50 protein-coding genes (2 of these 50 cut by a window edge) are annotated in these 55,960 nt (G+C 67.3%); 25 read left to right on the plus strand and 25 right to left on the minus strand.

Features of this window, described 5'->3' with window-relative positions; translation table 11 throughout:
* On the plus strand, positions 1 to 1,145 hold the 3' portion of the coding sequence (locus ACVJ6E_RS08010; RefSeq protein WP_120267795.1) for an ABC transporter ATP-binding protein. Its footprint begins 640 nt before the window's first position; only the last 1,145 of its 1,785 coding nucleotides appear in the window; its start codon lies off the left edge, out of view; the stop codon is at positions 1,143 to 1,145.
* 111 nt (positions 1,146 to 1,256) lie between these two features.
* Here ACVJ6E_RS08010 and ACVJ6E_RS08015 read toward each other — a convergent pair whose 3' ends face one another.
* The 3 genes from ACVJ6E_RS08015 to ACVJ6E_RS08025 form a co-directional block, all read right to left on the minus strand.
* Positions 1,257 to 3,302 (minus strand): aq_1923 C-terminal domain, encoded by a 2,046-nt coding sequence (locus tag ACVJ6E_RS08015; RefSeq protein WP_147421823.1) that lies wholly within the window; start codon positions 3,300 to 3,302, stop codon positions 1,257 to 1,259.
* A gap of 144 nt (positions 3,303 to 3,446) precedes the next feature.
* The gene (locus ACVJ6E_RS08020; protein ID WP_120267797.1) at positions 3,447 to 4,637 is read right to left on the minus strand and encodes an aq_1923 C-terminal domain; all 1,191 of its coding nucleotides are present in this window, start codon (positions 4,635 to 4,637) and stop codon (positions 3,447 to 3,449) included.
* A gap of 124 nt (positions 4,638 to 4,761) precedes the next feature.
* The gene (locus ACVJ6E_RS08025) at positions 4,762 to 5,667 is read right to left on the minus strand and encodes a sugar kinase (RefSeq protein WP_120267798.1); all 906 of its coding nucleotides are present in this window, start codon (positions 5,665 to 5,667) and stop codon (positions 4,762 to 4,764) included.
* Between the two features lie 147 nt (positions 5,668 to 5,814).
* Between ACVJ6E_RS08025 and ACVJ6E_RS08030 the strand changes: the two genes are divergently transcribed.
* Together ACVJ6E_RS08030 and ACVJ6E_RS08035 are read left to right on the plus strand one after the other, a co-directional pair.
* Entirely contained in the window at positions 5,815 to 7,422 is a 1,608-nt protein-coding gene (locus ACVJ6E_RS08030; protein WP_208996633.1) for an EAL domain-containing protein, read from the plus strand.
* A gap of 100 nt (positions 7,423 to 7,522) precedes the next feature.
* The gene (locus tag ACVJ6E_RS08035) at positions 7,523 to 8,476 is read left to right on the plus strand and encodes a D-alanyl-D-alanine carboxypeptidase family protein (RefSeq protein WP_491676420.1); all 954 of its coding nucleotides are present in this window, start codon (positions 7,523 to 7,525) and stop codon (positions 8,474 to 8,476) included.
* Between the two features lie 25 nt (positions 8,477 to 8,501).
* Here ACVJ6E_RS08035 and ACVJ6E_RS08040 read toward each other — a convergent pair whose 3' ends face one another.
* The 8 genes from ACVJ6E_RS08040 to ACVJ6E_RS08075 all read right to left on the minus strand — a co-directional run bounded on the left by ACVJ6E_RS08040 (position 8,502) and on the right by ACVJ6E_RS08075 (position 15,143).
* Positions 8,502 to 8,945, minus strand: a complete 444-nt coding sequence (locus ACVJ6E_RS08040) for a hypothetical protein (RefSeq protein ID WP_120267800.1) — start codon at positions 8,943 to 8,945, stop codon at positions 8,502 to 8,504.
* Between the two features lie 113 nt (positions 8,946 to 9,058).
* Positions 9,059 to 9,754, minus strand: a complete 696-nt coding sequence (locus ACVJ6E_RS08045; RefSeq protein ID WP_120267801.1) for a cytochrome c3 family protein — start codon at positions 9,752 to 9,754, stop codon at positions 9,059 to 9,061.
* A gap of 3 nt (positions 9,755 to 9,757) precedes the next feature.
* Positions 9,758 to 10,243 (minus strand): nitrate reductase cytochrome c-type subunit, encoded by a 486-nt coding sequence (locus ACVJ6E_RS08050; protein WP_120267802.1) that lies wholly within the window; start codon positions 10,241 to 10,243, stop codon positions 9,758 to 9,760.
* The gene (gene napA, locus ACVJ6E_RS08055) at positions 10,216 to 12,717 is read right to left on the minus strand and encodes a periplasmic nitrate reductase subunit alpha (RefSeq protein ID WP_120267803.1); all 2,502 of its coding nucleotides are present in this window, start codon (positions 12,715 to 12,717) and stop codon (positions 10,216 to 10,218) included. Before napA ends, ACVJ6E_RS08050 begins: the two co-directional genes overlap by 28 nt.
* Positions 12,718 to 12,719: 2 nt before the next feature.
* Complete coding sequence (locus tag ACVJ6E_RS08060; protein WP_120267804.1) at positions 12,720 to 12,971, minus strand: chaperone NapD; 252 nt, start codon at positions 12,969 to 12,971, stop codon at positions 12,720 to 12,722.
* Complete coding sequence (gene napF / locus ACVJ6E_RS08065; protein WP_120267805.1) at positions 12,964 to 13,467, minus strand: ferredoxin-type protein NapF; 504 nt, start codon at positions 13,465 to 13,467, stop codon at positions 12,964 to 12,966. The genes ACVJ6E_RS08060 and napF overlap by 8 nt, the downstream gene beginning before the upstream one ends.
* Before the next feature lie 10 nt (positions 13,468 to 13,477).
* On the minus strand, positions 13,478 to 13,672 hold the full coding sequence (locus ACVJ6E_RS08070; RefSeq protein ID WP_120267806.1) for a nitrate reductase: 195 nt from the start codon (positions 13,670 to 13,672) through the stop codon (positions 13,478 to 13,480).
* Positions 13,673 to 13,916: 244 nt separating this feature from the next.
* Positions 13,917 to 15,143, minus strand: coding sequence for an NnrS family protein (locus ACVJ6E_RS08075; protein ID WP_120267807.1), 1,227 nt, complete (start codon positions 15,141 to 15,143; stop codon positions 13,917 to 13,919).
* A 134-nt stretch (positions 15,144 to 15,277) separates the two neighbouring features.
* Between ACVJ6E_RS08075 and ACVJ6E_RS08080 the strand changes: the two genes are divergently transcribed.
* Both ACVJ6E_RS08080 and ACVJ6E_RS08085 read left to right on the plus strand, forming a co-directional pair.
* Positions 15,278 to 15,517 carry a DUF1858 domain-containing protein gene (locus ACVJ6E_RS08080; protein ID WP_120267808.1) on the plus strand — a complete coding sequence of 80 codons (240 nt, stop codon included), beginning with the start codon at positions 15,278 to 15,280 and terminating at the stop codon, positions 15,515 to 15,517.
* A gap of 4 nt (positions 15,518 to 15,521) precedes the next feature.
* Positions 15,522 to 15,851 (plus strand): DUF6522 family protein, encoded by a 330-nt coding sequence (locus tag ACVJ6E_RS08085; protein ID WP_120267809.1) that lies wholly within the window; start codon positions 15,522 to 15,524, stop codon positions 15,849 to 15,851.
* Here the strand turns inward: ACVJ6E_RS08085 and ACVJ6E_RS08090 are convergent.
* Positions 15,823 to 16,527, minus strand: coding sequence for a Crp/Fnr family transcriptional regulator (locus ACVJ6E_RS08090; protein WP_120267810.1), 705 nt, complete (start codon positions 16,525 to 16,527; stop codon positions 15,823 to 15,825). The genes ACVJ6E_RS08085 and ACVJ6E_RS08090 overlap by 29 nt on opposite strands.
* Positions 16,528 to 16,674: 147 nt before the next feature.
* On the opposite strand from ACVJ6E_RS08090, the gene nirK reads away from it, so the two are divergent.
* The 7 genes from nirK (at position 16,675) to ACVJ6E_RS08125 (ending at position 22,989) form a co-directional block, all read left to right on the plus strand.
* Positions 16,675 to 17,802, plus strand: coding sequence for a copper-containing nitrite reductase (nirK, locus tag ACVJ6E_RS08095; RefSeq protein WP_120267811.1), 1,128 nt, complete (start codon positions 16,675 to 16,677; stop codon positions 17,800 to 17,802).
* A 66-nt stretch (positions 17,803 to 17,868) separates the two neighbouring features.
* Entirely contained in the window at positions 17,869 to 18,723 is an 855-nt protein-coding gene (locus ACVJ6E_RS08100) for an SUMF1/EgtB/PvdO family nonheme iron enzyme (RefSeq protein WP_491676421.1), read from the plus strand.
* The gene (locus ACVJ6E_RS08105) at positions 18,708 to 19,109 is read left to right on the plus strand and encodes a hypothetical protein (protein ID WP_120267813.1); all 402 of its coding nucleotides are present in this window, start codon (positions 18,708 to 18,710) and stop codon (positions 19,107 to 19,109) included. Before ACVJ6E_RS08100 ends, ACVJ6E_RS08105 begins: the two co-directional genes overlap by 16 nt.
* Before the next feature lie 157 nt (positions 19,110 to 19,266).
* Positions 19,267 to 20,724 carry a cytochrome c oxidase accessory protein CcoG gene (gene ccoG / locus ACVJ6E_RS08110; RefSeq protein WP_120267814.1) on the plus strand — a complete coding sequence of 486 codons (1,458 nt, stop codon included), beginning with the start codon at positions 19,267 to 19,269 and terminating at the stop codon, positions 20,722 to 20,724.
* Positions 20,725 to 20,820: 96 nt separating this feature from the next.
* Entirely contained in the window at positions 20,821 to 21,258 is a 438-nt protein-coding gene (locus ACVJ6E_RS08115) for a pseudoazurin (RefSeq protein ID WP_067218050.1), read from the plus strand.
* A gap of 91 nt (positions 21,259 to 21,349) precedes the next feature.
* Positions 21,350 to 22,546 (plus strand): NnrS family protein, encoded by a 1,197-nt coding sequence (locus ACVJ6E_RS08120; protein ID WP_120267815.1) that lies wholly within the window; start codon positions 21,350 to 21,352, stop codon positions 22,544 to 22,546.
* Positions 22,543 to 22,989 (plus strand): hypothetical protein, encoded by a 447-nt coding sequence (locus ACVJ6E_RS08125; protein ID WP_147421824.1) that lies wholly within the window; start codon positions 22,543 to 22,545, stop codon positions 22,987 to 22,989. Before ACVJ6E_RS08120 ends, ACVJ6E_RS08125 begins: the two co-directional genes overlap by 4 nt.
* A gap of 97 nt (positions 22,990 to 23,086) precedes the next feature.
* Here the strand turns inward: ACVJ6E_RS08125 and ACVJ6E_RS08130 are convergent, their stop codons facing one another.
* Entirely contained in the window at positions 23,087 to 26,779 is a 3,693-nt protein-coding gene (locus tag ACVJ6E_RS08130; protein ID WP_120267817.1) for a vitamin B12-dependent ribonucleotide reductase, read from the minus strand.
* 924 nt (positions 26,780 to 27,703) lie between these two features.
* On the opposite strand from ACVJ6E_RS08130, the gene ACVJ6E_RS08135 reads away from it, so the two are divergent.
* Together ACVJ6E_RS08135 and ACVJ6E_RS08140 are read left to right on the plus strand one after the other, a co-directional pair.
* Positions 27,704 to 28,324 carry a response regulator gene (locus ACVJ6E_RS08135; protein WP_158592632.1) on the plus strand — a complete coding sequence of 207 codons (621 nt, stop codon included), beginning with the start codon at positions 27,704 to 27,706 and terminating at the stop codon, positions 28,322 to 28,324.
* 119 nt (positions 28,325 to 28,443) lie between these two features.
* Positions 28,444 to 28,827, plus strand: coding sequence for an NADH:ubiquinone oxidoreductase subunit NDUFA12 (locus ACVJ6E_RS08140; protein WP_120267819.1), 384 nt, complete (start codon positions 28,444 to 28,446; stop codon positions 28,825 to 28,827).
* 807 nt (positions 28,828 to 29,634) lie between these two features.
* Here the strand turns inward: ACVJ6E_RS08140 and ACVJ6E_RS08145 are convergent.
* The 3 genes from ACVJ6E_RS08145 to ACVJ6E_RS08155 form a co-directional block, all read right to left on the minus strand.
* Entirely contained in the window at positions 29,635 to 30,450 is an 816-nt protein-coding gene (locus ACVJ6E_RS08145; RefSeq protein WP_120267820.1) for an ATP-binding cassette domain-containing protein, read from the minus strand.
* 2 nt (positions 30,451 to 30,452) lie between these two features.
* Complete coding sequence (locus ACVJ6E_RS08150) at positions 30,453 to 31,586, minus strand: ABC transporter permease (RefSeq protein WP_120267821.1); 1,134 nt, start codon at positions 31,584 to 31,586, stop codon at positions 30,453 to 30,455.
* A gap of 128 nt (positions 31,587 to 31,714) precedes the next feature.
* Complete coding sequence (locus tag ACVJ6E_RS08155) at positions 31,715 to 32,665, minus strand: sugar ABC transporter substrate-binding protein (RefSeq protein ID WP_120267822.1); 951 nt, start codon at positions 32,663 to 32,665, stop codon at positions 31,715 to 31,717.
* A 284-nt stretch (positions 32,666 to 32,949) separates the two neighbouring features.
* On the opposite strand from ACVJ6E_RS08155, the gene ACVJ6E_RS08160 reads away from it, so the two are divergent.
* On the plus strand, positions 32,950 to 33,819 hold the full coding sequence (locus ACVJ6E_RS08160; RefSeq protein WP_120267823.1) for a MurR/RpiR family transcriptional regulator: 870 nt from the start codon (positions 32,950 to 32,952) through the stop codon (positions 33,817 to 33,819).
* A 10-nt stretch (positions 33,820 to 33,829) separates the two neighbouring features.
* Here the strand turns inward: ACVJ6E_RS08160 and ACVJ6E_RS08165 are convergent, their stop codons facing one another.
* From ACVJ6E_RS08165 to parE, 6 genes are all read right to left on the minus strand, one after another.
* Positions 33,830 to 34,306: an Lrp/AsnC family transcriptional regulator gene (locus ACVJ6E_RS08165; protein WP_120267824.1), complete on the minus strand. Its 477-nt coding sequence runs from the start codon at positions 34,304 to 34,306 to the stop codon at positions 33,830 to 33,832.
* A 160-nt stretch (positions 34,307 to 34,466) separates the two neighbouring features.
* Positions 34,467 to 35,528, minus strand: a complete 1,062-nt coding sequence (locus ACVJ6E_RS08170; RefSeq protein ID WP_120267825.1) for a GGDEF domain-containing protein — start codon at positions 35,526 to 35,528, stop codon at positions 34,467 to 34,469.
* Between the two features lie 410 nt (positions 35,529 to 35,938).
* A complete protein-coding gene (locus ACVJ6E_RS08175) occupies positions 35,939 to 37,573 on the minus strand; it encodes a DEAD/DEAH box helicase (protein WP_120267826.1) in 1,635 nt (544 codons plus the stop codon).
* Between the two features lie 166 nt (positions 37,574 to 37,739).
* A complete protein-coding gene (locus ACVJ6E_RS08180) occupies positions 37,740 to 38,135 on the minus strand; it encodes a hypothetical protein (RefSeq protein ID WP_120267827.1) in 396 nt (131 codons plus the stop codon).
* 66 nt (positions 38,136 to 38,201) lie between these two features.
* Entirely contained in the window at positions 38,202 to 39,029 is an 828-nt protein-coding gene (locus ACVJ6E_RS08185) for a sulfotransferase family 2 domain-containing protein (protein ID WP_120267828.1), read from the minus strand.
* Positions 39,030 to 39,211: 182 nt separating this feature from the next.
* Complete coding sequence (parE, locus tag ACVJ6E_RS08190; RefSeq protein WP_120267829.1) at positions 39,212 to 41,284, minus strand: DNA topoisomerase IV subunit B; 2,073 nt, start codon at positions 41,282 to 41,284, stop codon at positions 39,212 to 39,214.
* Between the two features lie 824 nt (positions 41,285 to 42,108).
* Here parE and ACVJ6E_RS08195 point away from each other — a divergent pair.
* On the plus strand, positions 42,109 to 42,957 hold the full coding sequence (locus ACVJ6E_RS08195) for a tetratricopeptide repeat protein (protein WP_120267830.1): 849 nt from the start codon (positions 42,109 to 42,111) through the stop codon (positions 42,955 to 42,957).
* A 97-nt stretch (positions 42,958 to 43,054) separates the two neighbouring features.
* Here ACVJ6E_RS08195 and ACVJ6E_RS08200 read toward each other — a convergent pair whose 3' ends face one another.
* Complete coding sequence (locus ACVJ6E_RS08200) at positions 43,055 to 43,606, minus strand: DUF805 domain-containing protein (RefSeq protein WP_158592633.1); 552 nt, start codon at positions 43,604 to 43,606, stop codon at positions 43,055 to 43,057.
* 290 nt (positions 43,607 to 43,896) lie between these two features.
* On the opposite strand from ACVJ6E_RS08200, the gene ACVJ6E_RS08205 reads away from it, so the two are divergent.
* A complete protein-coding gene (locus tag ACVJ6E_RS08205) occupies positions 43,897 to 44,232 on the plus strand; it encodes a hypothetical protein (RefSeq protein ID WP_120267832.1) in 336 nt (111 codons plus the stop codon).
* 535 nt (positions 44,233 to 44,767) lie between these two features.
* Here ACVJ6E_RS08205 and xth read toward each other — a convergent pair.
* Both xth and ACVJ6E_RS08215 read right to left on the minus strand, forming a co-directional pair.
* Positions 44,768 to 45,559 carry an exodeoxyribonuclease III gene (xth, locus tag ACVJ6E_RS08210; protein WP_120267833.1) on the minus strand — a complete coding sequence of 264 codons (792 nt, stop codon included), beginning with the start codon at positions 45,557 to 45,559 and terminating at the stop codon, positions 44,768 to 44,770.
* Positions 45,560 to 45,597: 38 nt separating this feature from the next.
* On the minus strand, positions 45,598 to 45,996 hold the full coding sequence (locus ACVJ6E_RS08215) for a HesB/IscA family protein (RefSeq protein WP_083205965.1): 399 nt from the start codon (positions 45,994 to 45,996) through the stop codon (positions 45,598 to 45,600).
* Between the two features lie 326 nt (positions 45,997 to 46,322).
* Between ACVJ6E_RS08215 and ACVJ6E_RS08220 the strand changes: the two genes are divergently transcribed.
* The 8 genes from ACVJ6E_RS08220 to ACVJ6E_RS08255 form a co-directional block, all read left to right on the plus strand.
* Positions 46,323 to 47,540 (plus strand): deoxyguanosinetriphosphate triphosphohydrolase, encoded by a 1,218-nt coding sequence (locus tag ACVJ6E_RS08220; protein WP_067215375.1) that lies wholly within the window; start codon positions 46,323 to 46,325, stop codon positions 47,538 to 47,540.
* A 52-nt stretch (positions 47,541 to 47,592) separates the two neighbouring features.
* Positions 47,593 to 49,359, plus strand: coding sequence for an arginine--tRNA ligase (gene argS, locus ACVJ6E_RS08225; RefSeq protein ID WP_067215373.1), 1,767 nt, complete (start codon positions 47,593 to 47,595; stop codon positions 49,357 to 49,359).
* 60 nt (positions 49,360 to 49,419) lie between these two features.
* Positions 49,420 to 51,864, plus strand: a complete 2,445-nt coding sequence (locus tag ACVJ6E_RS08230) for an SPOR domain-containing protein (protein WP_120267834.1) — start codon at positions 49,420 to 49,422, stop codon at positions 51,862 to 51,864.
* 138 nt (positions 51,865 to 52,002) lie between these two features.
* Positions 52,003 to 53,025 carry a beta-N-acetylhexosaminidase gene (nagZ, locus tag ACVJ6E_RS08235; RefSeq protein ID WP_120267835.1) on the plus strand — a complete coding sequence of 341 codons (1,023 nt, stop codon included), beginning with the start codon at positions 52,003 to 52,005 and terminating at the stop codon, positions 53,023 to 53,025.
* A gap of 58 nt (positions 53,026 to 53,083) precedes the next feature.
* Positions 53,084 to 53,938 carry a segregation and condensation protein A gene (locus tag ACVJ6E_RS08240; protein ID WP_491676422.1) on the plus strand — a complete coding sequence of 285 codons (855 nt, stop codon included), beginning with the start codon at positions 53,084 to 53,086 and terminating at the stop codon, positions 53,936 to 53,938.
* A 91-nt stretch (positions 53,939 to 54,029) separates the two neighbouring features.
* Positions 54,030 to 54,698 (plus strand): SMC-Scp complex subunit ScpB, encoded by a 669-nt coding sequence (scpB, locus tag ACVJ6E_RS08245; protein WP_120268352.1) that lies wholly within the window; start codon positions 54,030 to 54,032, stop codon positions 54,696 to 54,698.
* On the plus strand, positions 54,682 to 55,809 hold the full coding sequence (locus tag ACVJ6E_RS08250; RefSeq protein WP_120267837.1) for an ABC transporter ATP-binding protein: 1,128 nt from the start codon (positions 54,682 to 54,684) through the stop codon (positions 55,807 to 55,809). Before scpB ends, ACVJ6E_RS08250 begins: the two co-directional genes overlap by 17 nt.
* A gap of 90 nt (positions 55,810 to 55,899) precedes the next feature.
* Positions 55,900 to 55,960, plus strand: the beginning of a protein-coding gene (locus ACVJ6E_RS08255) for a twin-arginine translocase TatA/TatE family subunit (RefSeq protein WP_120267838.1). Its footprint extends 179 nt past the window's final position; only the first 61 of its 240 coding nucleotides appear in the window; its start codon is at positions 55,900 to 55,902; its stop codon lies beyond the right edge, outside the window.

Consider the following 55,960-nt stretch of genomic DNA (forward strand, 5'->3'; position numbering starts at 1 on the left):
TCTCCCAGGAGACGATTTCCGGCATCCGCATCGTCAAGGCCTTCGCGGTCGAGGAGCGACTGCGCGACGAGATGGGCCGGGCGGTGGTCGATGTCGAGCTGCAGGCGAACAAGATCACCCGCCTTTCGGCCCGCACCTCACCGGTGATGGAGACGCTCGGCGGCATCGCCATCGCCCTGGTGATCCTCTATGGCGGTTACTCCGTCATCGAGCTCGGCAGCGATCCGGGGTCCTTCGTGTCCTTCATCGCGGCGCTGCTGCTGGCCTATGATCCGGCGCGGCGGCTTGCACGTCTCAACGTCAATCTTTCCGCCCATCTGGTCGGTGTGCGGCTGATGTACGAGGTGCTCGACCGCGACTCCGGCGAGCACGATCTCGTTCCCGGCGCGCCCTTGCCGCTGAGCGCGGGCCGCGTCACCCTCGAGGATGTCGTGTTCCGCTATGGCGAGGCTCCGGCGCTCGACCATCTTTCACTCGACGCCCGCCCCGGCGAGGTGACGGCGCTTGTCGGCCCCTCGGGCGCGGGAAAGTCCACCGTCTTCTCGCTGCTCGAGCGCTTCTATGACCCGGATGCCGGGCGGGTGCTGATCGACGGTACGGACATCCGTGAGGTGGGTCTTGCCGCCTTGCGGGCGAAGATCGCGCTGGTCTCCCAGGACACGTTCCTGTTCGATCTCAGCGTGCGCGACAACATCTTGCTCGGGCGCCCCGGCGCGAGCGAAGAGGCCGTTCGTCAGGCAGCGCGCGAGGCCAATGCGGAGGAGTTCATCCTCGCCCTGGACCAGGGCTACGACACGAGGGTGGGCGAGGGCGGCGGCCGGCTGTCCGGCGGCCAGCGCCAGCGCGTGGCAATCGCCCGTGCCATTCTGCGCGACGCGCCGATCCTGTTGCTCGACGAGGCGACCTCCGCGCTCGATTCCGAGAGCGAGGCCAAGATCCAGGAAGCCCTGTCGCGGCTGATGAAGGGCCGCACCACGCTCGTCATCGCCCATCGCCTTGCAACCGTGCGTGAGGCGAACCAGATCGTCGTGATGGATCGCGGCCGCGCCATCGAGAGCGGCACCCACCGGGAGCTCTTCGCCCGCGGGGGGCTCTACAAGCGGCTTTGCGACCTGCAGTTCTCCGAGGGCGGGTCGAGCGACTGATCCCTTTCCTTGGACGCCTCCGAGGGCTTAGCGATCTCCTTTCACTGGACATGAAAAACCCCGCCGCAGGGCCCTGCGGCGGGGGTTCTTTTTGCGGCCGGGTCGATCCGGTCAGCGACCGGGGTTCGCTGCCACGGTTGCGTTGAGCAGTTGCGGCAGGGTGTCCGGCGCGGTGGCCAGAACGCCCATGATCTGCATCGCGGGGACCGGCGTCTCGGGCTCGATGGTGATCACCAGCTCATCCGGCGACACCAGGAAGCTCTTCAGCGCGCCATGCAGGCTCTGGCCGAAGGGCGTGTCCTTGAGCGGGCCGAGTTCGTTCGCCGCCTGGTCGGCAAGGCCGAGTGCCAGCGTTTCCGGAGACAGGCCGGCGGGCTTCGCCTGCTGGTTGATGAAAGCGGAGATGAGGCGGGCATCGCGCACCGTCAGGCTCGCCTTGTTCACCGTGGCGGTGGCCAAGACCATCTGCGCCTGCTCGGGGTTCTCGAACACCACGCGCGGCACGCCGCCGATCTCCAGTCTCAGGTCCATGGATCCGCCGCCCTCGATGGTGAAGGCAAGGGGATCGATGCTGAGCGTCTGGGTGTCGGCATCCCAGCTCATCCGTGTCTCGTCCGAATATTTGACGACATCGAGACCCAGCTCCTCAAACAGGGCGCGTGCATCATCTTCCTCGATCAGCGAGATGGGGAAGGACGCGTTCTTCGTCACGGCCTCGATCCGGGTCGGGATCGGGTTGATGAAGTCGCTCATGGTGAGGCGATAGCTGTCGATGGAGACGGGAGCGGGCAGGTCGTCGGACGCGACCTTGATCCCTTCCAACTCCAGCAGTCCGAGCGTGGGAACCACCGACAGGATTGCCGGAAGCGACGGATCGCCGTTGCTTGAGGCGACGAAGAAGTCGAGGTAGCGCGACAGCGAGGCCAACCGCAGCTCGCTCATGCGGAACAGCTTCGCGTCAACGGCCGTGTTGTTCTCCTCCGCCGTGATCGACAGGTCGCTCATGGAGAAGTCGCTGAAGCCGCGGTAGGAGGCGTCCTTGGCCTGGATGTTGCCGATGGCGCCGTTGATGACCGGCGAGGTGATGGCCAGTGCGGAAAGGTCGAAGCTGTCAAGCGAGATGGCTCCCAGCGCATCGGCCGCCTGACCTCCCAAGTCAGTCAGGGAGGCCTCGTCCTCCGGCAGCTTGCCGAGGACTGCCAGGTCGCCGATGGAGGCGACGTCGAAGGCCGGGGCCTGCGGATCGGCGCGCAGGCCCGTCATCGTCAGGCTGTTGATGGCCGCGGACCCTTCGGCGAACGAGAAGTTCATGCCGTCGACGGAGGCGCTGGCGATGATCTCGTCGCCGGTCAGCCGGTCGGCAGGAAGCACGCCGAACACACGTAGGAGCGGCTTGACGTCGGTGCCGGTGACAACCTGCGGGCCGGTCTCCTCGCGCATTGCGATCGTTTCGGCCGTTGCGTCGGGCTCCGTCTTGATGGTGGTCTCCGAGACGGTCTTTTCGATCCGCTGTTCCTCGATCCGACCATTGGCGAAGCCGGTGATGGTCATTCCCTCGTAGGACTGCTTGCCCGACGTGCCGTCGGGCATCTTCGAGGTCGATTCCATGCGGCGGACCGACATCTTGCCAAGCTTGGTGTCGAGGCCTGCGACAATGGCGGGCAGGAAGCGGGAAACCGGACGTTCGGGATCCTCCGGCGCAACGAACGGCACCTGCAGATAGTCCTCCGCGACGAGGTCGTACTGAACGACGGTGATGTCGAAGGCGTTGCGGGTGCCGTCCTCGGTCACGCCGCCGGAAAACGCGAACTCGTGTGCTCCGGGCTGTTCGTAGCGCTCGAGATGGTAGCCCTTGTCGGTCTTGGTGACGCCGATCAGGCGGGTCTCGGGGCTGTTGATGCGGATGTCGAGATCGACGTCAGCGCCGGCGAAGCTGAAGGCAAGGTCCCAGCCGAACTTGGCGTCGCGCACGATGGCATCGCCGGTGCCGGTCTCGGTGACGCTGCCGTATTCGGCGATGGTTGCGCCGTGGTCCTTCGCCCACTTGAGGAAGGCATCGGCGGCATCAAGCGCGGGGTTCGCGGTTGCTGGATTGGCAAGGGCGAGTGTGACGAGGAGGGCGCCTGCCGTGGTGGTATATCGGGAGCTTCTGGGCATCATCCGTTGTCCGTAATCGTGTATGGAAATCGGGCACGCATCGAGGCGCGGGCGTTCGTGCCGAAACGGGCGCAGCCGCGCTGCGCCGTTCCGACGGTTCGTCGATGTCGTGGGCGGTGCCCCCCGGGCCGCCCGACGTCGAGATCAGTCCTGATTGGCCGTGACCGTCACGCCGAGGATCGTCGGCAAGGTCTGCGGGGCCATCATCGCGGTCCCCAGCAACTGGGCAAAGGGAACCGGTGCAGCCGGAGCCGCGGTCGCAGAGATCGACTGCGGATCGTTCAGGAAGGTGGTGGCCGCTCCCGAGACGCTCTTCTGGAAGTCGGGGTTGCCGATTGCGGAAAGCAGCATCGGCAGCGCGGCGCTCAGCTGGCCGACGAACTGCTCGCGGGTGGCCCCGGACTCCTTGGCCTGCGCATCGAGCAGGCGGTCGACCAGCGATTCGTTGTCGAGCCGCAGGCTCAGACCGACCATCTGCAGGCCCTGCATGATGCCCATCGCTTCTTCCGGCTTGCCCTGCGCGGCCTCGAGCTTGGCGAAGACCTCCCGGGTCATGCCGTTGAGCTTCAGCGAGGCGTTCAGCGTCGCGGCTTCGTTGGCGGAAATCGTCAGGTCGGAGATGTCCAACGCGCCGGTGTCCGGATCCCAATCCGCTTCGAGCGACAGGCCGAGCACGACCTTTTCGTAGCCCAGATCGGTCAAGGTCTTGCGCTCGTCCGCATCGAGGCTCTCGGCCGAAATCTCGACGCCCTCGACGGTGAGCGAGCCGGCGGTCGGCAACTCGCCGTCCATTTCCTCGATCTCGGCGACCACGCTGGCGACCGGGATCTTGCCCTCGTCTCCGCTGTCGATGACGATGCCGGTGATCTCGGCGCGCGAGTAGGACGGCGCCACCGCGTCGGTACTGGCCTTTGCCTTCACCGTGGCCGCGGAGGGCAGGACCGGATCGTCGATATCGATCAGGGCGACAGTGATGCTGACGTCCTCACCGTTTTCCCGATTCTTGATGGCCACGCCGTTCATCGACATGTTGCTGGCGGTCAGCCCGCCGTCGGAGGCGACTTCGCCTTCCTCGAAAGACATCGTGGCAATGGTCATTTCGGTCTTGCGATCGCTGTCGTCGATGGCAGCGCGCAGGCCGGTGATCGTTACCGTGTCGCCGTTCTCCTCGACGCTGTCGTAGCCGGTCACGGTCGCCTTGCCGGCCTCGAAGATCTCGAAGAACGTGTCCGCCACCTCGTTGCCGGATGCGTCGAACGCAAGCGCCGGTGTGGCAATCAGGAGCGGGCAGGCGAGCGCGATGGCGCGTGCACGGCGAAGGGCAAGATTAGTCATTCAGACGTCTCCGACTGTTGTTTGGGTGTCCGCTCCCTGCCTGCGGACCGCTACGATGCTCCAAATGCGGCGCGAGAACAAGGCACGCGCACAGATTGTTCAGAGTGATTTCTCACCCGGACGATCAACCACGGGCAGGCTGCTTTTCCGCCCATTCGCTCATGGCCGCCTCGACATCGGCGAGGGTGGGGAGACTCTCCTCGTTTCCCAGATGCTGGATCGCGTGGGCGGAGGCGGCCCGGGCGAAGCGGAAATGCTGCTCCCATCCGGCGGTCCCGTCCCGCATCCACGAATAGACATAGGCGCCGTGGAACACGTCGCCGGCGCCGTTCGTGTCGACGATCCGCGCCTTGGGTACGTCCAGCGCGGGCAGCCGGCGCGTCGGGCCGCGGTCCTCGTACCAGAACATGCCGTCCTCGCCGACGGTCACGCCGGCGACCGGGCAGCCGCGCTCGCGCAGGTAGTCGAGGGTTTCCTCCACGCCAAGGCCGAGCTGTTCGCAGAACCTTGCAGAGACGACTGCGACGTCGATGTGACGCAGCAGCTCGTCCGTGTTCTCGCGCACGGCGCCGCCGTCAAGCGAGGTCAGGATGCCGGCCGCGCGAGCGGCCTTTGCGTAGTGGAGAGCGGCCTCCGGCATGTGGCCGTCGAGGTGCAGCGCCCTGCAGCCGGTAAGGTTGAGCTCGGGGAAGGGATGGAGGAAATCGTTGTCGCGGCAGCGGACGATGGCGCGCTTGCCGTCCTTGGGCATGATGAAGGAGAGGGAGGATTCCCGCACCTTTCGCCCGTGGATCGAGATGCCGTACTTGGCGGCCATGTCCAGGAACATGCGGGCGAGCCAGTCGTCGGCTTGCGAGCACAGGATGTCCGGCGCGATTCCCAGCCTTGCGCAGGCGAAGCCGGCAGTGACCGCATTGCCGCCGAAACTCACCGCGTAGTCGCGCGCGATCGTCTTGTCGTCGCCCGTCGGCAGTGCGTCGGTGAGGAAGGTGATGTCGATATAGGCCTGACCGATGAATAGGGCCTGCATGCTTCTGCGCGCTCCTTGCTGGCGGGTTCGTCTCGTGTTCTCAAGTCTCGGCCCCTGCGGAATTTTTCGCCTTTTCGAAGGGCGCCTTCAGGGGTCATTTACCAAAGGAACCGATACTGGTCCGGCTGTTCAATGCCGGATCCTCGCGTGCCGCATCGTTATACCCGTTTCCTGAAGACACTGGTGATTGCCCTCGGTCTGGCGATCGCCCCCCTGATTGCGGCCAATTACATCCTCGCGAACTACGCCGTAACACAGGCCCGGACCGAGATGAAGGCGATCGCCGAGCGCTATGTCCTGCGGGCGGAAAAGGCGATCGGCGACGCGGTGTCGGTGCTTCAGACCCTGCATCAGAACGGTCATGTGACCTGTTCCGGCGCCGACCGCCAGGCCTTCCACTCCGGCCTGATCCACGCTCCGTTCGTGCAGATGATCGGGGTGGTCAATTCCGATGGCGTGATGATCTGCAACGTTCCCGACCAGTCGGGGCAGGGGCGGCAGGTGCTGCCGGTGCTGCAGGCGGATTCGCCTCTCGTGGGCATCGGCATGCGCGATCGCGTCTACGAGGGCACGCGGGTCGCGCTGGTCAGCTGGCGCATCGGCACAGGAAACCGCCTGCTGGCGGAGATTTCTCCGGTCGCCATCGCCATCGATCCGGGACCGGAATACCTGCGCGCCTATCGGCATGTGGAGCTGCGCCTCGGCGACGGCGTGACCTGGCTGCGCTCGGGCGAATACAGCAACATCAACGCCCGTGAAGGCGAGAGCGAGTTGGTGGTCGAAGTGGCGTCGGAGAAGTATCCGATGCTTGCGACCGTCTCCGCGCCGGCCTCCGCCGCCGACAATCTGGTGCGCGACCTGCAGGTCGTGGCGGCCATCGCCTGTGTCGGCTTCGCCATTCTCTTCGTCGCCGTCAGCGTCTGGTTCTCTTGGCGCCCCGAAAGCGAGGCGGAGGACGAGTTCGTCCAGGCGATCCGGCGCGGGGAGTTCATTCCCTATTATCAGCCCGTCATGGACATCGAGACCGGTCGCCTGCGCGGCTGCGAGGTCCTGATGCGCTGGCAGCGACCGGACGGTTCGGTGATTTCGCCCGGCGCCTTCATGACCTTTGCCGAAACCTCGGGGCACATCTTCGAGATGACCCGGCAGGTGATGCGCAAGACCCGCGACGAGGTGGGCGACCTCTATTTCCAGAACCCGGAATGCAAGCTGTCGATCAACCTGTTCGCCGGGCATTTCGAGGACAGGCAGATCATCGAGGACATCACCGAGATCTACGGGGGGTCCAAGATCGCCTTCCAGCAGATCGTGATGGAGGTGACCGAGCGACAGCCGTTGTCCAACATGGACACCGCCCGCAAGATCATCGCCGAGATGCAGGCGATCGGCGTGCGCGTGGCGCTGGACGATGTGGGCACCGGCCATGGCGGTTTCGCCTATCTCCAGAAGCTGGGCATCGACATCATCAAGATCGACAAGATGTTTATCGACAGCCTGGGGACCGACGACAATTCGACGACCATCGTCGATACGATGGTCGAGCTCGCCGACAATCTGGGCATGGGCATCATTGCCGAGGGCGTCGAGACGATGGAACAGATCGAGCGGCTGCGCGAACTCGGCGTGTCGGCGGCCCAGGGCTACATCTTCGCGCCGCCCTTGCCCGCCAAGCTGTTCATCGAGCTGGCGCAGGCGCTGTCCGGCGGGCGGGCGTCCGCGCTGCCCGAAGGAATGGGCCAGGCTCTCGTCGCCTGAGGAGCGGATGCGCGCGGCGTGCATGCGCCGGGACCTTTTGCGCGCGACTGCGATCCGATAAGGTGCGCGCCGATCAGCCTTCTCATCTGGAGCCGGACCTTTGCACGCTCTGACCACGGCGACAGTTTCTGTCGCGCCTCGCTGGCGCCGCGCCGTCCTCGCCATCGCCGTTTCCCTGGCGCTGGCTGGATGCCAGACCGCGGCCTCCACGTCTCAGCAGGCCTCGCGGTCGCAGGCCGCCGCCGTCCAGGTTGCCGCGCTTCCCGCCTTGCCCGCGCCCGTCGGCGCGATGCCGGGATCCGAGCTGGCGCTTGCGCCGCAGGGCAACGCCCAGCGGCGGGCCCATGCGGCCATCGTCGTCGATGCGGCCACCGGTGCCGTGCTGCATGAGGAGGATGCGGACGCGCTGCGCTACCCGGCCTCCCTCACCAAGATGATGACGCTCTATCTGTTGTTCGATGCGCTGTCGGAAGGGCGGGTGAACGTCGACACTCCGCTTATCATTTCGGCCAAGGCGGCAAGCCAGCCGCCGGCGCGCATCGGGCTGAAGGCGGGTGGCCGGCTGACCGTGTCGCAGGCGATCCAGGCGCTGGCCGTGAAGTCCGCCAACGACGTCGCCATCGCGGTTGCGGAAAACCTCGGCGGATCCGAGGCGGCCTTTGCGGCGCAGATGACCGCCAAGGCGCGGAGCCTTGGCATGCGGAACACCCGTTTCGTCAATGCCTCGGGCCTTCCCGATCCGCAGCAGGTCACGACCGCCCGGGACATGGCGATCCTGTCGCGGGCGCTGAAGAGCCGGCATGCGTCGCGCGCCAGCGCCTTCACGGCGCGCAGCTTCACCTACGAGGGGCGCACCTATCAGGCGACCAACAACCTGCTTGGCCGCGTTGCGGGCGTCGATGGGATCAAGACCGGCTATATCCGCGATTCCGGCTACAACCTGGCGGCTTCGGCGCATCGGGGAGGCCGCAGCGTCATCGCCGTCGTCTTCGGCGGCGAGAGCGAGGGCGCGCGCGACCGGCAGGTCACCGAGCTGATCGAACAGTATCTGTGAGGCAGCTGGCCGGAGTGTCCGGCGATCAGCTCGCGGACACAGCCACGAGCAAGGCGGACAGACGGTCCCCGTGCTGGGCTCTTCCGGCGGGACGCTGAGGTTCCTCCTCCTCCTTGGGAGGCGGTACTGCGGCCGGCGGGTGGTGAAGCAGCGGTTCGCCGTCCTTGTGAACGGCTGTCTGCAAAATTCCGGTTTCCGCGTCGATCATCAGGAAGACGTCATCGCCATCCTTGCGCGCGACGATCTCGATCCTGCCGTTCTTGTGGACGTAGCGCAGGGTGATGTAGCCGTGCTCGGACAGGGTGTTGGAGATCTCGTTGATGTTCGCGCCAATATGCTCTCCGGGCATAAGGTCGTCGGCGGCGGCGGGCTCTGCGACGAGCAACACCCCAAGCATGGCCAGATTGGCCGTCATTCGCTTCGCCAGCCGCACGAATTCCGTGCCCGCGACCTTGTCCGATGCGTCCATGGTCTCGCTCCCCGGAATGGTCCGGACCAATCTTCCCGTCCGGACCAAACAGCGCAAGACTAGCATGGAATTTCGCGATTGTGACGGTCCGTTCACACTGCTTGTGATGAAAGTTACCGGCGATCAGTAACCTGGGACAGGTATCCCGAGAGATGCTGCAGGGCCGCTGGGTCGCCGCCATCGGAACTGGTTAGCTCCGGCGGCATGCGCCAGCCGGGCTCGACATTCTCCATGTTCGGCAGCTGGTGGGCGATTCCCTTGTGGCAGTCGATGCAGGTGGCTTCGCCGCTGACGAGATAGCGCTGGTGGATCGCCGCCGCCCGGTCGGTCTGCCGGGTGAAGTCCATCGCGACGGAGGAGTGGCAGTTGCGGCACTCCAGGCTGTCGTTGGCCTTCAGTCGCGCCCATTCGTGCTTGGCCAGTTCCAGCCGGTGGTCGAGGAACTTGCGCCGCGTGCTGATGGTGCCGAAGAGGTGGCCCCAGACCTCCTTGGAGGCCTGCATCTTGCGGGCGATCTTGTCCGTCCAGTTGTGCGGCACATGGCAGTCGGGGCAGGAGGCGCGCACGCCCGAGCGGTTGGAGAAGTGCACCGTCTGCGTCAGCTCCTCATAGACGTTGTCCTTCATCTCGTGGCAGCTGATGCAGAAGGCCTCGGTGTTGGTCACCTCCAGCGCCGTGTTGAACGCGCCCCAGAAGATGACGCCGCCGATGAAGCCGCCGAGCGTCAGGAACCCCAGGCCGAAATGCACGCTCGGCCTTGCGAAGACGGCCCAGGCCTGGCGGGCGAGGGATTTTACGCGGCTCCACATGGCCTATTGGCTCCCGGCCGGCCTGGCGCCGAGCTCGCTCATGTCGCGGAACGTGTTGGAGACCAGCGGTGCGGCATCCGACTGCGGCACATGGCACATGGTGCAGAAGTAGCGGCGGGGCGACACATCGGCGAGCATCTGGCCCTCGCGGTCCATGTAGTGGGTGACGCTGATCATCGGCGCGCCGGAGCCTTGCGTGTATTCCCGCTTGTGACAGGACAGGCAGCGATTGGTGTTGACCGAGAGCTGGTAGCCCTCGATCGAGTGCGGAATGACCGGCGGCTGCTCGGGATAGGCGCGCATCTTGCGGACATCGTCCGTCACCCATTTGGCGACAGGGGGAGCTGCGGCGTTTTCCATCGGCTGGGGCGCTCCGCGCAGGCGCGGGGCATCCTGGGAGAAGGCCGGCAGCGCAAGGCCGACGGCGAACACGAGAAGGCCGGCAAGCAGCGCGGGCGCGGCTACGCGGTGGAGACCTTGACTGCGCATTTCTTGAAATCCGTCTGCTTGGAGATGGGATCGGTGGCGTCGAGCGTGACCTTGTTGATCAGCTGGCTGGCGTCGAACCACGGCACGAAGATCACGCCGCGCGGCATGCGGTTGCGCCCGCGCGTCTCGATGCGCGAGCGGATCTCGCCGCGCCGGGAGGTGACCGTCACCTCGGTGCCCTGGTTCAGGCCGCGGTCGCGGGCATCGTCGGGGTGCATGAAGACGCGGGCGCCGGGGAAGGCCTTGTAGAGCTCGGGCACGCGCATGGTCATGGACCCGGAATGCCAGTGCTCCAGCACCCGCCCGGTCACCAGCCACAGGTCGAACTCCTCGTCCGGCACTTCCGCCGGCGGCTCGTAAGGCACGGCGAGGATCACCGCCCGTCCATCCTTGCGGCCGTAGAAGCGCACGCCTTCGCCCGCCTTCACGTACGGATCGTAGCCCTCGCGGTAGCGCCAGCGGGTTTCCTCGCCGTCGACCACCGGCCAGCGCAGGCCCCGCACCTCGTGGTAGCGGTCGTAGGGCGCCAGGTCGTGGCCGTGGCCGCGGCCGAACTCGGCATATTCCTCGAACAGTCCCTTGTGGACGTAGAAGCCGAAGTCCTTCGCCTCCTGGTTCTCGTAATCGGGGTGGATCTCCGACAGGGGGAAGCGGTCGACATTGCCGTTGCGAAACAGCACGTCGAACAACGTCTTGCCGCGATAGCCGGGGTTGGCGTCGAGCATCTCGGCGGGCCACACCTCGTCCGTGGTGAAGCGCTTGGAGAACTCCATGAGCTGCCACAGGTCCGAACGGGCCTCGCCCTTGGCGGTGACCAGCTGGTGCCACACATGGGTGCGCCGCTCGGCATTGCCGTAGGCGCCTTCCTTTTCCACCCACATGGCGGCCGGCAGGATGACGTCGGCGGCGAGCGCCGTCACCGTCGGATAGGCATCGGAGACGACGATGAAATTGTCCGGGTTGCGATAGCCGGGATAGGTCTCCTGGCTGCTGTTGGGGGCGGCCTGGACGTTGTTGTTGACCTGGACCCAGTACCAGTTGAGCTTGCCGTCGCGCAGCATCCGGTCCTGCAGGACGGCATGGTAGCCCGGCTTGTCCGGCAGCAGGCCCTCGGGGAGTTTCCAGATCTCCTCCGCATGCTTGCGGTGCTCGGGGTTGGTCACCACCATGTCGGCGGGCAGGCGGTGGGCGAAGGTGCCGACCTCGCGTGCCGTGCCGCAGGCGGAGGGCTGGCCGGTCAGCGAGAACGGGCTGTTGCCCGGCTCGGAGATCTTCCCGGTCAGGAGATGCAGGTTGTAGACCATGTGGTTGGCCCACACGCCGCGCACATGCTGGTTGAAGCCCATGGTCCACAGCGACATGACCTTGCGGTCCGGGTCGGCATAGAGCTCGGCGAGCTCGCGCAGGAAGTCGGGCTCGACGCCGGACAGTTCCGACACCCGCTCCAGCGTGTATTCCGACACCAGCTTGCGGAAGGTCTCGAAGTCGGCCGGCTCCATCTTGCCCGGATCGCCGGCTCCAGTGGCCTTGAGTTCCAGCTCGTTGTCCGGGCGCAGGCCGTAGCCGATATCGGTCTGGCCGGTCATGAACACCGCATGGTCGCGCACGAAGTCCTCGTTCACGCGGCCGGTCTCGATGATGTGGTTGGCGATGTAGTTGAGGATCGCCAGATCGGTGCCCGGCTTGAACACGACCGGGATGTCGGCAAGATCCATGCTGCGATGGGTGAAGGTCGACAGCACCGCGACGCGGACATGCTCGTGGCCGAGCCGCCGGTCGGCGAGCCGGGTCCACAGGATCGGGTGCATCTCCGCCATGTTCGAGCCCCACAGCACGAAGGCGTCGGCATGCTCGAAATCGTCGTAGCAGCCCATCGGCTCGTCCATGCCGAAGGCGCGCATGAAGGCGGTGGCGGCGGAGGCCATGCAGTGGCGGGCGTTGGGATCGAGGTTGTTGGAGCGGAAGCCCGCCCGCATCAGCTTGGTGGCGGCGTAGCCCTCGAAGATCGTCCACTGGCCGGAGCCGAACATGCCGAGCGCGGTCGGGCCCTTGGCCGCCAGCGTTTCCTTGGCCTTCTTCGCCATCAGGTCGAAGGCCTCGTCCCAGGACACCGGCTCGAATTCGCCGTCCTTGTGATAGCTGCCGCCGCGCTTGCGCATCAGGGGCGTGGTCAGGCGGTCCTCGCCATACATGATCTTCGACAGGAAGTAGCCCTTGATGCAGTTGAGGCCGCGATTGACCTCCGCCTGCATGTCGCCATGGGTGGCGACGACCTGTCCTTCCTTCACGCCGACCATGACGCCGCAGCCGGTGCCGCAGAAACGGCAGGGCGCCTTCGACCACTTGATGTCGAGTGTGCCGATGCCGCCGGGGACCGGCTGGGCGGCGGCGGGCAGGGCGATGCCGGCGGCTGCCGCCGCGACGGCAGCGGCCTGCGCCTTGATCATGTCGCGTCTGGAGAGCTCAAGCTCCATCGTCAGACCTCCTCGATATGTTCGAAAACCATGTTGGCGGACACCACGCCGTCGAGCAGGGCGATCTCGACCAGTTGCTTGCCGGTCTCGCCGCGCGGTGCCTCCAGGACGATGACGATCTTGCTGCCCTCGGCGGCGCGGACCTCTACCCCGGGAAGGTCGGAAAGGGTCGCGGCAATGCTGTCCAGCCGGCCCGGAAGGACCGAGACGACGGCACTGGAAATGGCGAGGGCGACGGTGGGGGTGTCAGGCATCGCATGCCTCCGCCATGGGGGCGAGCGCGATTGCCGAGACGGGACAGGGCGCGACGCAGGCGCCGCAGCCGGTACACAGCGAGGCCGTCACCTGCGGCAGGAACGGACCGCCGCGGCGAGGAGGAAAGCGGATCGCCTCCTGCGGACAGACATCGCGGCAGGCCTGACAGTCGATGCCGGCGCGCGGCAGACAGTGCGCGGCGATCTGAGGCCTGTAGGGCAGGGCTTCCCGCGTGCGATCGAACAGGTTCTCCGGGCAGACCTCGGCGCAGGCGCCGCAAAAGTTGCATTCGCCTGAGGCGAAGGACAGGGCCGGGCGCTCGCGCGCCAGCTCCACAATGCCGGTCGGGCAGGCATCGACACAGGCGCCGCATCCGGTGCAGCGGGCCAGTGCGCCGGCCGACAGCCAGGGCGGGAGCAGCGTGTCCGGGGTTTCTGCTTCAGGTGGGTGGCCGGTGAGAAAACGCCGTCTTGACGCATCGAAGGGCAGGGTCATGGTCCGCACCTCAATGCAGCGCTGTCGGCGGCCCGGGAGGGCCAAACAGCAGTTGCAGCATCCATACGGCAAAGCCGTAGGCGCCGACTACCGCGACGGCCACGAAAGGCCAGACGCCGAAGGCCAGCACCAGAAAGGCCAGCAATTCCGTGCGCCAGCGCCGCCGATCCGCGGTGCCGGCACCATTCTCCCCCGATCCGGTCATATCGACACGCGTCCTTTCGGATGGTGTTGCCGTGACTTGAAAAGTAGTCTGATCATAAAAAAGTGCCTTATCAATGCGCAAAACTCCGTAGTCTGGAATTGAGTGAAGGTTGCTGACCTATAAATATCCGTACTTTTGCCGTGTCCCGGTAATTTTGATGAGATTTTTATTTCATAAAATCGTCGTAATTCCGAGATTGGTAGCCTTCATTTTGTTGTATCTAATATTTGAATATTGCGCGTGCTCAACGCGAGCCGCTGCTGCGCAGCGGCTGGACTTGTGCGCTTGCGAAGAGCAGGTAGGCGAGGCTCCACACCGCGGCGCCGGCACCCAGCAGATGCAGGTAGTGTTCGGGGAGCAGCGGAGCCGCCACGCGCAGCAGCGCGCCGGCATTGACGAGCAGCAAGGCAATCGCGCAAAGCCGCTGTCCGGCATGGCCGCCGGGGCCGCGCGTGGTTGCCAGGCGGCTCATGACCGCAAGCGTCATGCTGCCGATCGCGCCGGCGGTCAGTGCGTGAAGCGCGCTATCGGCCGGCACGCCGAAGTGCGGCAATGCCGAGAGGGCCGCCAGCAGCAGCCCGGCCACCAGCCAGGCATAGCCGGCATGAAGTGCGAGGATGTCGCCGCGCCGCAGCAGCCATCCGCGCCAGCGCAGCAGGCGGGCAAGCTGCAGGAGGCCGGCACCGGCCAGAAGCACTCCGGTCGCGAGCGCGCCCGGCGCCAGGACCCAGGCCGGCAGGGCAACGCTGGTCGCCAGCAGCACGAAGATGTCGAAGCGGCCATAGGGGGCGGGCACCCGCTCGGCACCGCGTCCGGCCAGGGCGTTGCGCGTCAGGCTGGGCACGAGGCGCCCGCCGACGGCGGAGATCAGCAGCGCCGCCACGGCGATCCCGGTGCGCGCCATGGTCGCGGCCATTTCCGGATCGTCGCCGAGCAGCCGATGGGCGAGGGCTGCGGCCGCCAGCACGGGAAACAGCATCAGTCCATGCCGCGACTGGCCGCTGCGCCCCAGCCGCATTTCGCGGATCAGCAGCGCCGAGACGGCGAGCGGAAAGGCGGCATCGGCGGCAAGCGCGAGGGGCAAGGGGGCAGCAAGAGGCACCAGGCGCCCGGCGAGCCACAGACCGACCAGCAGGGCCAGCGGCCGGCCGGCAGTCGGCAGGCGGCCCGACCAGTTCGGCGTTGCCGACAGCAGGTAGCCGGCCATGATCGGCGGCAGGAAGCCGAAGACCATTTCATGCGCGTGCCAGGTCATCGCCGGCAGGCCGGCGACTTCGGCGATGCCGGACGTATAGATCCAGATCCATAGCGGCACGGCTGCCGCCGCCTGCAGCGCGGCTGCGAGGAACAGCGGGCGGAAGGCGACGGCGAGCCACCAGCCGTCCGTGATCCGCCTCGGTGCGGCGCCCATGGCAGGGCTGCGCGCGAGGGAGAGGGCGTTTGTGGGAAGGGGACGGGTGTGCGGTGCCATTGCCGGCGTCCTTGCAAGTTGGGGGACGCTTGCAGGACTAGCCGCGGAATTCGCCTGCTTCGTTGTTCCCGCGCAAAGACGCGGGCGTAAGGGAGGCCTAGACTTCTGTCTGACGTTGCAAGGGGAGTTCTCCCATGTCCAGCTATCAGGGTTCCAACGCCGGAGCGGCCAGACGGGTCGGGCCGGAAACGCTTGTCGGGGACTTGATGAGCGACTACCGCTCCACCATCGCCGTGTTCATCCGTCACAAGATGATGTGCATCGGCTGTCCGGTCGCGCGCATCCACGATGTCGAGGAAGCGTGCCGCGAGCACGGCATCGCGCTTGATGCCTTTCTTGGCGAGCTCGATGCCGCCATGACCGGCGCCGGGTGACGTCATGACCGACAGCACGGATACGGCCGTCTCGGGTGACTTCGCCATCGATGCCGACGTGCTGGCCGAAGGGTTCGGCCTGTCGGCGGAGGACTTCCGCGAACGGCTTCGTGCCGGCGCGGTGACGGGCAGGGTCTATCGCGGCATCGACGAGGACGCCGGGACTTGGCGGCTGGAAGCCTTCCACGCCAACGCCCGGCTGACCGTCATAACCGATGAGGAAGGCCGCCCGCTCCGCCGGTCGCTGGTCGACTTCGGCGACCGGCCGCTGCCGCGCGAGATGCGCCTGCCGCCGGACGGCGGGATCAGTCGGTCGACCGCTCGGCGAGCATGAACAGCTTGTGGGCGTTGCACACGACCACCTTCTTGCGGGCGCTGGACACCAGCCCCTGGGCTTCCCATGAGGTCATCACCCGGCTCACCGTGTGGAGCGTCGTGCCGGTCATCTCGGCGATGTCCTGCCGGGTCACCGGAAAGTCGATGAGGATGCCGTCCTCGGTCTTGCGGCCGGCCTGGTTGACGAGGCGCAGCAAGGCGTGCGCCACCCGCCGCTCCACTTCCTCCGTAGACAGTTCGCGGATGCGCGTGTGCGCGTCCTGCAGGCGCTGGCCCACGGTCTGCAGCGCATTCATCGCCAGCACGGGGCTGCGGGCGATGAACGAGTCCCATTGGCTGGACGGCCAGACGAGGGCCAGGCTGTCGACGACGGCCGAGGCGGTCGCCGGATAGTCGGTGCGCCGCATCGCCCGCGCGATGCCGAAAATATCGCCTGGGCTGACATGGCGCACCACCACCTGCTGCCCGTCCGGCGTCGTCTGCACCACCTTCAGCCGGCCGTGCAGAAGGGCGAAGAACTCGCTCGCCGGTTCTCCTTGCGCAAAGACGGTCGCGCCGATGGCGTATCTGCGGCTGACCGCCATGGCCAGCACTGCATCGAGGTCTTCTTCCGACATCGACTGGAAGATCGTCAGGTCCCGGATCAGGGAGCGGTCAAGTTGTGCAGGCGGCATTCCGTGGTTCCCTCCTCAGATGCCATTTTGTCGCAGGGGTGCCGGTCTTGGATGCCGGCCTTGTTTGCCTTTTCGCAAAAAGAAAACCTCCGAACGGGTGTTTCCTGAACTTGTCGAAAACGACGCACGACAGGAAAGGAATACATCATGATCACGAGACGTACCGCACTGATCGGGACCGCAATGGCCACTCTGATGGCGGTCGTCCCGGTCTTGGCTGACGAAACGGCAAACCCGACGCTGAATGCGCTGGACCTGCCGGATCAGACCGCGAACCTGGAGCGTGTGCAGGCGACCCTGGTGGCGCCGCCCGCCGTGATGGACCACGACCGGGTTGCCACCGGCGCCCCGAAGATCGTCGAATTCACCATGACCATCGAGGAGAAGACGGTCGTCGTTGATGATCAGGGAACAACGTTCCAGGCGATGACCTTCAACGGCACGATGCCCGGGCCGACCATGGTTGTCCATGAGGGCGATTACGTGGAGTTGACGCTGGTCAATCCCGAGACCAACGAGATGCCCCACAACATCGACTTCCATGCCGCCACCGGCGCACTCGGCGGCGCCGCGCTGACCCTGATCAATCCGGGCGAGCAGGCGACGCTGCGCTTCAAGGCGACCCGCACCGGCACCTTCGTCTATCACTGCGCACCTCCGGGCATGGTGCCCTGGCATGTGGTGTCCGGCATGAGCGGCACGCTGATGGTGCTGCCGCGCGACGGACTGAAGGACGAGCGGGGCACCCCCGTCACCTACGACACGGCCTACACGATCGGCGAGTTCGACCTCTACATCCCGAAGGACGAGAACGGCAATTACATGACCTTCGAGAGCGTCGGCGAATCGTATGCCGATACGCTGGAGGTGATGCGCGGGCTGATCCCGACCCATGTGGTCTTCAACGGTGCCAAGAACTCGCTGACCGGCGACAAGGCCATGACCGCGAAGGTCGGCGAGCGGGTGATGTTCATCCACAGCACCGCCAATCGCGACACCCGTCCGCATCTGATCGGCGGCCACGGCGACCTGGTCTGGGAGACCGGCAAGTTCGCCAACCCGCCCGAGCGTGACCTGGAGACCTGGTTCGTGCGCGGCGGCAGCGCGGCGGTGGCGATCTACGAGTTCCTGCAGCCGGGCATCTACGCCTACGTGAACCACAACCTCATCGAGGCGGCTGAGCTCGGCGCCACCGGCCACGTCAAGGTCGAGGGCGAGTGGAACAACGACCTGATGATGCAGGTCAGTGCTCCGGCTCCCATCGCGGTCCAGTAACCGCAAAGCCGAAACCGACAGCCCGCCACGGCGGGCTGTCGCCTTGCCAACCGGGGAGACGCTGCCATGCTCGCGAAACGGAAAACGACACTCCTGCCGCTCTTTGCGGTTTTGTCGCTGCCACTTCTGGCCGGTGCCGCGTTGCCGGGAGCCGCCGAACCGATGGGCTTGCCGGAGGTGGTGCGGATCGAGGAAAGCACCATCACCTACCGTCTTCCGGGCGAATATCTCGTCGGGCGGACCGCGACCAACGCGCCGCTCGAGGCGATCTCGCTCAAGCGTCCCTTCGAGATCATGCGCCGTCAGGTGACGGCGGGCGAGTACGGGCGCTGCGTCGCCGCCGGGGGCTGTCTTGCTCTCGATACGCCGCAGGACGAGGAGATGCCGGTCGTCGGCATCAACTGGTACGACGCGGCCGCCTACGCCGCCTGGTTCAGCCGGGAAACCGGAGAGACCTGGCGCCTGCCGACCGACAGGGAATGGTCGCTCGCTGCCGGATCGCGCTATCGCGACGACGCCTTGACCGACATTGCCGATGCCCAGGATCCCTCGCGGCGCTGGATCGCGCTCTACGAGGCGGAGACTGCACGCGGCGCCGATGTCGATCCGACGCCCCGGCCGGTCGGCCACTTCGGCAGCAACGAGCATGGCCTTCTGGATATGGGCGGCAACGTCTGGGAATGGACCGACAGCTGCTACCTGCGCCATCGCTTCGATCCGGTCACGGATGCGGAAAGTGTCGTCGAGAACTGCGGCATCCGCATCGCGCAAGGCAGCCACCGGGCCTACATGACCACCTTCTTTCGCGATCCCAAGGCCGGCGCCTGTTCGGTCGGCATTCCGCCCGCCAATCTCGGCATTCGGCTGGTGCGCGATGAACCCGGCGCCCTGCAATGGTTGAAGACATGGATCGGCCTGTAGGCGGCGTCGGGCCGGCCCTTCGCGACAGCGACGAGGACGTGCTGTCGCGGCTGGCCCATGTGCTGCATGAAATGGGGCTGCCCTGCGACTGCCAGGACCAGGTGGAGCGGGCGGTCTCGCTCTTTGCCGAACTGGAGGCGCGGCGCGTGCGCCGGCGGCTGATGGAGGCCGCACGCACCCGTGCGATGCGGCTTGCCGGCTTCATCGCCTATCTCGACGACCTGCGCGAGGGGACGGGCGAGCAGCTCGGTCCGGACGACTGCCTGCTGATCGCCGACACGTTCCGCACCATCGGCCGTACGGCCTCGGAGGGCGCGGCCTGTCTGGAGATGCTGGCCGGACGGCTGGAGGCCACCGGCGAGGGGGAGGCCGGCGGTCAGATCTGACATTCGCGCGGTCCTTGCCAATTCGCTTCGTTCTTTGTCCCGGCACAAAGAGCGCTCGCCGCACGGTGCCTAGGGTCAGGCGTCGCCAGCAGCCAGGGGAGGGCTGACCGGTTGCTCCGGCGACGCCCTTGCCCTTGCTGGCGGACGGAGACCGGCGATGACTTTTCACCCCACCACCTTGCACCGCAAGCCCGCTATTGGCGCCGCGCCCGCTATCGGGCCCGGCCAGCCGGTCGTGCCGCAGTCGGTCAGCGGCCGGTTCCGCCGGCTGAAATGGGCGGCCGTCGGGCTCTGCCTTGCGCTCTACTACGTGCTGCCGTTTCTGCGCTACGACCGCGGGCCCGACCAGCCCGGCCAGGCGATCCTGTTCGATCTGGCGCAGCTGCGCTTCCATCTTGCTGGGCTGGAGCTCAGGCCGCAGGAGCTTTACCTGCTGACCGGCCTGCTGGTGCTCGCGACCATCGTTCTGGTCCTCTCCAATGTGGTTGCGGGCCGGATCTGGTGCGGCTTCTTTTGCCCGCAGACCGTGTGGACGGATCTCTTCCTGTGGGTCGAGCGGCAGCTGGAGGGCGACCGCCGCGAGCGGCTGCGCCAGCTCTACCTGCCGATGACGCCCGCGCGCGTCCTCCGGCGCGGGGTGAAGCACGCGATTTGGCTGGCGATCGCCGCCGGTACGGGCGGGGCCTTCGCGCTCTATTTCGCCGATGCGCCGACCCTTTTGCGAGACATCTTCACCGGCAATGCCTCCAGCGTCGCCTATGGCGCGGTGCTGACCCTGACGCTGACGACCTATGCGCTGGCCGGGTTCGCCCGCGAGAAGATGTGCACCTACATGTGCCCCTGGCCGCGCCTGCAGGGCGCCGTCTGGGACGCGGAAGCCTTCGGCGTCGCCTATCGCGACTATCGCGGCGAGGCGCGCATGTCGGCCAAGAAGGCGGCGGCCGCCCGCGCAAGCGGCCTGCCGGCCGGCGACTGCGTCGACTGCATGGCCTGCGTCAATGTCTGCCCGATGGGCATCGACATCCGCGAGGGGCCGAACCTTGCCTGCATCAATTGCGGCCTGTGCGTCGATGCCTGCGACACGACCATGCAGAAGCTCGACCGGCCGCGCGGGCTGATCGACTACGAGAGCTGGACCAATATCGAGCGCGGCCGCAAGGGCGAGGCTCGGGTGCCGGTGCAGCTGGTGCGGGCGAAGACCGCCGCGCTGGCGCTGGCCGGCCTTGCGACGGCCGTCGCCATCGTGATGGTGGTGGCGACCAGGGCGACCCTGTCGCTCAGCGTGGCCCATGAGCGCAATCCGGTGGCGGTTGAGCTGTCGGACGGGCGGGTGCGCAACGCTTACGAGATCCGTGTCTCGCACGTTGCCGGGGCAGGGGGCACCTTGCTGCTCGGCATCGAGGGCGAGGCCGCCGGCCATGCCGAACTGCGCACGGCCGGCAATCTCGATCCGCAGGCCGAGGGGATTGCCGTCCTGCTCGACGAGCGGGGCAGCCGGCGGCTGCGCGTGACCGTGGCGGCCGAGCCGTCCGCTGCCGGGCCGATCACGTTCCGCCTTGCCGATCCGGTCAGCGGGGAGAGCGTCACTGCCTCGGATTTCTTCAAGATTCCATAAGTTTCTCCGACTTTGCGCTGGCACAACGTTGCAGCGCAGCAGGACGAATATTCCTTCAGACAACGGACCGCGGTGGTCCGCTCAATGGAGACCGAGATGAAACGCACACGGATGTTCGCCCTTGCTCTTGCCACCGTCGCCGCCCTGTCGGGGACCGTCGCCATGGCGGCAGAGCATGAGGTGAAGATGCTCAACAAGGGCGCCAAGGGCGTCATGGTGTTCGAGCCGGATCTCATCAGGATCGCTCCCGGCGATACCGTGCATTTCCGCGCCACCAATCCCAGCCACAACGCCGAGACCGTACCGGGCATGCTGCCCGAGGGCGCTGAAGCCTTCGCCGGCAAGATGAACAAGGACGTCTCCGTGACCTTCACCCAGGAAGGCGTCTACGGGATCAAGTGCAAGCCGCATTTCGCCATGGGCATGGTCGCTGCCGTCGTCGTCGGCGATCCGGTGAACCTCGACGACGCCAAGGCGGTCAAGACGCCGGGCAAGGCGAAGAAGGTCTTCGCGGAGCTGCTCGGCGGCCTGTGAGCTGCCGGCGGCAAGTACGGCCGGGCCGGACGGCGCGCGATTTCCCCCCTCGCGCCGTCCGCTTGACGGGAGGGGTATCAGGAGGCGGGACATGAGCAGATCCCTTCGCGACACCTATTGGCTGACCGGGGGCTTTCGCCCCTTTTTCTTCCTCGGCGCGCTGTCGATGGCCCTGTCGGTGCTGGCCTGGATCCCGATCCTCTCCGGTCATCTGGACCTCCCGTCCGCCTTCGCCCCCCGCGACTGGCACATCCACACCATGCTGTTCGGCGGGGTCTCGGCGATCATCGCCGGCTTTGCGCTGACGGCGGTCGCCAACTGGACCGGCCGCCCGCCCGTCGCCGGCGGCGAGCTGCTCGTGCTCGTGCTTGTCTGGCTCGCCGGGCGCATTGCCGTCACGCTCTCCGCGCTGACGGGAGCCTGGGCGGCGATGGCCGTTGATCTCGCCTTTCCGCTCGCACTGGTCGCCGTCTTCGCCCGCGAGGTGGTCGCCGGCGGCAATCTGCGCAACCTGCGCATCGTCGCGATCGTGGCGCTCTATGGCTTTGCCAACGCAGCCTTCCACACGGAAGCTGCGCTGACCGGCCTTGCCGACCATGCCGCGCGTGCCGGGATCTCCGTGGTGCTTCTTCTGGTCATGCTGATCGGCGGGCGGATCATTCCCGCCTTCACCCGCAACTGGCTGATGCAGCGGCGCGCCCTCGCGCTTCCGGCCGGTTTCTCGCGGCTCGACGGGGCGACCATGCTGGTCTCCGCGGCAGCTCTAGCTGTCTGGATCGCGGTTCCCGATCATCTTGTGACCGCGCTGCTGATGCTGGCCGCGGGCCTGGCCAATGGGGTGCGCCTGTCGCGCTGGTGCGGGCTGGCGACGCGCAGCGATCCGCTGCTGCTGATCCTGCATCTGGGCTTTGCCACGGTGCCGCTCGGCTTCGTGCTGGAGGGCCTGTCGATCCTGCTTCCCGGCGTGCTGGAGCCTTCCGCCGCCGCCCATGTTTGGACCACCGGCACGTTCGGCATGATGACGCTGGCGGTGATGACGCGGGCAAGCCGCGGCCATTCCGGCCATCCGCTGGCCGCCGGTCGGCTGGAAGTGGCGATCTACGCGCTCGTCGCGCTCGGCGCGGCGGCCCGGGTGCTTGCGCCCTATGCGACAGGTTGGGGCGGCGACTGGATGGTGCACCTCTTCGCCTGCGCCGCGCTGCTGTGGGCGCTGGCCTATCTGCTCTTTGCCGCCGGCTATGCGCGCATGCTGCTGTGGCGGCCGGGCCTGCCGGTGCGTCGGCCATGACCGCCACTACCGGTGACTCCGATGCGATCCGCGTGCTGCCGGCCATCACGCCCTGTGCCGCGCTGCGCCTTGCCGCCTGCCGCTTCTTCGCGATCCTGCTCGCCGCCTATCTTCTGTCCGGTTCGGCCCGCGCGGTGCTGGTCGATCCGGCTGCCGGCCCGCTGGCCGGCGCGCTGCTGGAGGCGATATGGCTGGTCTCGGCCGGGCTGCTTGCCACCGCATTGATGCCCTGGGGGCTGCTGACGCCGCGCCGTGCCCTCGCGCTCGCCGTGCTGACGGCACTGGCGCTCGTCGTCAGCGATGCGCTGGTGGCGGTGTTCCTGTGCGGCATTCCCGTGCCGCGCCATTTCGCTCGCTTCGCGCGGATCGACGGCACCATCCAGGCCGCCGCCTTCGTCACCGCGCTCGTCCTGCCGCTGGCAGTGTCCTTGCGAAGGCAGTGAGGGCGCGCGGAACCTCTCCCGAAACGACAAGGCCCCGGACATCGGGTGATGTCCGGGGCCTCGTTGTCTGGTCGGGCCGGGCGAGCCGGCCCTTGCCTCAGCTGCAGCCGCTGGTGCTGCCGCAGGTGTCGCACTTCAGGCAGGTGCCGTTGCGCACCATCGTGAAGTTGGCGCATTCCGGGCAGCTCTCGCCTTCGTAGCCCTTCATGCGGGCCTGGGCGATCCGCTCGGCCGCGCTCGGCGCCTGCTGGGCAGGGGCGGTCGTGCTGATCTCGACCCGGGCGGCCGCTTCCGAGCCGCGGGCGAAGGCGGCAGCCACCGCCGTCGTCTGCGCGATCGGCGCATTGCCGAGCTCGGCGGCGATCGCCTTGGTCAGGCTGCCGGCCGGCTCGCCGCCGCCGACAAGGCGGAAGCGCTCGGTCTGGCCGCGGATCAGGCCGTGCGAGACGACGCCCTGGTGACCCTTGCCGCCGCGCTCCTCGGCCTCGGCCGAGGCCTTGGCCGACTGGCCGAAGACCTCCGGCGGGACGTGGGCCAGCTCGTGGCGGTCCAGATAGGACACGGCCAGCTCGCGGAACACGTAGTCGAGCACCGAGGTGGCGTTCTTGATCGCGTCGTTGCCCTGCACCATGCCCGCCGGCTCGAACTTGGTGAAGATGAAGGCGTCGACATACTCCTCCAGCGGCACGCCGTATTGCAGGCCGAGCGACACCGAGATGGCGAAGTTGTTGATGAAGGCGCGCAGGGCCGAGCCTTCCTTGTTCATGTCGATGAAGATCTCGCCGAGGCGGCCGTCATCGTATTCGCCGGTGCGCAGGAAGATCGTGTGTCCGCCGATCTTGGCCTTCTGGGTGTAACCCTTGCGGCGGGTCGGCAGCTTCTCCTGCTGGCGAACGACACGCTCGACGATCCGCTCGACGATCTTCTCGGCGACGATCTCGGCGCGCGCAGCCTGCGGCTGGGCGACCAGGGCCTCGACCGCATCCTCCTCGTCCTCGTCCACATCGGACAGGAGCTGGGAGTTCAGCGGCTGCGACAGCTTGGAACCGTCGCGGTAGAGGGCGTTGGCCTTCAGCGCCAGGCGCCAGGAGAGCAGGTAGGCCTCCTTGCAGTCGGCGACGGTGGCGTCGTTCGGCATGTTGATCGTCTTGGAGATCGCGCCGGAGATGAACGGCTGGGCCGCCGCCATCATGCGGATGTGGCTCTCCACCGACAGGAAGCGCTTGCCCAGACGCCCGCACGGGTTGGCGCAGTCGAAGACCGGATAGTGCTCGGTCTTCAGGAAGGGCGCGCCCTCCAGCGTCATGGCACCGCAGACATGGGTGTTGGCGGCCTCGATCTCCTGGCGGGAGAAGCCGAGATGCGCCAGCAGCTCGAAGTCCGGGTCGTCCAGCTTCTCGGCCGGCACGTTCAGCGCCTTGGTTAGGAAGTCGTCGCCCAGCGTCCAGCGGTTGAACACGAACTTGATGTCGAAGGCGGACTTGAGCGCACCGGCGACCTTGGCCAGCGCCTCATCGTCGAAGCCGCGCGAGCGAAGCGTCGACGGGTTGATCGCCGGCGCCTGGTCGAGCGAGCCGTGACCGACCGCATAGGCCTCGATCTCGGCGATCTCGCTCTCGGAATAGCCGAGGGTGCGCAGGGCTTCCGGCACCGCGCGGTTGATGATCTTGAAGTAGCCGCCGCCGGCCAGCTTCTTGAACTTCACCAGCGCGAAGTCGGGCTCGATGCCGGTCGTGTCGCAGTCCATGACGAGGCCGATCGTGCCGGTGGGCGCGATGACCGTCGACTGGGCGTTGCGGTAGCCGTGCTTTTCGCCGAGCTCCAGCGCGCGGTCCCAGGCGAGCTTTGCCCGCTCGATCAGGATCGGCTGCGTGCAGGAGGCATGGTCGAGCGGCACGGGCAGGGTGCTCAGGCCCTCGTAGCCGGAGGCCTCGCCGTAGGCGGCGCGGCGATGGTTGCGGATGACGCGCAGCATGTGCTGGGCATTGTCCGCATAGCCCGGGAAGGGGCCGAGCTCGCCGGCCATCTCGGCCGAGGTGGCGTAGGCGACGCCGGTCATGATCGCGGTCAGGGCACCGCAGATCGCGCGGCCCTCGTCGCTGTCATAGGGAATGCCCGAGGTCATCAGCAGGCCGCCGATATTGGCGTAGCCGAGGCCGAGCGTGCGGTAACGGTAGGAGAGTTCCGCGATCTCCTTGGACGGGAACTGCGCCATCAGCACCGACACCTCGAGCACGACGGTCCACAGGCGGACGCAGTGCTCGTAGGACTCGACGTCGAAATTGCCGTTGGCCTCACGGAACTGCAGCAGGTTCAGCGAGGCGAGGTTGCAGGCCGTGTCGTCGAGGAACATGTACTCGGAGCACGGGTTCGACGCACGGATCTCGCCGGAGGCCGGGCAGGTGTGCCAGTCGTTGATGGTGGTGTGGTACTGGATGCCGGGATCGGCCGAGGCCCAGGCGGCATAGCCGATCTGCTCCCACAGCTCGCGGGCCTTCAGCGTCTTGGTGACGCGGCCGTCCTTGCGGGCGGTCAGGCTCCAGTCGCCGTCATCCATCACGGCGGTGAGGAAGCCGTCCGTCACGCGCACCGAATTGTTGGAATTCTGGCCGGAAACCGTGAGGTAGGCCTCCGAATCCCAGTCGGTGTTGTAGGTCGGGAACTCGATCTTGGTGAAGCCCTGGCGCGCGAACTGGATGACGCGCTGGATGTAGTTTTCCGGCACCATCATCTTCTTGGCGGCGCGGATCTCGCGCTTGAGCGCCGGGTTCTTGGCCGGGTCGAAGCAGTCGCCGTTGTCCGCCTCGCAGTTGACGCAGGCCTTCATGATGGCGGTCAGGTGCTTCTGGCAGATCTTCGAGCCGGTGACGAGGGCGGCGACCTTCTGCTCCTCGCGGACCTTCCAGTTGATGTAGTCCTCGATGTCCGGATGGTCGATGTCGACCACCACCATCTTGGCGGCGCGGCGCGTGGTGCCGCCCGACTTGATGGCGCCGGCGGCGCGGTCGCCGATCTTCAGGAAGCTCATCAGGCCGGAGGACTTGCCGCCGCCCGACAGCTTCTCGCCTTCGCCGCGAACGCGGGAGAAGTTGGAGCCGGTGCCGGAGCCGTACTTGAACAGGCGCGCCTCGCGGACCCACAGGTCCATGATGCCGTTCTCGTTGACGAGATCGTCCTCGACCGACTGGATGAAGCAGGCATGCGGCTGCGGATGCTCATAGGCGGTCGCCGAGCGGGTCAGCTCGCCGGTCTGGAAATCGACATAGAAATGGCCCTGGCTCGGGCCGTCGATGCCATAGGCCCAGTGCAGGCCGGTGTTGAACCACTGCGGGCTGTTGGGGGCGACCTTCTGGGTCGCCAGCATGTAGCGCAGCTCGTCGTAGAAGGCCTGGGCGTCGGCCTCGCTGTCGAAGTAGCCGCCCTTCCAGCCCCAGTAGGTCCAGGTGCCGGCGAGACGGTCGAACACCTGGCGGGCGTCGGTCTCGGAGCCGTAGCGCTCCTCCTCGGGCAGCTTCTTCAGCGCCTTCTGGTCGGCTTCCTGGCGCCACAGCCAGGAGGGAACGGTGTTCTCCTCGACCGGCTTCAGGCGGGCCGGGACGCCGGCCTTGCGGAAGTACTTCTGTGCCAGAATATCGGCTGCGACCTGCGAGAACTGGGCCGGAACGTCAATGTTTTCAAGCCGGAAGACGATCGAGCCGTCCGGATTGCGAATCTCGCTGGTGGCAACGCGAAACGCGATGTCGGCATAGGGAGACTGGCCCTCCCTCGTGTAGCGCCGCTCGATCTTCATCCAAAAGCCCCTTTCGTGTATCCGGCCATCGGGCCGGCCATGTCTGTCGCGGCCAGGCCGCATGAATTGATGTCGCGGCCAGGCCGCGTCGGTACCGGTCGCGGATCGGCCGCGAGCGGGCAGGGCGGCCACGCCGCCGAACCTGCGCGTCTTGCGATGCGCCGGCCGTCGCCTGCCTGCCTGTTTGAATGCCGCAACCTGTAGCCGCGGTCGTTATCCTTGGATGATGCCTAGATATAGTAGGCCATCGCTTTTGTGTCACGATATATCGTCAACGCGAGGCGCAATTTTCCGACGTCGCGAACCGCCGCGGTCGTGACGCCGAAACCGGGAGACCCCGGATACGCTGCTGCAGTTGATGAGGACGCGGGGCACGCACGGCTTGTCGCCGGCCCCAACCTTGCTGCGATTACCTGACGCGCTAAAGGTAGGGTGAATCGTTGGTGAGCGTCAAGCGTTGTGAGCAACCTGTTGTGGTCACTTTTTGCCCGAACGCAAAATGTAGTGTGTCCGTGTGGATAACGAGGATGAGGGACGAATCGGCCTTTTGCCGGCAAATGCGGCCCGCCGCCAGCGCACGGGCAATGCGGGCGGCTCTTTGCCTTATCCCCGCCAGCCAGCAGGCCCCGCCGGGCCGGTTATCCCCGCAAAAGCGGGGGCGGGGATTGCAAGCCTCTTTCCCCCCTCAGGTAGAAACGGCGGAAAACCGCCATTTCCAGCGAGGCGATTTTCGCGAGTTCGCGTAGAATCGGCTCAATTTTCGAGAAAATAACACCGAACTCGCCGCAATTTTAGGAAGTTTGTCCGAAAATCGTCTTGTCCCGCTCAATCGCGGGGAAATCCGGGCGTGGTTCACTGGCATCCTGCGAGAGAAGGATGACGGCTTTGGCCCGGATGACGCGGCACTACGCATACGGACTGGATATGGACGACCTGGATGTCGTGGTCGTCGACGATTCGAAGCCGATGCAGGCGATCCTGCGCTCGACCCTGCTTTCGTTCCGCGTGCGCCGGGTACGGACCTTCGACACCGCAGAAGCGGCGCTGGAGATGATGCGGCTCGACCCGCCCAATTTCGTGATCACCGACTGGCTGATGAAACCGATGAGCGGCCTGGCGCTGCTGCGCACGCTGCGTCAGCGCAAGATGGCGCCGCTGTGCTTCCTGCCGGTGGTGGTGTGCACCGCCCATGGCACGCGGACGCTGATCGACCGGGTGCTGCGCGACGGGGCGCAACATGTGGTGGCCAAGCCGCTGTCGCCCTCCGGCCTGTACGACCGGCTGATGTGGACGCTGCGCGACGACCGCCAGCTGGTGATGAGCGACAGCGGGCGCTATGTCATCGAAGGCGTTGCCGACACGCTCGACGAGAAGGCGCGCAAGTGGCAGCAGATCGGCATCGAGCGCGAGATCGTCGCGCCGAAGTCCGGCCCCCGGCGGGACCTTGCCGCGCCGGTGCAGGCGGCGGAGACGAGCGACACCGCCTCCAAGCCGCGCAACGGCTTCGCTACGGTGCGCCCGAAGCGGTCCCAGCCGGCCGCCTGAGCTGCCTGCCCGGGCCCTTGGGCGCAGGAAACCCTTTCCCGGGACGCGCCGCCGCATTGCGAAACGGGCGAGGGTGCGCTATGCGAAAGCCAGACAGACAAACCGGGACGCCGCCTTCGATGAAAACGCTGCTGCAATTCTTCACCTGGTGGAACAGCGCGACCTGGGGTACGCGCTTCTTTACCTGGCGCAAGGGCGAGTTCGTCGGCAAGGACGAGTTCGGCAACGCCTACTATCGCGAGCGCGGCGGCAACCGCCGCTGGGTGATCTACAACGGCCTGGCCGAGGCCTCGATGATTCCTCCCGGCTGGCACGGCTGGATGCACCACCGCACCGACACGCCGCCGACCGAGGCCGACTACACGGCCCGCGCCTGGGAGGCGCCGCATCACGGAAACCGCACCGGCTCGCATGAGGCCTACCGTCCGAAGGGCTCGATCCTGACGGCCGAGAGCCGGCCGAAGGTTTCGGGCGACTACCAGGCCTGGACGCCGGAAGGCTGACATTGCTTCATGCAGCAGGTGAAGATCCTGCCGTAACGAATTGAAAGAACGCCGGCCTTCGTGGCCGGCGTTTTTGTTTTGGGCGCTCGGTCGGCTGACTGCGGTCGGCGTGGGGGAATGCCTTTCCTCGCGTCATTCCGGGCAAGCGAAGCGCGACCCGGAACCGGAGAGCCAAGGTGGTCGCGGGGTCGTGCCGGAGTGCCGTCGATGGGCCCTCGGCTCTCCGATCCCGGCTCTGCGGCCGGGATGACGAAAGGAGAGGGCGGTGCGGGATGACGACGGCGAAGGCGGTGCAAGGGACGCAACCGCTCTGGCAGCCAATGGGCCCCGGCTCGCGCTTCGCTTGGCCGGGGGTGACGGCAGAGGGGATGGGAGTCCGTGCCACTCGCTCAGGCCGTCATCCCGGCCGCAGGCAAAGCCGGAGAGCCGGGATCCATTGGTACCCTCTGCGGGTATGAGGTGGAGGGAAGCGCCATCTCAACGACTGTCATACCTGCGAAGGCAGGTATCCAGTATCCGCCGGGGGCGGATGGTGGCGCGAAGGCAGAAGCCGCTGAAGTTCCGGCGGCAATGCCGAGGTCTGTCTCGAACCGCTCGGGTTACTGGATCCCGGTCTTCGGCTTCGCCGAAACCGGGATGACATCCTGTGGGTGGGACGGACGACGTGCATTCCTTGCCGAGTTGATGACGAGGGGCGAAGGCAGTGCAAGGGACGCTGCCGCTCTGGCAGCCAATGGGCCCCGGCTCGCGCTTCGCTTGGCCGGGGGTGACGGCAGAGGGGATGGGAGGTCGTGCCTCTCCCTTCCGTCAGACCGTGCCGCCGAGATCGGCGCCGAGGTCCTGCAGCTCCTTGCCGCCGGCCATCAGGTTCTGCAGCTCGTCGATGGTGATCTCGCCGCGCGTGTGGGTGCCGAGCGTGCGCCCGCGGTTGAGCACGGTGAAGCGGTCGCCGACCGCATGGGCGTGGCGGACATTGTGGGTGATGAAGATCACCCCGAGCCCCTTGGCCCGCACCTGATTGATGTATTTCAGCACCATCGAGGTCTGGGCGACGCCGAGCGCCGAGGTCGGCTCGTCGAGGATCAGCACCTTGGCGCCGAAATAGACTGCCCGGGCGATCGCCACGCATTGCCGCTCGCCGCCCGACAAGGTGCCGACCGCCTGCTGCGGGTCGCGCACGTCGATGCCGATGCGCCGCATCTCCTCGCGCGTCACCGTGTCCGCATGGACCATGTCCATGTGCCGGAACGGCCAGACGCCCTTGAGCGGCTCGCGGCCCATGAAGAAATTGCGGGTGATCGACATCAGCGGGATCATCGCCAGGTCCTGGTAGACGGTGGCGATGCCGGCATCGAGCGCGTCGCGCGGGCTGTCGAAGGCGACCTCCCGGCCACTGACGAGGAAGGTGCCCGCGGTCGGCCGATGCACGCCCGAGAGCGTCTTGATCAGCGTCGACTTGCCGGCGCCGTTGTCGCCGAGCAGGCACAGAACCTCGCCGGCATGCACCTTCATCGAGATGCCGCCGAGCGCGATGACCGAGCCGAAATGCTTGACGAGGTCGCGCACCTCGATCAGCGGAACGGACGGTGCCGGGTCCGAATGTGCAAGAGCTGTCGCGGCCATGGTCAGCGCTCCCCCGTTGCCCGCTTGCGGATGTAATTGTTGAACAGCACCGCGATCAGCAGCATCCCGCCGAGGAACACCAGGTACCAGTCCTGGTCGATGTCGGTATAGGTGAGGCCGATCAGCACCATGCCGAAGATGATGGCGCCGAAGAAGGCGCCGATGGCCGAGCCGTAGCCGCCGGTCAGCAGGCAGCCGCCGATCACCGCCGCGATGATCGCCTCGAACTCCTTCTGGAAGCCGCGGCGGGCATCGGTGGAGCCGGCATCAAGCACGGTGAGGATGGCGACCAGCGCCGCGCACATGGCGGTCACCATGAACAGGATGGTCTTGACCCGCGTGACCGGAACGCCGGAATTGCGCGCGGCAGCCGCATCGCCGCCGGCGGCGAAGATCCAGTTGCCGAAGCGGGTGCGCAGCAGCACCCAGGTGGCCACGAGCGCGATGGCCGCGAACCACAGGATCTCGACCGGAACGCCGGTGACCTTGGGCGTGCCGTTTCGGAAGGTCTCGATATAGTCGTTGGCGGCGAGCCAGGCGAACAGGCCTTCGAAGGCATCGCCCGAGAACAGCTGCAGCACCGGCCCGTCGCCGGCCACCTCCTTGACGCCGCGCAGCTGGGTGGACCCGCCGGTCGCCCATTTCAGCCCGACCAGGGTGAGGCCACGCAGGATGAACAGGAAGGCCAGCGTGACGATGAAGGAGGGCAGGCCGGTGCGCAGCACGATCTGGCCGTTGATCGCGCCGATGCCGGCGGCAAAGGCCAGCGTCGCGGCAATGGCGACGATGAGCGGCATGTCCCACACCACCAGCACCGTACCGAAGGCAAGGCCGGCAAAGGCGACCATCGAGCCGACCGACAGGTCGAACTCGCCGCCGACCATCAGCAGCGCCGCGCCGATGGCGAGAATGCCGAGCTGGGCGGCGGGGGCCATGAAGTTCATGACGCCGGCGAGCGAGAACATCGCCGGATTGGCCACCGTGACGAAGAAGAGGGTGACCAGAACGAGACCCGCCAGCGCGCCGAGCTCCGGCCGGCGCAACAGCCTGGTCGCCAGCCCCGTCTTTCTCAGCCGCTCGTCCGCGCTCTCGCCCCCGGTGTTGCCGGAAGGGGCGGTCGCCTGTGCTTCACTCATCGAACCTGTCCTCAAGATGCCGGATATCGAAAGCCGCAGCCGGGCCAGGCAGGGCGCAGCCGGGTGGCCGCGCCCCACCGGGCGAACCGGCAAGGTCTTGCGTCGGCGAATGCCGGATCAGCGCCGGATCAACGAATGCCCTGGGCGGACAGCTCGACGACCTGGCCGGCCTTTTCCTTGGTGATCAGGTTCGGGCCCGAGGCGACATTGCCGCCCGGCATCAGGCCGAAGCGGGCATGGTTGGCCAGGAACACCACCGGCAGGTAGCCCTGCAGGAACTGCTGCTGGTCGATGGCGAAGGCGGCCTCGCCATCGGCAACCGCCTGCAGGAAGTTCGCCGACATGTCGAAGGTGGCGACCTTGACCTGCTCCAGCATGCCGCTGTCCTTGACCGCCTGCAGGCTGGGCTCGCCGCCGAGCGAGGCGCTGAGCGCGATCACCGTGTCGACATCGCCGTCGGAGGCGAGCGCGGCCTTCACCTTGGCGAGGATCTCGGCCGGGTCGTTGGTGGTCGGCAGCACGGAGACCGAGCCGCCGAAGCCGTCGGCAAAGCCCTGGCAACGCTGGTCGAGCGAGACGTTGCCGACCTCGTGGTTGACGCAAAGGCCCTTCTTGCCGCCCATCTCGGCGAGTGCCTCGCCGGCCTTCTTGCCTGCGTCGTATTCTTCCTGGCCGACATGGAGCGCCGCGCCGAGCGAGGCCGACACGTCGGAGCCGGAATTCATCGAGATGACCGGAATGCCGGCGGAGACCGCCTTGCGGATCGAATCGCCGAGCGCATCGCCGTCAGGGATCGAGACGATCAGCCCGGCCGGCTCCTGGTTGACGGCGGCATCGATGAGCTGGGCCATCGCCACCATGTCGAAGGTCTCCGGCGCGCGGTAATCGACCGTGACGCCCATGTCCTCGCCGGCCTTGGCGACGCCGTTCTTGACCACCGACCAGAACGGATCGGACGCCTGGCCGTGGCTAACCACGATAATGTTGATATCCTGCGCCGTTGCCGGCGCAGTGCCGGCAGAGGCTGCCAGACCGACGACGGCGGCAGCCGTCAGCAGACGAGCGACGAAACGTTTCATGTGTCTTCCTCCCATTGCCCCGCATGCGGGGCTCCTGACCTCTTCCGCTCCCGCCCGCCGACCGGTCGCCGGCCTCGCACGAGGCGTTTCCCGGCTGTCCGCGCCTCCCGCGCGCCCTCCGGAAAAATCAGAATGACGCATTCCAAAACGCATCATATGGAATTTTTATTCCATTTATGGTTTGACGGTGTCAAGCTGAAATCGGCCGCGCCGCAGCGTCAGACGACGCGAGGCGGCGTGCGCGCGAGGAAAACCGGGACCGGGGCGAGCAAGGGAGGACGCCGATGAGCGACAAGGATGCCGAGGCGGCCGATGGGGCGGTGCCGCCGCGCGACTACGACGGATTGCGGGCGCTCTTGATCGAGAAGAAGCCGGCGATGCCCAAGCGCCTGGCCCAGGTCGCGGCCTTTGCGGTCGACCGGCCGGACGACGTGACCTTCGGCACGGTGGCGGTGATCGCCGAGCAGGCCGGCGTGCAGCCCTCGACGCTGGTGCGCTTTGCCCAGTCGCTCGGCTATCAGGGCTTTTCGGAGCTGCAGGACGTGTTTCGCGCCCGGCTGCGCGAGCGCTGGCCGGACTATGACGAGCGGTTGGAAGTGCTGCGGCGGCGCAGCGGCGACAGCCATGGCGCCCACGCGCTGTTCGGCGATTTCGTCGACACGGCCGTCGCCTCGCTGCTGCGCATGCGCAACTCGCTCGCCCCGGACGTGATGGACGAGGCGGCACGCGCGATGGCGCGCGCCCGGGTGATCTATCTGGTGGCGCAGCGCCGCGCCTTCCCGGTCTCCGCCTATATGGCTTACGCGCTGTCGAAGCTCGGCATGGCGGCGGTGCTGGTCGACAATCTCGCCTCGCTCGGCCCCGAGCAGGCCTCGGCCGCCGGCCCGCAGGACCTGATGGTGGCGGTGAGCTTCACCCCCTACGCCTCGCTGACGGTGGATGTCGCCAATGCGGCGGCCGCGCGCGGCGTGCCGGTGCTGGCGCTGACGGATTCGCCGTTCTCGCCGCTGATCCAGTCGGCAAAGGTTGTGGTGGAGGTGGCGGAGGCCGACCTCGGCGCCTTCCGCTCGCTGTCCGGTACGCTGTGCCTTGCCATGGCCCTGTGCGTGGCGGCCGCAGAAATGCGCCGCGACGGGGTGGGCCAGGCGAGCTGAGGCCGGCCGGCTAGCCGGCGACGGGCGCGCCCGGGGGCATCGTCGCCGGGCTGCGGTCGAACTTCGAGGCGAGCACGATGGAGGATTGCGAGCGGCGCACGCCGGGCACCACGGCGATCTCGTCTAGCGCCTCGTCGAGATCCTCCAGCTGCGGCGCCTCCACCACCAGGAAGATGTCGAACTCGCCGGCAATGGTCAGGCAGGTGCGGATCTCGGGAAAACTCGCCAACCGGCGGATCGTCTCGCGCATCTGCTGCTGCTCGACCGCCAGCATGACGAGGGCGCGGACCGTGGTGCCGGTGTCGGGGCGGGCAAGGACGGCCGTATAGCCGGCAATCGCCCCGGTGCGCTCCAGCCGGGCGATGCGCTCATGCACGGTGGAGCGGGCGACGCCGAGCCGCCGGGCGATATCCGCCGTCGGCATGCGAGCATTCATCTGCAGCAAGGCGATCAGCTTGCGGTCCAGCGCATCCCGGCCTGTGGTCATGACGATCCGTCCGTTTTCCGTCGATCTGCCGGTTATAGCGGCAGTGCGTCGGCAGGTCCGGAGGAATCGCCAAGGCCGCTGAGCAAGGCGGACGAGAGGGCAGGGCAGAGACGGAAGGGGGGCTGGCGGGGCGCTGGCCCCGTCAGTCAGGCGACATCAGTCAGGCGACGCGGGTGTCGTCGGCCTCGACGTCGGGGTCGCTCTCGCAGCGCACCAGATTGCGCCCGGCGTCCTTGGCCGCGTAGAGCGCGGTGTCGGCGCGTGCGATCATCGACTGCGGGGTGTCGTTGCCGCGGAAGGTCGAGACGCCGATGGAAATGGTGATGCGGCCGAGATTCTCGCCGGTGGAGCGCTTGACCAGCTCCTTGGACAGCACCGCGCGGCGGATGTGCTCGGCGACGGTGACCGCCTGGCGCAGCGAGGTGTGCGGCAGCAGGATGGCGAATTCCTCGCCGCCATAGCGGCAGGCGACGTCATGGCCCTTGACGTTCTGCTTGACCGCGAGGGCGACAAGACGGAGCACCTGGTCGCCGGTCTGGTGGCCGTAGGTGTCGTTGAACTTCTTGAAATGGTCGATGTCGGTGAGCAGCAGCGACAGCGGCTCCTGGCTCTGCGAGGCGTCCTTCACCATCCGCTCGATCGTGTGATCGAAATGCCGGCGGTTGCTGAGCGTGGTCAGCTCGTCGGTGAGCGACTCGTAGCGGATCGCCTCCAGGCTCTCCTGCAGCTCCTCGATCTGGCGCCGCGACTCGATGAGCTGGCCTTCGAGCTGGCGGTTCGAGCCGGCGGTGTTGCGGGTGGCGAGCAGCAGATGGGCGACCAGCTGCTTGAGCTGTTGCGGGTCCTGCAGCGTCTCCAGCTGGGCTTGCGCGCCTTCCAGCGACTGGCCGTATTCGGTGACGGACTCAACGCTCTGGCCGAGCATGTCGACCATGTCGCGGATCTCGTCGGACAGCTTCTCGCCGACCTCGTCGATGCGGTCGCCAAGTTTCGTCGGCGACAGGAAGCTGTTGTAGATCTGCTGCAATTGTTCGGTGGTGACGGTGCCCTTGGCGCCGACGATCTCGTTGACCGCGCGGTTCAGCGAATGATTGAAACCCGCCGCATAGGTGTACCAGAGCTCATAGAAACGCGGATAAGCCGGCAAGACATTCTTGCGGATATATTTGAGGGCTGCGTCACCGTAGACGATGGTGCGCTTGTGATCGTCTTCCTGGGCCATGCGATGTTCCACACGTCTCGGTTTTGTGCCAGGAGGATGCACGCGACCTCGAAACTCAATGTAGTTTGTACAATTGTCATTTAAGCCTTAAGGCACGGTTAAGCTTATCTTAAAGTTCCGTCAACGGAATCCGGCGTCGAAAGGCGGATTATTCCGTAAAAACGGCCGGCGCAACTTTCACGCGCAGAATTTCGCCAATCACGCGAAGTTGCGCGGCAGGATGCGCGGAGCCGTTCTGCCGGTTTTCGGTTGCATTTTGCTGTGGTGGGAAAGAATGACCCGGCATCTTGTGCCGGATGGACGGCACGCGGGCGGCCCCGGCAAGGCCTCAAGAAAAAGGGCGGGGCCAAAAGAAAAGGGCAGGCGCGAGGCCTGCCCTGTGTCTGTCCGGCGGAGAAGATGCTGCAGAATCAGCCCTTGGAGGGACGGATCTCGCGCAGCAGGAAGGCCGGGACGTGATCGCCGAGGCCGATGACCGGCTCGTCGTCGTCCTGCCGGCGGCGGTTGCCGCCACGGCGGTTGTCGGAGCCGCCCTTGCCGCCGGAACGCTCACGCGAGGGAGCGGCATTCTGGTCGCGGCGCGGTGCGCGGTCGCGCGGCGCATTGCGCTGCTCACCGCCGCCGGAGCGACCGGAGGACACGGGCTTTTCGGCTGCGGGCCTGGCCTCGGCCACCGGCTCGGCAGCGGGCTGCTTCGCCTCGGCCGTCTTGGCTTCGGCCTTGTCGGCGCCGCGTGCGGGCTTGCTCTCGGCCTTGGCGTCGTCCTTGGTCTCGCTCTTCGCCGCGCTGCGACGCTTGCGAGCGGGACGCTCGGCGGCGGCCTCGTCCGACGACGCTTCCGCCTCGGCCTTGCGGCCACGGCCGGAAGAGGAGGAGCGGCCGCCGCGGCGCGGACGATCGGCCGCCTCCGCGGAGAAGTCGATCTCTTCGTCGAGCCAGGGGATCTTGCGCTCGATCAGCTTCTCGATCGCCTGCAGGTACTTCTGGTCGCCGGGCGTCACCAGGGTGATGGCGACGCCGCTGCGGCCGGCGCGGCCGGTGCGGCCGATGCGGTGGACATAGTCCTCCGCATGGGTCGGAATGTCGTAGTTGTAGACGTGGCTGACGGCGGGAATGTCGAGGCCGCGGGCGGCCACGTCGCTGGCCACCAGCAGGGTCAGCTCGTTCTTGCGGAACTGCTCCAGCGTTGCCATGCGCGAGCGCTGGTCCATGTCGCCATGCAGCGCGCCGACCGAGTACTCGTGCCGCTGCAGCGAACGGAACACGGTCTGCACGTCGCGCTTGCGGTTGCAGAAGATGATCGCGTTGGTGAGGTTCTCGGCCTGGTCGATCATGCGGCGCAGCGTGGCGCGCTTGTCGAAGTCCTTGGAGCCCGAGGCGACGATGTTCTGCGTCACGGTCTCGGCGGTGGAGGAGGCGCGGGCCACCTCGACGCGGGCCGGATTGTGCAGGAACGTGTCGACGAGACGCTGGATCTCCGGCGGCATGGTGGCCGAGAAGAACAGGGTCTGGCGGGTGAAGGGGATCAGCTTGCAGATCCGCTCGATGTCCGGGATGAAGCCCATGTCGAGCATGCGGTCGGCCTCGTCGATGACGAGAATGTCGACGCCCTGCAGCAGCAGCTTGCCGCGCTCGGTATGGTCGAGCAGGCGGCCCGGCGTGGCGATCAGCACGTCGACGCCGCGGTCCAGCTTCTTGTCCTGGTCGCCGAACGAGGTGCCGCCGATCAGGAGCGCCACGTTGAGCTTGTGGTTGATGCCGTACTTGTTGAAGTTCTCTTCCACCTGGGCGGCGAGCTCGCGCGTCGGCTCGAGAATGAGCGTGCGCGGCATGCGAGCCCTGGCGCGGCCCTTTTCGAGCAGCGTCAGCATCGGCAGGGTGAAGGAGGCGGTCTTGCCTGTACCGGTCTGGGCGAGACCCAACACGTCGCGCTTCTGCAGCACGTGCGGGATGGCAGCAGCCTGAATGGCGGTGGGTTCGGTGTAGCCGGCCGCTTCAACGGCAGCGAGCACTTTCTCGCTCAGTCCAAGTGAGGAAAAGGACATATGACCTTGATGGTATGACAGGGACGAAAGCCAGGCCCCGACAGCGTCCTGAAGGGTTGGCACTTTGGCGCGCACACTACAGTTTCAAAATAAATTGTCAATGACACACAGTCGCAGCACCGTTCTTGCCAAGAATTTCGCTCAGGATCGCCCGACGCGGCGCGGGTCAGTTACTTGCCGGTTGAAACAGGTAACCAGCAGTATCGTCGTTTTCCAGAAACAGCTCATAAGTGGTGTCGCCCATGTCGACGAAGGCGACGACGCCGTGCGGGTCCGCCTCGCTGCGCAGTCCGGCCACGCGCGCGGCCAGCTCGCCCGCCTCGGAAACCTCGACCGGAGCCTTGCCTTCGCGCAGCACGAAAAGCCGGTCGCGCGAGGTCTCGCGGGCGACGACGAAAGAGGTGCCCGCGCCCTCCGGCCCGGGCAGGCGGGTCAGCCCCTGCAGCTCGCCCGGCAGGGCGGCGACGATGTCCGACACCGGGTCGGCGCGCACGGGAAGGGCGGGCAGGACGATGAGCGAGGCGGCAAGGCCGGCAATAGCGAAGGCGAGACGTGCGGTCATGGTCGGGTCCTCCTGCGGTTTGACGTCCGGCCGTGCGGCCTGGCGGATGCGGGGCGGCACATGATGTCAGGCGTGCGCCGGAACGACCGGCAGGGCCAGCGTCGTGCCCTCATAGAAGTTTCGATAGTCGGCCGCATAGCGGCGGCGCACGGACAGGCGTAGCGCCGGCTCGATCTCGGCCACCAGGGCGGCAATCGCCCCGGCATGGGGATCGCGGATGCCCGGGAGCGGGCCGATGTCGACGCCGCAGGCCTGCGACAGCTCGGAGCGCAGGTCCTGCCAGTCGGCCTCGCCGGTCTCGTGGCGCAGCACGCGCGAGGGCAGCAGGCGGGCCTTGTGGGTGAGGATCGCGGTCTGCGAGCGGTAGGCGTTGGGGCTCTTCCAGTCCGGCATGGCGCACACGCGCGCAACGAAGCCGGCGAAATCGTCGCCGGGGCGGAAGGCGCGGTCGGCGCCGGGGGGCGGCGCGGTCTCGGTTCGCATGCGGTGGAAACAGGCGGCAAGCCGGGTCAGCGGATCGCGCACCACGGAAAAGACCAGCGCGCCGGGATGACGGCGTACGAGCTGACGCCCGGACAGGAGGTTGAGCCCGTCCGCCCAGGAGGCGAGGGTGCCGGTGGCATAGACGGAGGCATCGCCGGCTTGCGCATCATGGCAGCCGTCTTCGCAGCCATCGTCCTCGAACTCGTCGTCAAAGCCATCGTCGAACCCGTCATCCTCGAACGGGTCCTGCGCGGTGTTCGATGTCAGGTGCAAAAGGGCGTGGCGAATATCTTCGCTCGCCGAGTTCGGGCAGCGGCCATAGGCCAGGCCCAGATGCGGAAGCACGAGAAAATTGTGATCCCGCAGCGGCCGGCGACGGCGAAGATAGGCGTGGAAGATCGCCTTCAGCACTGCTGCGACGTCCTGTGACTGGGCCCCCGGAACGCCGGGGCGTCGAGGGGCCTGGTTGCGGGGCACCTGCCGGCGGTTCGCCGGGGCTGCTCTTTCACCAGCAATACTGGAGGAGCTGTATGGCCGAAAAACGATTTTTTACGTTTTCGGACGGTCGAGAGCTCCTTTAGAACCTTGCAACCCTAGATGTCGAGCTCCTCGGCGAAGCGCGCATTCTCCTGGATGAACTGGAAACGCGCCTCGGGCTTGTTGCCCATCAGCCGTTCCACGGCCGAGCCGGTCGCCTCCGGATCGAGACTGTCGATCTCGACGCGCAGCAGGCTGCGCTTCTTCGGATCCATCGTCGTCTCCTTGAGCTGGGCGGGAAGCATCTCGCCGAGGCCCTTGAAGCGGCCGATGTCGACCTTGGCATTGCCCTTGAACTCGCGGGCGAGCAGCGCGTCCTTGTGGGCATCGTCGCGCGCATAGAGCGTGCGCCCGCCCTGGGTCAGCCGGTAGAGCGGCGGGTTGGCGAGGTACAGGTGGCCGTTGCGGATCAGCTCCGGCATCTCGCGGTAGAAGAAGGTGATCAGCAGCGAGGCGATATGGGCGCCGTCGACGTCGGCGTCGGTCATGATCACCACCTTCTCGTAGCGAAGGTCGGCATCGCGATAGGTCTTGCCCGTGCCGCAGCCGAGCGCCTGGATCAGGTCGGCGAGCTGCTGGTTGGCGACGAACTTGTCGCGCCCGGCGCTGGCGACGTTGAGGATCTTGCCGCGCAGGGGCAGGACGGCCTGGTTGAGCCGGTTGCGGGCCTGCTTGGCGGAGCCGCCGGCCGAATCGCCCTCGACGATGAACAGTTCCGAGCCGGCCGCCTGGTTGGAGGCACAGTCGGCGAGCTTGCCCGGCAGGCGCAGCTTGCGCACCGCGGTCTTGCGGGCGACGTCCTTTTCCTGGCGGCGGCGCAGGCGCTCGTCGGCGCGGTCGATCACCCATTCCAGCAGCTTGTTGGCCTGGTTCGGCGAGGCGGTGAGCCAGTGGTCGAAGGCATCGCGCACGGCCGTCTCGACGATGCGGGTCGCCTCGGAGGTCGCCAGCTTGTCCTTGGTCTGGCCGACGAATTCCGGCTCGCGGATGAAGACGGACAGCATGGCGCCGGCCGAGGTGACGATGTCGTCGCCGGTGATGACGGCGGCCTTCTTGTTGCCGGTCAGCTCGGCATAGGCCTTGAGCCCGCGCAGCAGGGCATAGCGCAGGCCCGCCTCGTGCGTGCCGCCCTCGGGGGTGGGCACGGTGTTGCAGTAGGAATTGATGAAACCGTCGCCGGCGAACCAGGTCACGGCCCACTCGACGGCGCCGTGGCGGCCGGTCTCGCGGGTGCGCCCGGCGAAGGTGTCGTCGATGACGCGGCGCTCCTTGCCGAGCGCGTCCTGGAGATAGTCGCGAAGCCCGCCGGGGAAGTGGAAGGTGGCTTCCGCCTCGACGCCCTCCCGCTCGGCGACCGCCGGATCGCAGCGCCAGCGGATCTCGACGCCGGAGAAGAGATAAGCCTTGGAGCGCGCCATCTTGAACAGGCGCGCCGCCTTGAAGGCCGCGCCCTTGCCGAAGATCTGCTCGTCGGGAACGAAGCGCACCAGGGTGCCGCGCCGGTTCTGCACGTCGCCGACGCATTCCAGCGGGCCGGCCGGCACGCCGCGGCGGAACACCTGGCGGTAGAGTTTGCGGGCGCGGGCGACCTCCACGGTCAGCTCTTGCGACAGGGCGTTGACCACGGAGACGCCGACGCCGTGCAGGCCGCCGGACGTCTCGTAGACCTTGCTGTCGAACTTACCGCCCGCGTGCAGCGTGGTCATGATGACCTCTAGCGCGGACTTGTCGCGATGCTTGGGGTGCGGGTCGACCGGAATGCCGCGGCCGTTGTCGACGACGGTCAGGCTGCCGTCGGCTGCCAGCATCACCTCGATCCAGCTGGCATGGCCGGCGACCGCCTCGTCCATCGAGTTGTCGATGACCTCGGCAAAGAGATGGTGCAGGGCGCGCTCGTCGGTGCCGCCGATATACATGCCGGGCCGCCGGCGCACCGGCTCCAGCCCTTCCAGCACCTCGATATGCTCTGCCGTGTAGTCGGAGCCGTCGCCCCGTTCGGCCCGGGCCGGCGCGCTGCGGCGGGCGGCCGGCGCGCTCGAGGCGGGGCGCCCAGCCGGGTCGGCCTGCGGACCCTTGCTGACGGGGGCGGGCGCACCGCCGGCTTCGAAGAGATCGTTCTCGGTGGTCATGCTCTATCCGGTCGGGGGCGCCAGGCTGCGCCCGAATCAACTGTGATTCTGCCAAGTGCGATGGATTCGGCCAAGGATCAAGCCTTCAGGCCCCCGCAGACAACCGTTTTTCAACGGATCGCCGGCATGATGGGCACCGTGGTCGTCACGGGGCCTTGGCCCATGCACGAGGGAAAGCGTCATGAACATCATTTCGTCCAGTCATGTAGCGCGTCGGGCCGACCTGGTGGCAGCCGGAGCGCTGCTCGTCTCGGCGCTGCTCAACATTCTCGTGGCGTGAGGGGCAAAGCGGTGTCGGAGGCCGGCCTTGTCGTTTGTGACGAGTCTGCAACAGTGTTGCCGGACTCGTGCAAGGGGCGCTCAATCGGGGCGCTCATGCCGCGTTTCGGCCATCTTTTGACGGCCACCGTGGAGCGTGCCCGATGCCAGAGACCGCGATTGCGGCGACGGGGTGACGGACACGGTCCTACTCTTGCCCAGTTGCCGGTTTAGGCTCCGCAACAGTCAGGGAAGAGTTGGCCCGCAAGGCGGCAGTTGGCGACTGGCAGGTTCGCCGCAGGCTGGAAGCGGGCAATCCGGGAGGGTCACCTTCCGGACAAGGATCAAGGGGCAAAACAACAGGGGGGACGTGGCGCCGAAATGCGCCGCGCAACCTGACGGACCCGCCCGGGTGCAAAGGCGTTGGAGCCTTGGTCGACCGGTCGACGGATCCGCGAAGAAAGGACAGGACGCTTGCGCGAAGGGCGGGCTTTCACGATGCGACACGGCCGCGGTTGCGGCCGGCTCATGAAGGCGTGCGACCCGGCGCGGGCGCGAGGTGGTCAATGATACGGATCATCGGTTCAGGCCTTGTGTGTGCTGTCATCCTGACCGCGCCGTTTGCGGCGCAGTCCCAGGAAACGGCCGCTGAAGCCGCCGCCAAGCTGTCGGGTGCGGCACCTGCCTCGCAGGATCTCTCGCCCGGCGAGGCGCTGCGCGTGGGCGCGCAGTTCTACTATGCCGGCGAGAAGGAGCGGGCGCTCGATTCCTTGCGCTTTGCGGCCGAGCAGGGCCACCCGCTCGCCGCATGGAAGCTCGGGCGGATGTATTCGCGCGGCGACGGCGTACAGGAAGACGACGTCAAGGCGTTCGAGTATTTCCGCCAGATCGCATCCAAATATGCCGACGACAGCCCGAGTTCGCCGCGTGCGCCGTTCATCGCGAGCGCCTTTGTCGAGCTCGGCTCCTACTATCTCACCGGCATCAACAACAGCGCGATCGAGCCCAACGTGGCCCGGGCGCGCGAGATCTTCACCTATGCCGCTTCCTATTTCGGCGACGCGGATGCCCAGTTCCATCTCGGCATGCTGTATCTCGACGAGCCCGAGCGCGACCCGCACATGGCCGCGCGCTGGCTGAAGCTGGCCGCCCAGAAGGGCCACCTGATGGCGCAGGCGCGGCTCGGCGAACTGCTGTCGAACGGCGAGTTCGGCGGAAACGAGAACCGCACCGCCGGGCTGATGTGGCTGACGGTCGCCCAGCGCCGGGCGCATGGCAATGATGCCGTGTGGATCGGCGAGGCGCAGGAGCGCAGCTTCGGTCTTGCCTCCGAAAAGGTCCGTCGCCGGGCCGCCGCATTGGCCGACAACTGGCTGTCGAAGAACGGCGCGGTGGTGGCCGACAGAACGCAGTAACGGCCGGGACCGCCGGTCGGCGGCTTTCATCGGCAGCATCTTGAGAGCGGGCAGGGGTTTTCCCTGTCCGTTGTCGTTTGCGGCAGGGACCCGCCGGTCAGACGGTGCCGCGTTTGCCGAAGGTCCGTTGCCGCGGCAGGCCGGCGGGCGGGACGGCGCGTTTTTCCACGACCGTCGGCAGGCGGAACGCGGGAGCCGGGGTCGCGCGCTCGGCGGCGTGGCGGGCGAAGATCGCGTCGACATCCGCGTCCGACAGGGACCGGGCCTCGTCCTGGCGGTCGCGCGCCTCGCCCTTGGCCCCGGGCGGATCCCCATAGGCATTGGGTCCGTCCTCGCCGGGGAACAAGCCGCAGATCGTCCAGATGAACGGGCCGCCCACCACCGGAACCAGCAGCCAGAGCCACCACCAGGCGCTGCGCCCCAGATCGTGCAGGCGGCGAACCGTCACGCAGAAAGACGTCCAGAACAGAAACGGGAAGCTGGCGATCAGGAGCAGCAGTGCTGCGGGGGGAATGTCGGCCAGCGGGCCATCCTTGTAGGTCACGTAGACGACGGTGGAGGGCACCGATGCGCAGACCACGACTGCGTAGCGCCACCACCACTCACGGCGGGCGATGCGCCCGCGCGGACTGAAAAAACCTGAAATCATGCCCGGCCCGATATCTATCGTCGCAATGGGCCGAGTGTAGCAGGGCGATGGTTGCAAAAGAGGTTGCAGGGGCGCGCCGGCTGCAATCCTGGTTAATCTTTCTCTGCCGTTGGGTAAGGAATGCTCGCGAAGGGCCGCCTTGCGTGCTAGGCTGGTGCATGCGCAGGACATGGCTGCCCCGCATCCGTATCAAACGGGCCCGTGACGGGCGGGCGGCGCCGGCTCTTTCGGGAGCCGCCGCTAAAAACCGGTTTGGCCGCGTTTCTTCTTTCCCTCTTCCAGGTTTGGTCTTGTCGGGCGTGGCATCGGCCGCGCTGTTGCTGCTGGCGTTTGCCGGCCCGTCCTCTGCCGTGGAGATCGCCTCCGACAGGGCGCAGGGCGCACGCGTGCTTGCCGTTGCCGAGACCAGCGCCCACGGCGGGCCGGACTGCACCTGCCGCTATTTCGGGGTGAACTACAGGCTCGGCGAGACCGTCTGCCTGCGCGGACCCGAAGGGCCGCGCCTTGCCCGCTGCTCGATGCTCCTCAACAACACCACATGGGAGTCGCTCGAGCGGTCGTGCCCGACCTCCGGTCGCGCGCCGCTGACGCTCGCCGCCGCCCCGCTCTGCCTGCCGGGCGGGTAGGGGCGGGTTTCAGGGTGCGCGTTGTCGCCACCGCTCTGGAAGCCAATAGGCCCCGGATCTCGCGATGCTCGTCCGGGGTGACGGCAGAGGGGATGTGAGGCGGCGCGTCATTCTCGAAAGGTCATCCCGGACGAGGCCGCAAGGCCGAAGATCCGGGACCCATTGGCAACTTCAGCGGGTGTGAGGCGGAAGCCCACCGCCACCTTCACCGCTGTCATACCTGCGAAGGCAGGTATCCAGTATCCGCCCGAGTGTGTGGGGTTGCGCAAGCGGTGGCCCCGAGGAGGGGCGCTTGCGGCAACGCTGAGGCCTGAGCAGGGCAGTTCGAGGTTACTGGATCCCGGTCTTCGGCTGCGCCGAAACCGGGATGACAGCCTGAGCGTTGCCGCAAGGCTGTCGTGAGTGGCGTTGAGGAGTGCCGCCGCAGACGCCCTTGGCTCTCCGGTCCCGGGTCGCGCTTCGCTTGCCCGGGATGACGAAGGAGAGATTTCGGGTGCGGGAAGGCGCGGCGAGAGGCGGGCAGCGGGGGCCGCCCTCAAGCGGCAAGGCGGACCCAGACGGGAACGTGGTCGGAGGGCTTTTCCCAGCCGCGGACATGGACGTCGATCCCGGCGCCCTCGAAGGCGTCGGTCGCTTCCGGCGACATCAGCACATGGTCGATGCGGATGCCGTTGTTCTTCTGCCAGGCGCCGGCCTGGTAGTCCCAGAAAGTGTAGACGTCCTTGTCGGTGTTGACCGAGCGCACAGCCTCGGTGAAGCCGAGGCCGAGAAGCGCGCGGAAGGCCGAGCGGCTTTCCGGCTGGAACAGGGCGTCATCTACCCAGTTCTGCGGATTGCGTGCGTCGACCGGCTGGGGAATGACGTTGTAGTCGCCCAGCAGCAGGAAGCGCTCCTCGTCGGCAAGGCGCGCACGGGCATGGGCGATGAGCCGCTGCATCCAGGCGAGCTTGTAGGGGAACTTCTCCGTGCCGAGCGGATTGCCGTTCGGCAGGTAGAGGCAGCCGACGCGCAAGGGGCGGGCATCGCCGTCTTCCGTCTCGATCCGCGCCTCGATGTAGCGGGCCTGCTCGTCGCTGTCGTCGCCGGGAAGGCCGCGCAGGACCTCGCTCACCGGAGTGCGCGAGAGAATGGCGACGCCGTTGAAGCCCTTCTGGCCGTGGGTCTCGACATGGTAGCCGAGCTCCTCGAAGGCCTCGCGCGGGAAACCCTCGTCGACCGACTTGATCTCCTGCAGGCAGGCGACATCGGGCGACGCCTCGCGCAGCCAGGCAAGCGTGGTGTCCAGGCGCGCCTTGACGCCGTTGATGTTCCAGGTGGCGATTTTCAACGGCGTTGTCCCGTGATGCGTGGCGAGAGGGATCGCCGTCAGATGGCGAAGCTGGTGCCGCAGCCGCAGCCGGCGGTGGCGAGCGGATTGCGGATCTGGAACGACTGGCCCATCAGGTCGTCGACGAAATCGATCACCGCGCCTTCCATGTATTGAAGCGAGACAGGATCGATGAGCACGCTGGCACCGTCGCGGGCAAGGACGATGTCGCCCTCTTCCTGCTCGGTGACGAGGTCGTACTTGTACTGGAAGCCGGAGCAGCCGCCGCCTTCAACCGAGATGCGCAGGCTGGTGCCCGCCGGCTCGGAAGACAGGATGCGGGCGATGCGGCGCACGGCGGCGTCGCTGAGCTCCACTCCCTGTGCCGCCGCGGCGCCTTGCGCTGCGGGTGCCTGTGCTGCCGTGTCCTGTGCCGTCGATGCAGTGTGATCGGCCATGGTCGTCACTCTCTTTCGTGCCGCCGCGTCTTCCCCTCGGGAGCGCTGGCGGCGCTTGCGGTTGCGGAAGGCCGTGGGCGTCGAGGCCCGGCATTCCGGCCCGCACTGTCGACATATTCGGCGCGGAAGGGCGCCAAGCCTGCCGGCTTTCGCGCAAAATTCCGCAACTGCTGCATATGCCGCCCTGTGCAAGGCGTTACCGAATAGGTATGAACAGCGCGAGCATGCGTCAACACTCTCGCATGGATGGCGCTGCAGCGCGAGCCCGCGCCGGATGCCGGCAGGACAGCCTGCGACGCGCCTGCGCAATGACCCGGGGAGCCCTCATGACCGCACCGCTTGGCTATGGAGCCCAGCCGCGCGCGCCCTACGCCACCGATCCCGACCAGAGCGTCGGCCGGCTCGTGCCCGAACCGGAAAGCCCGACGCGCACGCCGTTCCAGCGCGACCGCGACCGGATCATCCATTCGACGGCGTTCCGGCGGCTGAAGCACAAGACGCAGGTCTTCGTCTATCACGAGGGCGACCACTTCCGGACCCGGCTGACGCACACGATCGAGGTGTCGCAGATCGCCCGTTCGCTGGCGCGCGCGCTGCGGCTCGACGAGGATCTGGCCGAGTGCCTGGCGCTGGCGCACGATCTCGGACACACGCCGTTCGGCCATGAGGGCGAGGACGTGATGGACGTCTGCATGGCGCCCTATGGCGGCTTCGACCACAACGCCCAGTCCCTGCGCATCGTGACGCTGCTGGAGCGGCGCTACGCAGAGTTCGACGGGCTGAACCTGTCGTGGGAGACGCTGGAAGGCCTCGTGAAGCACAACGGCCCGCTGACGGGTGCCGACGGCACACCGCTCGGCAAGTTCGCCGAAACCGGGCTGCCCTTCGCCATCCGCCAGCATGCGCAGAAGCAGGACCTGCGGCTCGACACCTGGCCGAGCGCGGAAGCGCAGGCCGCCGCGATCGCCGACGACATCGCCTATGATGCGCACGATCTCGACGACGGCTTGCGCGCCGGACTGCTGTCGCTGGACCAGCTCGGCGAGGTGCCGTTCTTCGCCGACATCCTGGCCGAGGTCGATGCACGCTATCCGGGGCTGGAGGAGGCGCGGCGCATCCACGAGATCGTCCGCCGCTCGATCACCCGCATGGTCGAGGACGTGATCGGCGAGGCGGTGCGGCGGCTGGAGCGGCTTGCCCCGCAAAGCGTCGAGGACATTCGCGGGGCGGGCGAGCCGGTCGTCACGTTCTCGCCTGCCATGACGGCGCGCGAAAAGCAGGTGAAGGCGTTCCTCTTTGCGAATCTCTACCGGCATGAGTCGGTGCTGGCGGTGCGCCGGGAGGTCGCGACGGTGGTGCGCGAGCTGTTCGCCGCCTACATGGAGGACCCTGCGCGGATGCCGGAGGAGTGGCGACGCGGCCTCGACGAGGCCGACGAGGCGCGTCGGGCCCGGCGCGTGTGCGACTTCATCGCCGGCATGACCGACCGTTTCGCCATCGAGGAACATGCGCGGTTGTTTGACCGAACTCCCGATTTGGGATAGGTCGCCGCCGACCGTTTCGCCCGTTTTGCGCCCAAGACACCGAAAGACCGACATGAACATCTTCAGCCATTATGCCGACCTCGTCCGGACGGCGATCCGCGAGTTGCATCCGGGCGACGAGGTGAGCGCCGAGCTGCTGCAGCGCTGCGTGGTCGAGCCGCCGCGCGACAGCGCCCATGGCGATCTGGCCACCAATGCCGCGATGGTGCTGGCCAAGCCGCTGAAGACCAACCCGCGCGCGCTCGCCGAACAGCTGGCGGCACGGCTGGCGGAAAACGACGATATCGTCAGCGCCGAGGTGGCGGGGCCGGGCTTCATCAACCTGCGGCTCACCGAGGGCGTGTGGGCGAAGGTGGTGGCCGGGATCCTGGCGGCGGGCACGGATTACGGCCGCTCGACCATGGGCGGCGGGCTGAAGGTCAATGTCGAATACGTATCGGCCAACCCGACCGGGCCGATGCATGTGGGCCATTGCCGAGGCGCGGTGGTGGGCGATGCGCTCGCCTCGCTGCTCGACTTCGCCGGCTACGACGTGACCCGCGAATACTACATCAACGATGCCGGCTCGCAGGTCGACACGCTGGCGAGCTCCGCGTTCCTGCGCTACCGCGAGGCGCTCGGCGAGGATATCGGCGCGATTCCGGAAGGGCTGTATCCGGGCGACTATCTGGTGCCGGTCGGGCAGATGCTGGTCGAGAAGTATGCCGACCGCCTGCTGGCGATGGACGAGCGCGAGCGCATGGTGCTGGTCAAGGACGCCACCATCGACGCGATGATGGATCTGATCCGCGCGGATCTGGCGCTGCTCAACGTGCGGCACGAAGTGTTCTTCTCCGAGCGCACGCTGCATGCCCGCGACGGGGCCAACAGCTCGCAGATCGACCGGATGCTGGAAGAACTGCGCTCGCGCGACCTCGTCTACGAGGGCACGCTGCCGCCGCCGAAGGGCCAGCTGCCGGACGACTGGGAAGACCGCGAGCAGACGCTGTTCCGCGCGACCGCGTTCGGCGACGACATCGACCGCGCGTTGAAGAAGTCCGACGGGTCCTACACGTATTTCGCGGCGGACGTTGCGTATTTCCTGTCGAAATACGAGCGCGGCTTCAAGGAAATGATCTTCATCCTGGGCGCCGACCATGGCGGCTACGTCAAGCGGCTGGAGGCCGTCGGGCGCGCCATCTCGAAGGGCGAGGCCAAGGTGATCGTGCGGCTGTGCCAGCTGGTGAAGCTGTTCCGCGGCGGCGAGCAGGTGACCATGTCGAAGCGCTCGGGCGAGTTCGTCACCCTGCGCGACGTGGTGGAAGAGGTGGGCCGCGACCCGGTGCGCTTCATGATGCTCTACCGCAAGAACGACGCGCCGCTCGACTTCGACTTCCAGAAGGTCACCGAGCAGTCGAAGGACAACCCGGTCTTCTACGTGCAGTACGGCCATGCCCGTTGCCGCTCGGTGTTGCGCCAGGCCGGCGAGGAATTCGGCGCGGAGGCGGTTTCGCCGCAAGCTCTTGAAGCGGCTGACTTCTCGCTGCTCACCGATTCGGGCGAGCGCGACATCGCCGCCAAGCTGGCCGCCTGGCCGCGTCTGGTGGAAAGCGCAGCGGAAGCACACGAGCCGCACCGGGTGTCGTTCTACCTGCACGAACTGGCCAGTGCCCTGCATTCGCAATGGAATAAAGGCAAGGATTCGCCGCAATTACGTTTTATTAACGCTGAAGATCGACAAACAACACTGGCCCGCCTGGGTCTCGTACATGCAATCTCCCTGGTTCTTGCCTCCGGCCTTGGCATTCTTGGCGTGGAGGCCCCGGAGGAGATGCGATAGGGCGGGATGGATCGCCGGTGCGCGAGGCGCGCCGCAGTCAGCGGAGAAGTCCCTAGCACCATGTCCAGTCGCTCGAACTATCCGGTCCAGGACCAGCGCGGCGATCGATACCAGGAGAATACTGGCCAGTCCGGGGACAATGCCGGGTTCGAAGAGGACCCGCTCGTCGAGCTGGCCCGTATCGTCAGCGAAGGCAATGCCCGCTACCGCCCGGTTGCTCTCGGCACCGAGGGCGAGGCGCCGGCTGCCCGCGGCAGCTACGACGCCTCCCGCGACCTGATCGATCATGAGGCGTGGGCCCGCGAGCTCGAGGCCGGGCTTTCCGACGATTTCGGCACCTATGCTCCCGAGGCCTACGAGACGCCGCAGCCGGCGACTCACGGCTATCAGGGCCAGGGATACGACGATCAGGGAGAGGCCTATCCGCAGGACGAGGCGGAGGCCCTTGCCGACGACAGCTACCCGCAGGATCGCCGCGAGGCGGAGGCGCTGGCGCCCCAGCCCTATGTGGACGAGGTCTATGCCGACCGCGCGCTGGTCGACGAGGGGCTGGCCGATCCGAATGATGATCCTTACGCCCGGCAGGCCTATGCCGAGGACGATTACGCCACCGAATCCGCTGGCGGCTACGGCGAGCAGGCCTATGCCGAGGACGGCTACACGGACGAGGACTATGCCGAGCCGGAAGCGGCAGAGGCACAGCCGCTCGACGCCTATGCCCAGCGTGCGGGCGAGGTGCGTGCAGCGCCGGCCTATGCCCCCGCCCAGCTGTGGGCGGGCTCGGCAACGCGGACGGACGAGGCCGCCTATTACGACGAGGGCGCGTCGGAAGAGTTCGCCGATGACTTCGCGGACGAAGAGAGTGCTGAGCCGGCTGCAGCTCCCGCCGCAGATCCGCTTGCCTCGCTGGAGGACGAGCTTCTCGGGGCCCTGCGCGGTCCGCGTGCCGCCGAACCGGCCTGGGGCGCGGCAGCGCAGCCCGCACAGGCCGCACGCGACGACTATGCCGACGAGGACTACGCCGACGAGACCTATGCCCGCGACGATTACGGGCAGGCCGGCGAAGCCGACGATGACGACCTGCTGGGCCTGGATGCCGCGCCCGGCGCGCGCCACTACGGCACTGCCGCAGCGGTTGGAGCGGCCGGGTATCGCGATGAATTCGACGAGGCGGTCGACGACATCTTCGCTGGAGAGGCGGAAGCCCCGCCGCCGCCGGGCGGCTACGACCTCGACGAGGTGGCGCAGGCCATGCGCGAGGGCGATCCGCAGCTCGGCGGCCACGGCGTGCTGCCGGCCCATTCCGAGCGCGAGCAGGAAGCAGCCGAGCCGGCCGCTAGATCGAAGCGTGGCCTCTACGCGGCTGCGGCCGTTCTCGGCGTCGTGGTGCTGGGCGGCGGCGTTTTCGCGCTCACCAACATGGGCGGCGATGAGATGAGCGGCCCGCCGCCGGTGATCACCGCCGACGGCGAGGGGCTGAAGGTCTATCCCGACAGCCAGACCTCCGCGAATGACGGCCAGAACAAGCTGATCTACGACCGCGTCGGCAGCGACAATGGCAGCGACGAGCGCCTGGTGCTGCAAGACGAGACACCGGTCGCCTCTCTTCCGCCGGCTCCGCTGAGCGGAAACGACGATACGGACGGCGCGCCGGGCGTTTCCTCCGGTCCGCGCAAGGTCCGCACGGTCGTCGTGCGTCCCGACGGGACGATCATTTCCGGCGATGCGCCGGGCCGGAATGCACCGGCGGCTGCTCCGGATTCGGCTCCGGCCGCACCGGCAGGCGACACCGCCCGCATTCCCGGCACCGGACCCGAGGAGCCGACCGCAGCCAGCGGCCAGGCGACGACGGATGCGAACGGCGTGCGCCAGGTCTCGACGATGCCGATCACCAGCGCAACGGCCGAGGGCGCGCAGAACCAGCTGACCTCGACGCTGGATGCGGCCGGACAGGCGGCAGCGGGTGCGGCGAACCAGCTGTCGGGCGACAGGTCGGCCCAGGCGGGGACACCGGCGGCTGCGAATGGCAGCACCGACCCGGCCGGCCCGAATGTGCCGCGCACCAAGCCGGGCGACATCGACACGCTGGCGGCCAACGCGACCGCGCCGCGTCAGGCGGAGCCCGTCCGCAGCCCGCAGGCGCCGCTCGACCTGACGGCACAGGCCCCGCGCACGACGCCCGCACCGGCAGCGCCGGCCCAGCCGCAGCAGCCGGCCGCAACGCAGGCCTCCGCGCCGGCGACCGGCACCATCCCGGCCGGCACCTATATCGTGCAGGTGTCCTCGCAGCGGACCCAGGAACAGGCACAGGCGGCCTTCGGCGATCTGCAGCGGCGCTACGGCTCGGTGCTCGGCGGCGTGTCGCCGGTGATCGAGCGCGCGGATCTCGGCGATCGCGGCACCTTCTACCGGGTGCGCATCCCCACGTCCTCGCGCGACGATGCGATCTCGCTCTGCGAGCGGCTGAAGTCGGCCGGCGGCGACTGCTTCGTGCGCCGGAACTGACGGACCCGCCTTGCGGCGACAGACAAGACATGCAAACGGGCGGACCGGACGACGGGCCGCCCGTTTTCGCGACATACAAGCCTTCCACATCATGACCGGCCCGACGAGACGGCCGGGGCGACACGGGATTTCCAGCCGATGACCAAGGCCTTCATCACCGGGTGTTCCGGCCTCTCCTTGAGCGAGGAGGAGCGGGCGTTCCTGGCGCGCGAGCAGCCCTGGGGGCTGATCCTGTTCGGCCGCAACTGCCAGTCCCGCGAGCAGATCGCCGCGCTTTGTGCCGACTTCCGCGATTGCGTCGGCCAGCCGGACGCGCCGGTGCTGATCGATCAGGAGGGCGGACGGGTGCGCCGCCTGCGCCCGCCGCTGGTCGGCGACTATCCGGCCGGCGCGGTCTACGGCCAGTTGCTGGCCATCGACCGCGAGGCGGGCCTCAGGGCCGCGTTTCTCGGGGGGCAGCTGATCGGCACGGATCTGCTCGACATGGGCATCACCGTCGACTGCGCGCCGATCCTCGATGTTCCGGTGGCCGGGACGAGTGAGGCGATCGGCGACCGCGCCTATGCCGCAAGCCCCGAGGGCGTCGCGGCCATCGGCCGGGCCTTCGCCGACGGGCTGCTGGCCGCCGGCGTGCTGCCGGTGATCAAGCACATGCCCGGCCATGGCCGGGCGACGGTGGACAGCCACTATCATCTGCCCGTGGTGGAGACGGGGCTTGCCGAGCTGGAGGAGACGGATTTTGCGCCGTTCCGCGCCCTTGCCGACCTGCCACTCGGCATGAGCGCGCATGTCATCTTCACCGCGGTCGATCCCGCGCACCCGGCCACCCAGTCGGCGCGGGTGATCGAGGAGATCGTGCGCGGGGCCATCGGCTTCGACGGGCTGCTCATGAGCGACGACCTGTCGATGAAGGCGCTCGGCGGCGAGGTCGGCGAGCGGGTGGAGCTGCTGTTTGCCTCCGGGTGCGACATGGCGCTCCACTGCAACGGCGAGATGGCGGAGATGGTCTCTGTCGCCGGCGCGAGCCCGGACCTGTCGGGCAAGGCGCTGGAGCGGGCGCAGGCGGCGCTGCGGGCAAGGCCGCAGCCGGCGCCGCTCGACCGGCAGGCCGCACGCGCGGAATTCGATGCCTTGCTGGCGGAGGCGCGCGCTCTGTCCTAAAAGGAACCCTTGGCAATGTCTGTTGCGGAGGCTCGGGCGAGGGCCGTTGGGGGCAAGGGTGCAAGACACCTTTTTCGAGGATCCGGATCCGGCAAGCGTTGCGTCTGACCGCGCGACGACGGACCCGGCGCTGGTGGTGGATGTCGACGGCTTCGAAGGGCCGCTCGACCTGCTGCTGACGCTCGCCCGCAAGCAGAAGGTGGATCTGGCCCGGATCTCGATCCTGGCATTGGTCGAGCAGTATCTGGAATTCGTCGCCGAGGCGCGGCGGCTGCGGCTGGAACTGGCCGCCGACTATCTGGTGATGGCCGCCTGGCTCGCCTATCTGAAATCGCGCTTGCTGATCCCCGAGCAGAAGGAAGAGGATCAGCTCTCGGGCGAGGAGATGGCGGCAGCGCTCGCCTTCCGTCTGCGGCGGCTGGAGGCGATGCGCCAGGCGGCCGAAAAGCTGATGAACCGCAACCGCCTGGGGCGGGATATCTTTGCAAGGGGACGGCCCGAGGCGGTATCGATTGCCCGGCGCAGCGCATGGTCGGCGACGCTCTACGACCTACTCATCGCCTATGCGGCGCAGCGCCAGCGGACCTCGGTCACATCCGTGCAGGTGCGCCGGCGCACCGTCTGGTCGCTGCAGGAAGCGCGCGACCTGCTGACGCGGATTGTCGGATTGCATATGGACTGGATGCCGCTGGATGCCTATCTGTCGAAGTATATCGGTGATGGCAGCAAGGCGAGCACCGTGCTGGCCAGCACCTTTTCGGCAAGTCTCGAACTCGTGCGCGAGGGCGAGCTGGAATTGCGCCAGGCAGAGCCGTTCGCCCCGCTCTATCTGAGGCGCAGGCCCGATCCGGGCGATCGCGGACCCGTTGAGGGTTCGCCAGCGCCGGAAACCGGCGAAAAGGACGAGGCGTAACGTGACGAGCGGCCGGGAGCAGGCAGCACAGGGCGAAGGCGGGGTGCAGGACGGAACGGACGGCGAGCTGCCGCTCGACGACCTGCAGGCAATGCCGGAACCGTCGCCCGAAAGTGGGCTGCGCATGGCGGAGGCATTGCTGTTCGCTTCGCGGGACCTGCTCAGCGTCGAGGAGATCGCGGCCAGGTTGCCGGCCGGAACCAATGTTCCCGCCCTGATAGACACGCTTCGCCGCGCCTATGCGACCCGCGGCGTGAATGTTGTGGAAATCGGCGGAAAATTCGGCTTTCGCACGGCGGAAGATCTCGCCTATCTGCTGGCGCGCGAGCAGGTGGAAGAGCGCAAGCTTTCGCGCGCCGCGCTGGAGACGCTGGCGATCATCGCCTATCACCAGCCGGTGACGCGGGCGGAGATCGAGGAGATCCGCGGCGTCTCGACCTCGAAGGGCACGCTCGACGTGCTGCTGGAAACCGGCTGGATCCGCATGCGCGGACGACGCCGGACACCGGGACGGCCGGTGACCTATGGCACCACGGAAGGCTTCCTGGAGCATTTCATGCTGACTTCGGTCGGCGATCTGCCGGGGCTTGAGGAACTCAAGGGCTCCGGCCTGCTCGACAGCGCCGTACCTGCGGGGTTCACCGTGCCGGTGCCTGACGATTCCTCCGACCTCAGGGACGAGGAAGACCCGATCGACGAGGCTGAATTGTTCGATTTGATGCAAGACGACGACGAGCCGCGCCATGACCGCGACGATTGACGCAAGGCCGGCGGATGCGCCGGTCCGGCGCTGGGGCACGCGCGGCACGGCCGGCGCGACCATCGCGGCGCGGCTGAGCTTCGAGGCGGTGAGCCATTCCTACGGACAGCTGGCAGCCGTGCGCTCCGTCTCGCTGACGGTGGAGCCGGGCGAGGTGCTGTGCCTGCTGGGCCATTCGGGCTGCGGCAAGACCACCTTGCTGCGCATCGCCGCCGGCGTGGAGCGCCAGAGCTCCGGGCGCGTGCTGATCAACGAGCGCGAGGTGGCGGGGCCGCAGGTGTTCCTGCCGCCGGAGCGGCGCGGCGTCGGCCTGATGTTCCAGGATTATGCGCTGTTCCCGCATCTGACGATTGCCGAGAACGTCGCCTTCGGGCTGACGCATATGGGCCGCAATGAAGCACGCCAGACCGCGCTGACGGCGCTGACGCGGGTGGGGCTCGCCTCGCATGCGGGCGATCATCCGCATGCCCTGTCGGGCGGCGAGCAGCAGCGTGTGGCGCTGGCCCGGGCCATTGCGCCGCGGCCGGGTGTGCTGCTGATGGACGAGCCGTTCTCCGGTCTCGACCGGCGGCTGCGCGATACGGTGCGCGATGAGACGCTGGCGGTGCTGCGCGAGACGCGGGCGACCTGCGTGATGGTCACCCACGACCCGGAAGAGGCAATGCGAATGGGCGACCGCATCGCCCTGATGCGCAAGGGCCGCCTGGTGCAGCTGGGCAGTGCCGACGATCTCTACAACCGGCCCGTCGACATGTTCGCGGCGCGGTTCTTCTCAGAGCTCAACGAGCTGGAGGCGAGCGCGGGCGACAACGAGGTGGAGACCGTGTTCGGGCGTTTTGCCGCCCCCGGCATCGTCAGGGGCATGGACATCGACGTTTGCGTGCGCCCGCAAGGCATTCTCCTCGGCGAGGAGGGCGAGGGCCAGCGCGGGCGTGTGATGCGCCGCAGGTTCATCGGCGAGGTCGATCTCGTCGAGGTGGCGGTGGAGGGGCTGGACCTGCCGCTCCATGCAAGGATTCGCGATGGCGGACGCTTCGCCGTCGGCATGGATGTCGGGGTGCGCCTCGATGCCCGGGACGTGATCGCCTTCCCGCGCGAAAGCGGGGAATAGGGCCGCAAGGGTCCGGTTGCGGTGGCGACCGCTTTGTTGCAATAGTGCCGCGCCGGAGCGCGTGCACCGGAAGACCAGGGAGTTGGGCGTATGGGTATCAGCATTTGGCAGATCCTGATCATCGCGGTGATCGTTGTTCTGCTGTTCGGCC

It is taken from the genome of Stappia sp. G46H5W, assembly GCF_058448995.1.

What these genes read in the sequence shown, in the direction of transcription:
- ACVJ6E_RS08015 (WP_147421823.1), bottom strand. Translation starts at nt 3,302, where the DNA reads ATGCCCAGAAGCTCCCGATATACCACCACGGCAGGCGCCCTCCTCGTC.
- ACVJ6E_RS08020 (WP_120267797.1), bottom strand. Translation starts at nt 4,637, where the DNA reads ATGACTAATCTTGCCCTTCGCCGTGCACGCGCCATCGCGCTCGCCTGC.
- ACVJ6E_RS08025 (WP_120267798.1), bottom strand. Translation starts at nt 5,667, where the DNA reads ATGCAGGCCCTATTCATCGGTCAGGCCTATATCGACATCACCTTCCTC.
- ACVJ6E_RS08040 (WP_120267800.1), bottom strand. Translation starts at nt 8,945, where the DNA reads ATGGACGCATCGGACAAGGTCGCGGGCACGGAATTCGTGCGGCTGGCG.
- ACVJ6E_RS08045 (WP_120267801.1), bottom strand. Translation starts at nt 9,754, where the DNA reads ATGTGGAGCCGCGTAAAATCCCTCGCCCGCCAGGCCTGGGCCGTCTTC.
- ACVJ6E_RS08050 (WP_120267802.1), bottom strand. Translation starts at nt 10,243, where the DNA reads ATGCGCAGTCAAGGTCTCCACCGCGTAGCCGCGCCCGCGCTGCTTGCC.
- napA (WP_120267803.1), bottom strand. Translation starts at nt 12,717, where the DNA reads ATGGAGCTTGAGCTCTCCAGACGCGACATGATCAAGGCGCAGGCCGCT.
- ACVJ6E_RS08060 (WP_120267804.1), bottom strand. Translation starts at nt 12,971, where the DNA reads ATGCCTGACACCCCCACCGTCGCCCTCGCCATTTCCAGTGCCGTCGTC.
- napF (WP_120267805.1), bottom strand. Translation starts at nt 13,467, where the DNA reads ATGACCCTGCCCTTCGATGCGTCAAGACGGCGTTTTCTCACCGGCCAC.
- ACVJ6E_RS08070 (WP_120267806.1), bottom strand. Translation starts at nt 13,672, where the DNA reads ATGACCGGATCGGGGGAGAATGGTGCCGGCACCGCGGATCGGCGGCGC.
- ACVJ6E_RS08075 (WP_120267807.1), bottom strand. Translation starts at nt 15,143, where the DNA reads ATGGCACCGCACACCCGTCCCCTTCCCACAAACGCCCTCTCCCTCGCG.
- ACVJ6E_RS08080 (WP_120267808.1), top strand. Translation starts at nt 15,278, where the DNA reads ATGTCCAGCTATCAGGGTTCCAACGCCGGAGCGGCCAGACGGGTCGGG.
- ACVJ6E_RS08085 (WP_120267809.1), top strand. Translation starts at nt 15,522, where the DNA reads ATGACCGACAGCACGGATACGGCCGTCTCGGGTGACTTCGCCATCGAT.
- ACVJ6E_RS08090 (WP_120267810.1), bottom strand. Translation starts at nt 16,527, where the DNA reads ATGCCGCCTGCACAACTTGACCGCTCCCTGATCCGGGACCTGACGATC.
- nirK (WP_120267811.1), top strand. Translation starts at nt 16,675, where the DNA reads ATGATCACGAGACGTACCGCACTGATCGGGACCGCAATGGCCACTCTG.
- ACVJ6E_RS08100 (WP_491676421.1), top strand. Translation starts at nt 17,869, where the DNA reads ATGCTCGCGAAACGGAAAACGACACTCCTGCCGCTCTTTGCGGTTTTG.
- ACVJ6E_RS08105 (WP_120267813.1), top strand. Translation starts at nt 18,708, where the DNA reads ATGGATCGGCCTGTAGGCGGCGTCGGGCCGGCCCTTCGCGACAGCGAC.
- ccoG (WP_120267814.1), top strand. Translation starts at nt 19,267, where the DNA reads ATGACTTTTCACCCCACCACCTTGCACCGCAAGCCCGCTATTGGCGCC.
- ACVJ6E_RS08115 (WP_067218050.1), top strand. Translation starts at nt 20,821, where the DNA reads ATGAAACGCACACGGATGTTCGCCCTTGCTCTTGCCACCGTCGCCGCC.
- ACVJ6E_RS08120 (WP_120267815.1), top strand. Translation starts at nt 21,350, where the DNA reads ATGAGCAGATCCCTTCGCGACACCTATTGGCTGACCGGGGGCTTTCGC.
- ACVJ6E_RS08125 (WP_147421824.1), top strand. Translation starts at nt 22,543, where the DNA reads ATGACCGCCACTACCGGTGACTCCGATGCGATCCGCGTGCTGCCGGCC.
- ACVJ6E_RS08130 (WP_120267817.1), bottom strand. Translation starts at nt 26,779, where the DNA reads ATGAAGATCGAGCGGCGCTACACGAGGGAGGGCCAGTCTCCCTATGCC.
- ACVJ6E_RS08135 (WP_158592632.1), top strand. Translation starts at nt 27,704, where the DNA reads ATGGACGACCTGGATGTCGTGGTCGTCGACGATTCGAAGCCGATGCAG.
- ACVJ6E_RS08140 (WP_120267819.1), top strand. Translation starts at nt 28,444, where the DNA reads ATGAAAACGCTGCTGCAATTCTTCACCTGGTGGAACAGCGCGACCTGG.
- ACVJ6E_RS08145 (WP_120267820.1), bottom strand. Translation starts at nt 30,450, where the DNA reads ATGGCCGCGACAGCTCTTGCACATTCGGACCCGGCACCGTCCGTTCCG.
- ACVJ6E_RS08150 (WP_120267821.1), bottom strand. Translation starts at nt 31,586, where the DNA reads ATGAGTGAAGCACAGGCGACCGCCCCTTCCGGCAACACCGGGGGCGAG.
- ACVJ6E_RS08155 (WP_120267822.1), bottom strand. Translation starts at nt 32,665, where the DNA reads ATGAAACGTTTCGTCGCTCGTCTGCTGACGGCTGCCGCCGTCGTCGGT.
- ACVJ6E_RS08160 (WP_120267823.1), top strand. Translation starts at nt 32,950, where the DNA reads ATGAGCGACAAGGATGCCGAGGCGGCCGATGGGGCGGTGCCGCCGCGC.
- ACVJ6E_RS08165 (WP_120267824.1), bottom strand. Translation starts at nt 34,306, where the DNA reads ATGACCACAGGCCGGGATGCGCTGGACCGCAAGCTGATCGCCTTGCTG.
- ACVJ6E_RS08170 (WP_120267825.1), bottom strand. Translation starts at nt 35,528, where the DNA reads ATGGCCCAGGAAGACGATCACAAGCGCACCATCGTCTACGGTGACGCA.
- ACVJ6E_RS08175 (WP_120267826.1), bottom strand. Translation starts at nt 37,573, where the DNA reads ATGTCCTTTTCCTCACTTGGACTGAGCGAGAAAGTGCTCGCTGCCGTT.
- ACVJ6E_RS08180 (WP_120267827.1), bottom strand. Translation starts at nt 38,135, where the DNA reads ATGACCGCACGTCTCGCCTTCGCTATTGCCGGCCTTGCCGCCTCGCTC.
- parE (WP_120267829.1), bottom strand. Translation starts at nt 41,284, where the DNA reads ATGACCACCGAGAACGATCTCTTCGAAGCCGGCGGTGCGCCCGCCCCC.
- ACVJ6E_RS08195 (WP_120267830.1), top strand. Translation starts at nt 42,109, where the DNA reads ATGATACGGATCATCGGTTCAGGCCTTGTGTGTGCTGTCATCCTGACC.
- ACVJ6E_RS08200 (WP_158592633.1), bottom strand. Translation starts at nt 43,606, where the DNA reads ATGATTTCAGGTTTTTTCAGTCCGCGCGGGCGCATCGCCCGCCGTGAG.
- ACVJ6E_RS08215 (WP_083205965.1), bottom strand. Translation starts at nt 45,996, where the DNA reads ATGGCCGATCACACTGCATCGACGGCACAGGACACGGCAGCACAGGCA.
- ACVJ6E_RS08220 (WP_067215375.1), top strand. Translation starts at nt 46,323, where the DNA reads ATGACCGCACCGCTTGGCTATGGAGCCCAGCCGCGCGCGCCCTACGCC.
- argS (WP_067215373.1), top strand. Translation starts at nt 47,593, where the DNA reads ATGAACATCTTCAGCCATTATGCCGACCTCGTCCGGACGGCGATCCGC.
- ACVJ6E_RS08230 (WP_120267834.1), top strand. Translation starts at nt 49,420, where the DNA reads ATGTCCAGTCGCTCGAACTATCCGGTCCAGGACCAGCGCGGCGATCGA.
- nagZ (WP_120267835.1), top strand. Translation starts at nt 52,003, where the DNA reads ATGACCAAGGCCTTCATCACCGGGTGTTCCGGCCTCTCCTTGAGCGAG.
- scpB (WP_120268352.1), top strand. Translation starts at nt 54,030, where the DNA reads ATGCCGGAACCGTCGCCCGAAAGTGGGCTGCGCATGGCGGAGGCATTG.
- ACVJ6E_RS08250 (WP_120267837.1), top strand. Translation starts at nt 54,682, where the DNA reads ATGACCGCGACGATTGACGCAAGGCCGGCGGATGCGCCGGTCCGGCGC.